Genomic DNA, 56,597 nt, shown 5'->3' with positions numbered 1-56,597 from the left:
GTCGGCCTCGGCGACCGACTGCACCACCTGCCCGGTGAGTTGTCGGGCGGTCAGCAGCAGCGCGTGGCGATCGCCCGGGCACTGGTGAAGCGTCCCAAGGTGCTGCTCGCGGACGAGCCCACCGGAGCCCTCGACGAGGGCACCCGCGACGAGATCCTCGCCCTGCTGGACGGGCTGTGGAAGGAGTACGGGCTGACCTTCGTCATGGTCACCCACGACTCGGCCGTCGCCCGGCGTGCGACCCGCGTCGCCACCATCAAGAAGGGCCGGGTCACCGTCACCGAGCGGACCCCCGCGGCCTGAGCACGCCGCGCCCCTCGCCCGCGGCTCCTGGCGCCTGTCGCCGGGGGCCGCCCGGCGTTCAGTCCGTGACGCCCAGGTCCTCGCGCATCAGGCGCTGCATCGTCCGCAGCAGCGGTTCGGCGTCCCTCAGGGCCTCCAGCGCGGTCCGCGGGCTCTCGCCGTCCGCGGCGAGGCCGCGGTCGAGGCGCTTGGCCGCGGCGTCCGCCGCCGCCAGGACCCGGTTGACGTCCCGCGAGGCCGCCAGGACGCGTTCCGGGACGATCATCTGCGCCTCGGCGTACCGGTCGCGGTAGTCGCGGCGGGACTCCTCGACGAGGTCCCGCTCCTCGGCGGTGTAGACCCCGTCCCTGATCCGGTGCAGGGCGTCCTTGAGCAGCGTGTGGAACTGCCGCGAGGCCCGGTTCATCGCCGTGTACGCCTCCCGCCGCTCCCCGAACCGGCGCAGCCGCTCCGTCTCGGCGGCCTCCGCCCGGCGCCGCCGGTCGTCGCCGCGCTGGGCGAGCACGGGCGCGAACAGGGTGCCGAGCACACCGACGACGGCGGTGATCATCGCGCCGAGCGTGGCATTCATGGTCCGCTTCCTATCCCGCCCGGCGGGACGGCGCAAGAGACGGACGGTCCCCGGGTGGTGTTTGTCGAAGCGCTTCGACACTTGTCTGGACAGGGATATCAAGGTCCCGGTAGCGTCAGTGTCGAAGCGCTTCGACACTTTCGGGGAAGACGGAGATCCGGATGGCCACACTCGCCGAGGTAGCCCGCCACGCCGGGGTCTCCGCCAGCACGGTCTCGTACGTCCTGAGCGGCAAGCGGTCGATCTCCGAGGGCACGCGCCGGAGGGTCGAACGGAGCATCCAGGAACTCGGCTACCACCCGCACGCCGGCGCGCGAGCGCTGGCCAGCAGCCGCTCGAACATCATCGCCCTCATGGTGCCGCTCCGTACAGACATGTACGTGCCCGTCATGATGGAGATCGCGATGGCCGTCGCCACGACGGCCCGTCAGCACGGCCACGACGTACTCCTGCTCACCGGCGAGGAGGGACCCACCGCGGTCCGCCGGGTCGCGGCCAGCGGACTCGCCGACGCGATGATCCTCATGGACGTCGAGCTGGAGGACGAGCGCATCCCGCTGCTGCGCGCCGGGGACCGGCCCGCCGTGCTCGTCGGCCTGCCCGCCGACACCGCCGGACTCACCTGCGTCGACCTCGACTTCGCCGCCACCGGCGCGCTCTGCGCCGACCACCTCGCCGACCTCGGCCACCGCTCCGTCGCCGTCGTCGGCGAGGCCGCCGCGGTCTACCAGCGTCACACCGGCTTCGCCGAACGCACCCTCCAGGGCCTGCGCTCCCGGGCCGCCGCCCGCGGCATCCGGCTCATCCACCGTCCCTGCGAGGGTGGTTACGAGTCCACCGCGGGCACCCTCTCCCGCATCTTCGAGGAACGGCCGGACACCACCGCGCTCGTCGTCCAGAACGAGTCGGCCATCGTCCCCCTCCTCGCGCTCCTGCGCCAGCAGGGCCGCGCCGTGCCCGAGGACCTCTCCGTCGTCGCCGTCTGCCCCGACCAGGTGGCCACCCAGGCCACCCCCCAGCTCACCTCGGTCGCCATACCCGCGCAGCAGATGGGCCGGCACGCGGTCGAACTCGTCATCGCCAAACTGGGCGGCAGCCCGACGGAGGAGGTCCGCCTCCTCGGCCCCGAACTCACGGTGCGCGCGAGCAGCGGCCCGGCGCCGTCCGCCTGACGCCGGGCGGCCGGCTCAGCCCTTGCCCGCCCGCACGCCCTGGAGCCCGTCGTAGGCGGCCATCACGAGTTCCAGGCCCCGGGTGTCGTCCGCGGGCTCGCGCATCTGGTTGGTCACGTACGCCACCGCCATGCGGGCCTCGGGGTCGACCATGACGAGCGAGCCGCCCCAACCGCCCCACCCGAGGGAGTTGCCGAACAGCCCGTAGCCCAGCCCCCAGCGGACCGGCATGCCCAGGCGGCGGTCCTCACCGCTGAACTGCTCCTCCCGCGCCCGGTCGCAGCCCGCCCCTGACAGCAGCCGCACCCCGCGCACCGTTCCGCCGCAGGCCACCGCCGACTGCACGAGGGCGACCGAGCGCGCGTTGCCGAAGCCGCTCGCCGCGGGGATCTGCGCGCGACGCCAGGCCACGCTGTTCCCGTCGCGGAGCCGCACGGCGGTGCCGGGCGTGGAGGACGCGCCGGCCCCGGGCGCGCTCGCGGCGTAGTCCTCGTCCCGGGACGGCGGGGGGACGGCGAGCGCCACCCGCCCGTCGTGCTCGGCCGGCAGCCCGATGTGGAAGTCGGCGCCCAGCGGCCCGGCCACCTCCCCGGCGAAGAACTCGCCCACGCTCCGCCCGGTGATGCGCCGTACGACCTCGCCCACGAGATACCCCTGGGTGAGCGAGTGGTACCCGGCCGCACTCCCCGGTTCCCACTGCGGGGCCGGCGCGGCCAGGCGCGCCGTGGCGGCCTGCCAGTCGTAGAGCTCGTCGATCGGCCCGTCCCAGTCGGGCAGCCCCGCGGTGTGCGAGAGCAGGTGCCGCACCAGCACCTTCTCCTTGCCCGACGCGGCGAACTCCGGCCAGTAGCGGGCGACCGGCGCGTCCGGATCGAGATCGCCGCGGTCGGCCAGGACCAGCGCGCACAGCGCGGTCATCGTCTTGGTGACGGACCAGACCCCGGTGATCGTGTCCCGCTGCCACGGGACCGTCCGGCCCGCGTCGGCGAACCCGCCCCAGACGTCGACCACCGGCTCGCCGTCCACGAAGACCGCGACGGAGCCGCCCGCGTCCCCCTCGTCCAGCAGTCCCGCCAGCGCGTTCGGCACCGCGGCGAACAGGTCGTCGTACGTCCCCTGGATATCGGCCATGCGCCGTATTAGCGCGTATCGGCCTGCCGGAGGCAATCGAATTTCCCGGGCCCTCGCACGGATCCCATGCGGGTGTACGCGTCCGACACGAAGGGAGCGGAGCGTTGAACAGCCGTGCCGCGTCAGAGCTTCAGGAAGTGAGGCTCCGGCCACGCGGTGATCGGCTCGGACGCCGAGTGGATCTCCAGACGTGAGAGATAGCCACCCTCGGTGAACGCCATCACCCCGGCGTCGTCCGGTACGGCGTACCAGGCGTCTGCAGCCGGATTCCCGTGCACCGGGGCGGGTGGCACAGCCGATTGGTCGACGGTCAGGTCGAGTGTCGCGCAGCCGCAACCGCACCGGCCCGTCACTCGCGCGTGGGGTATCTGGCCACGCAGGGCGCTGCACACCGGATCGGGACCGGCGAGCAGCGCGTTCAGCGTCGCCGTCGCGACCTGCGGGAGGGGCTCAGCCATCGGCCTTCGCGATGCCGACCGGGCAGGAGACGCCCGTCCCCTCGATGCCGCAGTAGCCGCCGGGGTTCTTGTCCAGGTACTGCTGGTGGTACGCCTCGGCGGGGTGGAAAGGGCCCGCGGGGACGACCGCCGTGGTGATGGCGCCGTGGCCGGTGGCGCGCAGGGCGGACTGGTAGGCGTCGCGGGAGGCGAGGGCGGTGGCGTGCTGCTCGGGGGAGTGGGTGTAGACCGCGGAGCGGTACTGCGTGCCGATGTCGTTGCCCTGGCGGTGGCCCTGGGTGGGGTCGTGGGCCTCCCAGAACACCTTCAGCAGTTCCGCGTACGTGACCAGCGCCGGGTCGAAGACGACGCGCACGACCTCCGCGTGGCCGGTGAGGCCGCTGCAGACCTCCTCGTACGTCGGGTTCTCCGTGTACCCGCCCTCGTAGCCGACCAGCGTCGTCCACACGCCCGGCGTCCGCCAGAAGACCCGCTCGGCGCCCCAGAAGCAGCCCAGTGCGAAGTCGGCGACCTCCAGGTCGGACGGGTAGGGGCCGGTGAGGGGCCGGCCGAGCACGGTGTGCCGGACCGGCACCGTGTACAGGGGTGCGGGCCGGCCCGGTATCGCCTCCTCACGGGAGGGCAGGCGCGGCGTCAACGGGTGCGCCCCCGCACGGAGTCCCACTCCAGCCCCGCGAGCGCCTGCGCCCGGTGGGCGGTGTACGACGCGGCAGGATCGGCGTCGTGGGCCCACGGGGCCGCGCCCGCGTAGCCGTCGACGGCGCGGAACTGCTCGACCGCCTCCTGGAAGCGCTCCGCGCGCAGCAGGAACGCCGCCAGCAGGTGCCGCACCACGGGCAGCACCGAGTCGGAGGGGGAGGCGTGCTCGGTGGCGTAGAGGGCGCCGCCAATGGCGCGGGAGACGACCTCGCTCTCGTAGAAGCTGCGCACCAGGATGACGTCCGGCAGGTGCGCGAAGACCTCGAAGAGCGGCAGCGCCGGCAGCAGGCTTCCCTCGGGCGCGGAGGAGGCGGCCCGCTCGGCGAAGTCGCGTGCGGCGTCCTCCGGGAGCCGGGCGAGGGCCGTCAGGTGGGCGCCCATGTGGTGCGGGGCCCGGGAGGTGATCTTCTCCCAGGCGGCGGCGAAGTCGCCGTCGGCGGCGAGCGCGACGATGTACGGCACGGGGTCGCCCGGCGCGAGCAGCGCGGCCTCGTCGGCGACCGTGCGGGCCTCCTCCAGGATCATCCGCACGTCCGGGGAGCCGGCCGGCTCGCGCCGGGCCCGCTGCACCAGGAACGCCGCGTGGACGGCCGCCCCGCCGGCGTCCTTGGCGTCCTCGACCCGCCAGGTGCGCAGCCACGCTCCGCCCGTGCCGGGGGACTGGGTCAGCTCGACCGCCGCGGCTCCCGCCAGGGTCTGCACCCGCTGCCAGCGGAGCTCGCCCTCGACCGGGGTGCCCTTGAGGAGGGCGGCGACCGCGCGCCAGTCCTGGGTGCGCTGGGTCACGGCCAGCGCCTGCGTCAGCTCCTCGTCCGGCCCCGGCAGCCGGATGTCGATCTCCTCCCGGGGCACGAAGCCGTACCGGGCGGGATCGACCGCGGCGACGGCCCGCACGCCGCGGCCGCGCAGCATGCGGGGCACCAGCACGATCGCGGAGATCAGCAGCACGCCGTACAGCACCCACAGGAATTCCATGATGCACAAGCGTACGCGGGCCCGGCAGGCGCGTCCCGGCCCGCGGCTCGCACTACGCTCGGCGGTATGAGCGAGCAGCAGCACCAGAATTTCGAGACCCTCGCGATCCACGCGGGTCAGCCGGCCGACGCCCAGACCGGGGCCGTGGTCACGCCGATCTACCAGGTCTCCACGTACAAGCAGGACGGGGTCGGCGGCCTGCGCGGCGGCTACGAGTACAGCCGCTCCGCCAACCCGACCCGCACCGCGCTGGAGGAGAACCTCGCGGCGCTCGAGGGCGGCCGCCGAGGCCTGGCGTTCGCGTCCGGCCTGGCCGCCGAGGACTGCCTGCTGCGCACGGTACTGAAGCCCGGCGACCACGTCGTCATCCCCAACGACGCCTACGGCGGCACCTTCCGGCTCTTCGCGAAGGTCGTCGAGCGCTGGGGTGTGCGGTGGTCGGTCGCCGACACCTCCGACCCGGCGGCCGTCCGGGCCGCGCTGCGCCCCGAGACCCGGATGATCTGGGTCGAGACGCCCAGCAACCCGCTGCTCGGGATCACCGACATCGCGGCCCTCGCGGACATCGCGCGCGGCGCGGACGCGCGGCTCGTCGTCGACAACACCTTCGCCAGCCCCTACCTGCAGCAGCCGCTGGCGCTCGGCGCCGACGTCGTCGTGCACTCCACCACCAAGTACATGGGCGGGCACTCGGACGTCGTCGGCGGCGCGCTGGTCGCGGCCGAAGCGGGCCTCGGCGAGGAACTGGCCTACCACCAGAACGCGATGGGCGCCGTCGCCGGCCCCTTCGACGCGTGGCTGGTGATGCGGGGCATCAAGACGCTCGCGGTCCGCATGGACCGGCACAGCGACAACGCGGCCCGGGTCGCGGAGCTGCTGTCGCTGCACCCGAAGGTCACCCAGGTCTTCTACCCGGGGCTGCCCGAGCACGCGGGGCACGACATCGCGGCCAAGCAGATGAAGCGCTTCGGCGGCATGGTCTCCTTCCGTGTCGCGGGCGGCGAGGAGGCGGCCGTCGAGGTCTGCAACCGGGCGCGGCTCTTCACGCTGGGCGAGTCCCTGGGCGGCGTCGAGTCCCTCATCGAGCACCCGGGCCGCATGACGCACGCCTCGGTCGCGGGCTCCGCGCTCGAGGTGCCGGCCGATCTGGTGCGGCTGTCCGTGGGCATCGAGTCCGTCGACGACCTGCTGGAGGACCTCCGCCAGGCGCTGGGCGCGTAGCCCTCCGGGGTGCGGCGGGGTTGTGGTTGCGGCCGGTTGTCGTGTGCGGGTTGTTTGCGCCTGCGGCGGGCGGTTTCCCCGCCCGGCGGGCGGTTTCCCCGCCCTCCATCCCTCCCCCAGCCTTCGGCCGGGGGGCCCGCATCCCGGATGGTTGGTGCGGGCCTGCGCGCGTGCGTGGTGGGCCGGGGGCGGGGCCTCCGGGGCTGGGCATTCTGTACCGCATATTTATGTGCATGGCGGGCGGTCAAGGTAGGTGCCGTCTGTGCCGCACAACAAATACACGTCAGCGTCCAGAACGCCCACCCCTCCGACCCCGCCCCCTCCGTTTCGTTGGGCGACCAACGGCCGGTGGGGGGCGATGGGGGGGACCCCTCCCCGCACCGCCGGGAGCTGCCCTCAGCAGGGGGTGCGCGCACCGTGGCCGGGAGTGGCACCTCCCACGGGACGACTGGCGCACCTCGCCCACGGGTGCTCGCAGGGCTTTGCCTATGTCACGGCGACGCCGAAGGCTGCCAGCCGGGCAGATCACGACTAGCCCCGGTGTGGGGACGCACCCTGGCCTCCGGTGGGCGGCCGACCAGCAACCGGGTTCAGTTTTGGGACCACACCGACCGCACCGCATCAGGCCGACCCTGGCCGAGGGCTGAGAGAGGGCAGGAACGCGCACACGACAACGGGCCGCTCAGCAGGGCGCCATACCGCCGGGCATCGGCCCGAGCACTCCCTTCCGGTCCGATCGCGCCGGAACCGGCGCGGGCCTCAGCCACCACCCCCATGGCCGTCGGCGTCGGTAAGACGTGTGCGGCAACCCCGGACCGCCTCACCCCCCTCCGGCCGTCAGTCGCCCCACGATTCGGAGGGGGCGGGGGAGGTGGGGGCACCCCCGGCCGAAGGCTGGGGGAGGGTGGATGTTCTGGACGCTGCGGGATATTTGTGTGCGGCATCCGGGGCTCGGACATGGACCGCCCGTCATGCACGTAAATAACCCAGTCCAGGACGTGCAGCCCCGGAGGCCCCGCCCCCGGCCCACCACGCACGCGCGAGGCGGTCACTGACCGCGCCGGATGGGGGTCCCCCCGGCCGAAGGCTGGGGGAGGGAGGGAGGGCGGGAGAACCGCCCGCCGCAGGCGCAGACAACCCGCACACGACCAACCGGGCAGCCCGGGGCACCCGGGCCGCAGGCGCAGACAACCCGCACACGACAACCGGGCCGCACACACGACGTACCCCGGACCGGGTCACCACCCGCCAGGGGTCGTGTCGAGCGGTTCCGCCGCCGGCCACCACAGCGCCGCGAGGACGAGCGCGACGACGACCCCCACGACGAGCAGCGTCCACAGCACGGCGTGCAGCACGCGGCGCCGGGCCAGGACGCGGCGGCCGCGTTCCGCGGCGCGCGGGGCGAGGTCCACGGGGACGCCGGGGTGCGGCCCGTCGAGCAGCCGGCGGACCTCGTCCTCCTTGCGGTCGTACGGGCTCATGACGCGGCCTCCCGCACCCGGGGCGCCGCCCCGCCGCGGGGGCGGCGGCTGCGCAGGGCCGCGGTGGCCCGCAGGGTGATCGCCCGTACGCGCTCCGAGGGCAGGCCGAGCTGCGCGGCGGCCTGATCCTCGGCGATGCCCTCGTACAGCCGCAGCACGATCACCAGCCGCTCGCGCACCTTGAGCGTCCCGAGCACCCCGCCGCGCGGGCGCCGCCACCAGGGCCGGTGGGCGAAGCGGCGGACGATCTCGGCGCGGGTGAAGGCGTACGGGTCCTCGCCGCGCATCCGGAACCAGTCGGCGTAGGTGCGCGCCAGGGCGGCGCAGAGCAGTTCGGTCCCCTCGGTCCTGTCCCCCGTCAGCAGGACGGCGATGTGCAGCAACCGCCCTGCCGCGCCCGCCGCGAAGGCCTCGAACTCGGCTTCGCGCAGGCGCTCCGCTGCCTCCCGGCGCTCTCCCACAGCGCCATGGGACGGCAGACGGCGACCTCAGGTCAAGAGTTCTGCTCGTCTCCCTGCGTGACGGACGAGTGGTACTGCGCCAGCGCGGAGTTGAACCGGCCGAGGAGGTCGGTGAAGGACTCGCGCTCCTGGGGCGTCCAGTCCTCGGTCACGACCTCCATGAGCCGCTGCCGCGAGCTGCGGACCTCCTCCAGGCGCGAACGCCCGCGCGGGGAGAGCGCGAGCACGACCGCCCGGCCGTCCTCGGGGTGGGAGGTGCGCTTGACGAGTCCGCTGTCGACGAGCGGGGCGACCTGCCGCGTGACGGTGGACGAGTCGATGCCCATGCCCTCCGCGAGCGCCTTCACGCCCATCGGGCCCTCGTTGTCCAGGCGGTGGAGCAGCAGGTACGCGGCCCGGTCCATGGAGTTGCGGGCCTTGCCGACGCCACCGAGGCGCGTCTGTTCCGCGCGGCGGGCGAAGAGCGCCACCTCGTGCTGCAGGCGCTCCAGGAGGTCGGTCGTGATCTCCGAGGGGGGAATGGGCATGGCCGGAAGCTCGCGTTCTGTCGGTCCTGCGAAGGTTGGGAGAAGAGTACGCGGAGAGCGTCATCCCGGGACCCCGCCGCGGAAAACTCCTCGGTCGGTCCGGGCGCCGGCCACTGCTGCAAGACTGGGGACCATGGAAAGCCCCGCAAGTCAGGCCCGTCGCACGACCCGCGCGACGGTGGCCGCGCGGCCGTCTCCGGTCACCATCGACGATGTGCGCGGCGCGCACAAGATGCTGTCCGGCGTGGCCCGTGTGACGCCCATGGAGGGCAGCCGGCACCTGTCCCGTCTTGTGGCCACGCCGGTGCACCTGAAGTGCGAGAACCTGCAGCGCACGGGCTCGTTCAAGGTGCGCGGCGCCTATGTGCGGATCGCCGGTCTGCGGCAGGAGGAGCGCGCGGCGGGCGTGGTCGCGGCGAGCGCCGGCAACCACGCGCAGGGCGTGGCGCTGGCCGCGTCGCTGCTCGGGGTGCGCTCCACCGTCTTCATGCCGTCCGGCGCCCCGCTGCCGAAGGTCGCGGCGACCCGCGACTACGGGGCGGAGGTGCGGTTGCACGGGCACGTGTTCGATGAGACGCTGCGCGCCGCCCAGGAGTACGCGGAGGAGACGGGCGCGGTCTTCATCCACCCCTTCGACCACCCGGACATCGTCGCCGGGCAGGGCACGGTGGGTCTGGAGATCCTGGACCAGTGCCCGGAGGTGCGCACGATCGTCGTGGGGATGGGCGGCGGCGGGCTCGCGGCCGGTGTGGCGGTGGCGGTGAAGTCGGTGCGTCCGGAGGTGCGGGTCGTCGGCGTGCAGGCGGCGGGCGCGGCCGCGTACCCGCCGTCGCTGGCGGCGGGGCGGCCGGTGGCGCTGGACTCGGTGGCGACCATGGCGGACGGGATCAAGGTGGGCCGCCCGGGGGAGGTGCCGTTCTCCATCGTCCGGGATCTGGTGGACGAGGTGCGCACGGTCAGCGAGGACGAGCTGTCCGCCGCGCTGCTGCTGTGCCTGGAGCGGGCGAAGCTGGTGGTCGAGCCGGCCGGGGCGAGCCCGGTGGCGGCGCTGCTGTCGCGGCCGGAGTCCTTCGACGGGCCGGTGGTGGCCGTGCTGTCCGGCGGCAACATCGACCCGCTGCTGATGGAGCGCACCCTGCGGCACGGCATGGCGGCCGCCGGGCGCTACATGTCCTTCCGGCTGCGGCTCACGGACCGGCCGGGGGCTCTGGCGGCACTGCTGGAGATCCTTTCCGCGAGTGACGCAAACGTGCTGGACATCGCGCACGTCCGCACGGATCCTCGGTTGGGGCTGACCGAGGCCGAGGTGGAACTGCACCTGGAGACCCGCGGCCCCGAGCACCGGGCGGCCGTGGCGGAGGCGCTGCGGACGGCGGGGTACGTGCTGCTCTGAGTCCGTTCGGGCCGGATTGTCAGTGGCGTGCGGCATGGTGGAGTCGGGTGTCGTGGACGCGGGACGGCGCGTGAGGGCGGAGCGCGAATAAATCCGCTTGACGCGATATATCGCGTCTGGGATGCTCGCGACACATCGTGGTGCGCAGCCGCGTGGCCGTGTGCCGCACCCCACAGTCCCCATGCACCCCAAGCCCCGAATCGGAGACATCGCATGCCAGGCGCCATCCATGCCGAAGGTCTGGTGAAGACCTTCGGCGACGTACGGGCACTGGACGGAGTGGACCTCGACGTCCCTGAGGGGACCGTCCTGGGCCTCCTCGGCCCCAACGGGGCCGGGAAGACGACCGCCGTGCGCGTCCTGACCACCCTGCTGCAGCCCGACAGCGGCAAGGCGGTCGTGGCCGGCATAGACGTGCTGAAGCACCCCAACGAGGTACGCCGGCAGATCGGCCTGTCCGGCCAGTTCGCGGCGGTCGACGAGTACCTGACCGGCCGCGAGAACCTGCAGATGGTCGGCCAGCTCTACCAGATGAGCGCCAGGGACGCGAAGGCCCGTGCGGCGGAGCTGCTCGAGCGCTTCAACCTCGCCGACGCCGCCGACCGCACGGCCAAGACCTACTCCGGCGGCATGCGGCGCCGGCTCGACCTGGCCGCCGCGCTGGTCGTCAGGCCGCCGGTGATGTTCATGGACGAGCCGACCACCGGCCTCGACCCCCGCAACCGCCTCGCGCTGTGGGAGGTCATCCAGGACCTGGTCGCCGGCGGCACCACGCTGCTGCTCACCACGCAGTACCTGGAGGAGGCCGACCACCTCGCCCACGACATCTGCGTGATCGACCACGGCAAGGTCATCGCCCGGGGCACCTCGGACGAGCTGAAGGCCCGGACCGGCGGCGAGCGCGTCGAGGTCGTCGTCCACGACCGCGACCACCTGGTGACCGCCACCGAGGTGCTGGGCGGCTTCGGCAAGGGCGAGACCACCGTCGACAACCACACCCGGCGGATCACCGTCCCCGTCTCGGGCGGCGCCAAGCTGCTCGCCGAGGTCATCCGCGAGCTCGACACCCGCGGCATCGAGATCGACGACATCGGTCTGCGCCGGCCCACGCTCGACGACGTGTTCATGTCCCTCACCGGCCACGCCGCCGAGGAGAAGGAAGAGGAGTCCCAGTGACCACGGTGACCGACGCGGTCTCCACCAGCGCGCCGCGCACCTCCAACCCGATCGTGCAGTCCGTACGCGACTCGCTGGTGGTCGCCCGGCGCAATCTGATCCGCATGCTGCGCATCCCCGAGGTCGTGATCTTCGGCCTCGTGCAGCCGATCATGTTCGTGGTGCTGTTCAGCTACGTCTTCGGCGGCTCCATGAACGTCGGCGGCTCCACCAGCCCCGCGCTCTACCGCGAGTTCCTGATGGCGGGCATCTTCGCCCAGACCGTGACCTTCGCCACCGCGGGCGCCGGCGCGGGCATCGCGGACGACATGCACAAGGGCCTCATCGACCGCTTCCGGTCGCTGCCCATGGCCCGCGGCGCGGTGCTCACCGGCCGCACGCTGGCGGACCTGGTGCAGACGGCCCTCACGGTCGTGGTGCTCGCGATCGTCGCCGTGCTCGTCGGCTGGCGCGTCCACGAGGGCCTGCCCAAGGCGCTCGCGGCGTTCGGCCTGCTGCTCCTGCTCGGCTACGCCTTCTCCTGGATCGGCGCCCTGATCGGCCTGTCCGTCCGTACCCCGGAGGCGGCCACCTCGGGCGGTCTGATCTGGCTGTTCCCGCTGACGTTCATCTCGAACGCCTTCGTGGACTCCAACCAGATGACCCCCTGGCTGCGGCACATCGCCGAGTGGAACCCGTTCAGCGCCACCGTGCTGGCCTGCCGGGAGCTGTTCGGCAACCTCCCGCCCGGCTACCAGACGCCGGACGTCTGGCCGATGCAGCACCCGGCGCTCGCCTCGGTGCTGTGGTCGATCGTGATCATCCTGGTCTTCCGCACCCTCGCGGTGCGCAAGTACCGCTCGGCGACCGCCTGATCCCCGGCCCGCGGGCGCACGCCCGCGGCACGCAACGAGCCCCCGGCCGTGAGGCCGGGGGCTCGTCCGCGTTCCGGGGGCGGCGTCAGCCGCTGTGCGGCTTGGCGTCGAGGATCTTCACCGAGGCCTTCCTGCCGTTCGGGAGCTCGTACGAAGCGTCCTCGCCGATCTTCTTGCCGTTCACACCCGCGCCGAGCGGGGACTGCGGGGAGTAGGTCTCCAGCTCGGAGGAGACGTACTCACGCGAGCCGAGCAGGAACTTCAGGGTGTCGTCCGGGTCGCCGTCGAAGGCGATCGTCACGACCATGCCGGGCGCCACCACGCCGTTGTCCGCCGGGGCCTCGCCCACCTTGGCGTGCTGCAGGAGCTGCGTCAGCTGGCGGATCCGGAGCTCCAGCTTGCCCTGGTCCTCGCGCGCCGCGTGGTAGCCGGCGTTCTCCTTGAGATCGCCTTCCTGGCGGGCTTCCTCGATCTTGGCGACGATCTCGGCGCGTGCGGGACCCGACAGATGCTCCAGCTCGGCCTTGAGCTGGTCGTACGCCTCCTGGGTCAGCCAGGTGACGTTCTCGCTGGTCTGGGTCACAGGTGCTCCTCGTCGGTACTCGAACTCGCTTGCTTACAAATGAACGCCCTACCCAGAAAGATGCGTCTTCGCGGGAGGGCGAAACCACGAGCGTAACAATTCCCCCCGACAAAGGGCGAGAGGGAAATCATCAGGACGCCATAGACCCAGGTCACGGGGCGAATGGCCGGGCAGGTCGGATCAGTCGGCGGGTTGGCAGCCGACCAGTTCCGCGGAAGTGCCGCGACTCGTGGTGCGAATGGTGACGACGGTGTCGATGCGACTGGTGTGCTGATTGAGGCGAACATCCTTACGGCCGACCTCGCCGTGGTCCTCGGCGAGCGAACGCAGGGTGCACACCGCCGTGACCCCGGCGTCCTTGCGCACCTCGATGTGGACCTGGACCTCCTGGTCGGCGACGACCTTGAACTTGATCACCTCGGCGCTGACCTCGCTGCCGGTGAGCTTGTCCCAGCCGATCCAGCCGACGAACAGCAGCAGGACGACACCGAGCACCGAGCCGACCAGCCGCAGCCTGCGGTCCGCGCGCGCGTCGGCGCCGGCACCCCGCCCGTACCGTCCCTCGGGCAGTCCGTCGCGCACCGCGCTCATCATCCAGTCCTCCCGGGGGCCCGGGGAATCCCGCCTTGGAATCAAACAGCCCCTCGCTTCGGTCACTATAGAAGCCGCTACCTACGACCCATGACTGAGGACCGACCTTGACCGAGCAGCTGCGACTGATGGCCGTGCACGCACACCCCGACGACGAGTCCAGCAAGGGCGCGGCCACCATGGCCAGGTACGTCTCCGAGGGGGTCGACGTCCTGGTCGCCACCTGCACCGGTGGCGAGCGCGGTTCCGTGCTCAACCCCAAACTGCAGGGCGACAAGTACATCGAGGAGCACATCCACGAGGTCCGCGCCAAGGAGATGGACGAGGCGCGCGAGATCCTCGGCGTCCGTCAGTCCTGGCTCGGCTACGTCGACTCAGGGCTCCCCGAGGGCGACCCGCTGCCCCCGCTGCCCGAGGGCTGCTTCGCCCTCCAGGACGTGGACGAGGCCGCGGGCACCCTGGTGAAGCTCATCCGCGAGTTCCGCCCGCACGTGATCACCACGTACGACGAGAACGGCGGCTACCCGCACCCCGACCACATCATGACCTACAAGATCTCGGTGGTCGCCTTCGACGCCGCGGGCGACCCGGAGCGCTACCCCGAGGCCGGCGAGCCGTGGACGCCGCTGAAGCTCTACTACAACCAGGGCTTCAACCGGCAGCGGACCGTCGCCCTGCACGAGGCGCTGCTCGCCCGCGGGCTGGAGTCCCCGTACGGCGAGTGGCTGGAGCGCTGGCAGACCGCCGACCGGCCGGAGCGCAACATCACCACGCACGTGCCGTGCGCGGACTTCTTCGAGATCCGGGACAAGGCGCTGCTCGCGCACGCCACCCAGATCGACCCCGACGGCTCCTGGTTCCACGTCCCGATGGAGCTCCAGAAGGAGGTCTGGCCCACCGAGGACTACGAGCTCGCGCAGTCCCGGGTGGACACCTCCCTCCCCGAGGACGACCTCTTCGCGGGCATCCGGGAGAATTGAGCGCGTGAACGCGACATTCGGCACGGCCGCAGCCCAGCTCGTCCCCCTGGCCGCCAAGGACCTGGACGAGAACAAGGTGACGCCCGGTCTCCTCGGCTTCGTCATCTTCGCCCTCATCGGCTTCTCCCTGTGGTGGCTGATGAAGAACATGAACAAGCAGTTCAAGAAGATCGACTTCGAGGAGCAGCCGCAGCGGACGGAGCAGTCGGAGCCGCAGTCGGAGCGGGCCGAAGCCGCCTCCGCCTCCGCCTCCGCCGCCTCCGGCCCCGAGGGCCCGGGCAGCCGCAAGGGCTGAGGCACGCCGCCGCACCCCCTTCCCGCCCGGGAGGGGGTGCGGCGGCGGCACGCTCACCGCGGCGCGGCGACCGTGACCCGTGTGAAGAGCAGCGGGACGCCCTCGTCGTCGGAGCGGGTGTACGAGGTCCGCACCGCGACCACCCGCACGTCGTGGTCGTGCACGGCGATGTGCCCGCCGACGGCGGGGACGGGGAGCATGCCGCTGGAGACGATCACGGCGAGGCCGTCGTCGGCGCCGTCCGGCGCCTCCCACGCGAAGGTGATCGTGTGCCGCACCGGGCTCTCGTGGTAGATGCTGGCCTCGCGCGGCAGCGCAAGCTCCCGGTCGCGGATGGGCTGGAGCTCAGCGGGCAGCCGGTCCATGGTTCGTCCTCTCGCGGTCGGTCCCCGTCGCGATTGTCGCCCGTGGGACGCCGCACGGCCGGTGACACGCTGGGCCGGGCCCTCAGCCCTCCACCGCCCGGTCCACCGGCACGGCCATCACCGTGCGGGCGCCTCGCGACGGCACCATGCCCAGCCGCCAGGCCTCCCACGGCGTGCCCGGCTCCACACCGCGCTCCAGCAGCAGGGCGTAGGCCTCCGCGTACTCCTGCAGGTCGAGGTCGCGCCCCTCGTACACGTCGTCCGTCAGCCGGGCGAGCCGCTCACGGGCCTCGGCGGCGCCCTCGCGCGAGAGCAGCGGCAGCAGCGTGCACTGCAGGAACCGCGCCCACGCCAGGCCGCGCCGGTCGTCCATGCCGGCGAAGAGCCGCTCCGCCTCCCGGACGAGTTCCAGGGCCGCCGGGACCCGGCCGTTGCCGGCGTCGATGACGGCGAGCTCCACACAGGACCAGCCCTCGCCGTGCGGCACCCCGACGCGCTGGAAGTCGGCGCGGGCGTCCTGCAGGAGCTGGCGGGCGAAGCCGCTGTTGCGCAGGTTGCCGGTGAGCGCCGCCCGCTGGTCGCGGGTGACCCGGGCGGAGTGGTGGCGGGCGCAGGCCAGCCCGTAGACGTCCCGCATCCGGCTGAACATGGTCCGGGAGCGTTCCAGGGCCCGCAGGGCCGCGTCCAGCTCGCCGCCCTCCTCCAGTGCCTGGCCGAGGTAGTACAGCGACCACGCCTCGCCGCGGGCGTCCTCGTTCGCGCGGTGGCGGGCCAGGGCGTCGCGCAGCAGGTGCTGGGCGGCGCCGGCGTCCCCGCGCAGCAGGCGGGCGCGGCCGAGCTGGGTGGTGGTCCAGGCCTCGCCGCGAGGGTCGCGCGTCGCGGCGTAGCACTCGCCCGCGGTGCGCAGCTCCGTCTCGCCGCGCCCGGCGTCGCCGAGCCGCAGCAGCAGCTGGCCCAGTTGCAGGTGCGCCCAGGCCTCGCCGTGCACGCTCTCGCCCTCCCGGTGCAGCGTCAGCGACTCGGTCAGCAGCTCGTGCGCCTCCGCCAGCCGGCCGGCGTCGCGCAGCACCGCCGCCAGCGCGTGCTGCGTCCAGGCCCGGTCGGCCCGCAGCTCGTCGCCGGCCTGCAGCTCCAGCGCCTCCCGCAGCTTGGCCTCCGCCTCCCGCAGGCTGCCCTGCTGGTGCAGGGTGATGCCCAGGCTGCACAGGGCACGGGCCGCGCCCGCCGGGTGCTGCGCCTCGAAGTACAGATCGACCACCGACGACAGCGTGGAGCGGGCCTTGTCCAGCTCGCCGAGCTGCCGCGCTGCGATACCCGTGCGCCACTGCACCGAGCGGACCAGCACCGACTGGTCCGCCTCCCGCTGGTGCGCCTGGGCCAGCTCGCCGATCTCGCCGAGCCGGTACAGGTCGCCGCGGAGCAGGCAGTAGTCGCACAGCGCGCCGAGCAGGTGCTGCACCACGCGCTGGTCGACGCCGTCGGATTGCCGCAGCGCCGCGGTGATGAAGCTCGACTCCTCGTCCAGCCAGCGCAGCGCCTGGTCCAGCGAGGGGAAGCCCTGCGGGCCGAAGCGGTCGGCGCGGGTCGAGGTCCGGCCGTCGACCAGCCGGATGACCGCGTCCGCCAGCTCGGCGTAGCTGCGGATCAGCCGCTCCTGGGCGGCCGCCCGCTCGGCCGGTTCCTCCTCGTCGAGCAGGCGCGCGTGCGCGAAGCGCCGTACGAGGTCGTGCAGCCGGTAGCGGCTGCCGCGCACGTGCTCGATGAGACCGGCCGAGGCCAGTTCGCCCAGCCGCCGGGCCGCCTCCTGCTCCTCCGCCCCCAGCAGGGCCGCGGCGGCCGCCGCGCCGAGGCTGGTCCGCCCGGCGAGCGCCAGCCGCCGCAGCAGCCGGCGGGCCGGCTCGGGCTGGTCGTGGTAGCGCAGGGCCAGCGCCCGGTCGACCGGGCCCACCGGCCCGTACGCCGCCAGGTCGGCCGCCAGCCGCTCCGCGCCCCGGTCGGGCAGCGAACTGCCCGCGATGCGCAGCGCGAGCGGCAGGCCGCCGCACAGCCGCCGCACGGCGTCGGCGGGACCGGCGTCGTCCGCGGCGGCGGCTCCGGGCGCGAGCCCGGCCAGCAGCTCCCGCGAGGCCTCCGCTCCGAGCGGTTCGACCGGCAGCGCGTAGACGCGGGCCGCCGGTACGTCGAGGTCGAGCGGTTCCGCCGACGTGACGAGGACGAGGCTGTCGGAGCGTTCCGGGACCAGGGCGCGGACCTGCTCGGGCCCGGCGGCGTCGTCGAGGACGACGACGACGGGCACGTCGGTGAGGTGCTTCTGGTACTGGTCGGCCAGGCGCCGCAGATGCTGCTCCTGGGAGGTGCGCTCGCGGAACAGGAGCTGTTCGCGGGGTGCGCCGAGCCGGTTGAGCAGGTGCAGCAGCGCGTCCCGTACGGGCAGCGGGCGCTCCCCGGGCGCGGCGCCGCGCAGGTCGACGACGCAGGCGCCGCGGAACTGGTCCCTGAGCTGCTGCGCGGCGCGCACCGCGAGCGTGGTGCGCCCCGAACCGGCCTGGCCGTGCAGGACGACCACGACGGGCTCCGAGGCGGGGGACACCCGCGCCTGGTGCACCCACTGGGCGATCTGCCGCAGCGGGTCCCGGCGGCCGGCGAACGGCCCCTCGATGGCGGGCAACTGGGCGAAGGACTGCTCCAGGACGCTGCGCCCCCGCGCGGCGGCGCTGCGGTCGGTGCGGCGCTGCGCCGGCACCTTCGCGGGGGCCGGTGCGGCGCGCCGGCGTTCCAGGAACGGCCGTACACCGCGCTGCTCCACGGCCTCCAGCCAGGCCTGCCGCAGGTCCTGCGGCCGCGACCCGCCGCCGCCCGTCGCCAGCGCGGCCGTCACGGCCGCCCCGGCGAGCGCCACCACGCCGCCCACGCCCAGCGCCGTGGACGTCGGGGTGCCCCAGCCGAGGTCCGCCACGCACGCCGCGACGGCGGCGACCGCGGTCACCAGCGCCGGGGTGACCAGCGACGACCGGCGGCCCGCGCGTTCCGCCGCCAGCGCGGCGGTGTACGCGGCGTACTCGGCGGCCGCCGCGGCAGCCAACTCGTCGACCGCCGCCCGTGCCTGCCGCAGCGCCTCCTCCGTCTCGCCGGAGCGGCCGCCCCGCGGCTCACCGGCGACGGCGCGTTCCAGCAGCCGTAACACCTCGGCGCGGTCGGACGTGCTCAGTTGCGTACGCCGTTGCGGCGTCTGCTTCGTCACCACTGGCCCCCTCGGTAGCCGCCCGCCCCCAAGTGTCCTGCCGAACACGCCATATCGCGACACCGCGTGCGCGGCCGGACCCGCCCGGACGGGCGCGGACGGCCCGGCCCGGAGCCCGCGGACCCGATCGCCGTACGAGTCCCCGGCGGCCCAGGCGCCGTGGCGCAAAGGTGACTTGTCCTGTGACCGACACGGGAAAGTGCTGACCGCCGCCGGTGGCCGGGCCACGCTGTCGCTCCATGAGACAGATGAACAACAGGTGGCGGCCGAGGGCCGGACACCCCCGGCCGCAGTATGTGGCGGCCGCGGCCCTCGCCGCACTGCTGGCGGGTCTGACCGCCACGCCCGGTGCCGCCCAGGGCACCGAGCGGACCGACTCAGCCGTGCAGGGCAAGGCGGCCGCGTCCACCGGATCCACCCGGCACCACGTCACTTTGATCACCGGCGACCGCGTCACGCTGGAGACGGCCCCGTCGGGCGGGCAGAGCGTTTCCGTCCGACCGGCCGCGGGCCGGGAGCACATCACCTTCGTCAAGCGCCAGAACGGGCGCGACTGGTCGGTCATACCCGTCGACGCGCTGCCCCTGCTCGCGGCGGACCGCCTCGACAAGGCGCTGTTCAACGTCTCGGCCCTGGCCAGGGGGAAGTACGCCGAGCGGTCGAAGCTGCCGCTCATCGTCGAGTACGCGGACGACGCCGCCACCGCCGAGCGCCGGCTCACCGCGGCCGGCGGCGACGGGGTGCGCGCCATCCCCGGGACCTCCTTCGCGACCCTCGGCCAGGACCGCGGGGACGCAGCCGAGTTCTGGAAGGACATCGCCCCCGCCCGGGTGGGCACCACGTCCTTCGGCGCGGGCATCCGCCGGGTCTGGCTCGACGGCCGCTCCAAGGTGCAGCTCGACCGGACGGTGCCGCACATCGGGGCACCCCAGGCCTGGGCGAAGGGCTACACGGGCGAGGGCGTCAAGGTCGCGGTGCTCGACACCGGTTACGACCCGAACCACCCGGACCTGGGGGGCCTCGTGGAGGAATCCGCGAACTTCACCGCCGAGCCGGACACCGACGACCGCAACGGCCACGGTACCCACGTCACCTCGACCGTCGCCGGTTCCGGCGCGGCCTCCGACGGCCGGTTCAAGGGCGTCGCGCCCGGTGCGCGGATCCTGTCCGGCAAGGTCTGCGACGCGGGCGGCTACTGCGACAACTCCGACATCCTCGAGGGCATGGCCTGGGCCGCCCAGCGCGGCGCCAAGGTGATCAGCCTCAGTCTGGGCGACGTCGACACCCCGGAGACCGACGCCCTCGAGGCCATGGTCGAGAGCGTCACCCGTGACCACGGCGCCCTGGTCGTGGCCGCGGCCGGCAACAGCGGTCCCGGCAAGGTCGGTTCCCCCGCCTCCGCCGACCGCGCGCTGGCCGTCGGCGCCACCGACATCGACGACGAACTCGCGCACTTCAGCTCGATCGGCCCGCGGGTGGGCGACTTCGGCCTCAAGCCCGACCTCGTCGCCCCCGGCGTCGGCGTCGTCGCCGCGCGGGCGGGCGGCACGACCGCCGAGGACGGCTACACCGCGATGGACGGCACCTCGATGGCGACCCCGCACGTCGCCGGTGCCGCCGCCATCGTCTTCCAGCAGCACCCCGACTGGACGCCCGCGCAGGTCAAGCGGCAGCTGATGCAGTCGGCGGCGGCCGGCAAGGAGCGCGGCGCCTACTTCCAGGGTGCGGGCCGGGTCGACGTCGCCCGCGCGGTCGGGCAGCAGGTGACCGCCGACACCACCGGAGTGGGCTTCGGGCAGATCCGCTGGTCCGACGGTCCGCGGCCGCCGGTCACGAAGACGATCACCTACCGCAACCCGGGCAGCGCGCCGGTCACCCTCGGCCTGTCCCTCAACGTCTCCCACAGTGCGGGCAAGCCCGCGCCGGAGGGCCTGTTCCGGCTCGGCGCCGACACGGTCACCGTGCCCGCGCACGGGACCGCGGACGTCACCGTCACCGCCGCCCCGGAGACCGCCACGACGTACGCGGCGTACAGCGGCGTGGTCATCGCGTCCACCGGTGACCGGGCCGTCTCGGTGCGCGTCCCGGTCGGCATGGACGTCGAGCAGCCCTCGCACAGCCTCCGGCTCACCGTGAAGGACCGCTCGGGCAAGGCCCCCGCGCACGCCTACCTGCTCGTCACCTCGGCCGACGGCGAGGTCCGCGAGGTGGAGCTGCACGGCAAGGCCGGCACCGAGCTGAGGGTGCCGCGCGACGGCAGGACCTACTCCGTGAACGGCTTCCTCTTCGACGAGGAGTACACCGAGGCCACCGTGGTGGGCGCGCCGAAGATCGTGATGAGCGCCGACCGGGACGTCGCCATCGACGCCCGGAAGGCGAAGCCCGTCACGGTGTCGGCCCCGAGCCGTTCGGCCCGCATCAAGTCGGCGGAGATCGGCACCGTGGGCCCGGACGGCCGGCTGTTCGCAGTCTCCGTGAACGACGCGGTCGGCGGCGACCGCATCGAGAACGTGTACGCCACCCCGACGGCGACGTCCAAGGACTCGAAGTTCACCTACCTGGTCAGCACCCTCTGGGTCGATCCCGCGGGCACCGACGGGAACCCGTCCTCGGTCTACTTCCTCACCCGGCCGGTGCGCGGGGCGATCCCGGCCGATCCCGGCTACCGCCCCCGCATGTCGGAGCTGGCCACGGTGAACAGCACCCTCGCCGCCACCGCGCCGGACACCACCGCGTACCGCAGCGTGTGGATGGCCCTGGACGGTCTCCGCTGGGTCCACGGGATGGACGGACTCCCGCTCCCGAACCGGCGGGTCGACTACTTCTCGCCGTCCGAGGACCTGCGCTGGCAGACCGTGTTCGAGCAGAACTTCTTCACCAGGCCGGACGCCCACGGGCAGAGCTTCCTCAGCCGCCTGCACAGCTACCGGGCCGGAACCTTCGAGGAGCGCTGGAACCAGGGTGTCCAGGGCTCGGGCTTCTCACCCGAGGAGCCGGTCACCTCCCGCGACGGCGACGCCATGATGTTCGCGATCCAGGACTCCGCCAACGGCAACCTCGATCTGGTGGCCGTGACGACGACCGGCAGCCGGCCCGAGTGGGAGCTGCGACGCAACGGTGAAGTCGTCTCGACGAACCGGGGTTTCGCGACGGTGCCGGCCGACGCCACCCCCGCCGAGTACGTCGCGACGTTCGAGCAGGAGCGCGACCTCGTCCCCAGCACCATCTCCACGCGTCTGAAGTCCGAGTGGCGGTTCCGGTCGCAGACGACGGCGACCCGGCAGGCTCTGCCGCTGCTGGCCGTGGTCATGTCGCCCCGGCTGGACGAGTGGAACCGGGCCGGAGCGGGACGCCGGTTCGACATGCCGGCCCTGATCCAGCGTCCGGCGGGAGCGGCCGAGTCGCCCATCCGCACCTTCACCGTCGAGGTCTCCTACGACGAGGGAAGGACCTGGCACACGGCCAAGGTCAAGGGCTCCGGGATGCAGCGCACCGTGACCGTCGACCACCCGCGCCGCTCCTCGGCCGGTTCGGTCAGCCTGCGCACCTACGTCAAGGACGCGGCGGGCAACTCCTTCAAGCAGACCGTGATCAAGGCCTACCTGCTCAAGTAGCCGCCGAACGGCATGGCGGGGCCCGCCGGATCCGTCCGGCGGACCCCGCACCGCCGTCCGTTCAGAGCCAGTTGCGGCGGGCCGCGTGCCACCCCAGCTGCATGCGGGTGGCGACGCCCGCGAGGTTCATCAGCCCCTGGACACGCCGCTGGACCGTGCGCTTGCTCACGCGGAGCTGCCCGGCTATCGCCTCGTCGGTCATCCCGGCGACCATCAGGGACAGCAGGTGCCGGTCCTCCGCGACCGGCGCCGCGGGATCCTCCGGGCCCGCGCCCCCGATCTGCCCCTCCTCGGTCACCCGCAGCGGGGCGGCGACCTCCCAGTAGTGCTGGAACAGGTCGATGAGCGCCTCCAGCAGACTGCTCTCCCGCACCAGCGCCGTCTTGAGCTGCCGGGGACCGGCCGGCGTGCCGGCGGAGGACAGCGGAAGGACGGCCAGCGACCGGTCGGCCACCGCCATCCGCAGGGGCAGCCGGGGCACCGCCCGGGCGACCTCGCCGGCGCGCACCCCCCTGACGACGTTGTCCACCGCGCCGGGGTCGTCGAAGTAGGCCTGCTCGTACAGGACCCGGTACAGCACGCCCCGCCCCAGCGCGTCGTACTCCTCCCGGTTGCTCCCGGCGGGCATCGCCACGTGGCGGGCCTTGCAGAACCACAGCATCTCGTGGCGGACGCCGTCCTGGAGCTGCCGCAGACGCTGCCGCAGCGCGGCCGCGCCGCTGATGACCTCGATCGCCTCCCCGGCCCCCCAGGAGCGCGCGCTGCGCCGGTAGGCCTCCACCAGCCCGAGCACGACGGCCCGGTCCTGCTCCAGGGCCTCCGCGTGGCGCTGCAGCCGCGGTACGAGGGCCACCTCCGGCGGGATCACCGCGTACGCGCCGGGGCTCTCCTCCACCGCGTACGCCAGCCCCTTGGCCTCCAGCGCGGACAGCAGAGCCCCGACCGCCGGCGGGCCGAGGCCGGTACGGCCGGAGACCTCCTCGGCCGAGGCCGACTCGGCGTCGAGCAGCAGCCGGTACACCTCGGCCTCGGCGGCCGTGAGACCCACCGTCTCCAGCATGTCGCCCTCTCCCATCACCGTCCGGCGATCGATTCCATCAGCACGACCGGCTGCGGACAACGTCCGTTGCCGCGGGCAACCGGCGTGGCCGCGCGGGTGCGGGACGCCGGACGGGGCGATGTGTGAGGCTGGGGGCATGGCCAATCGACTCAGCGGATCCACGTCCCCCTACCTGCTGCAGCACGCGGACAACCCGGTGCACTGGTGGCCGTGGGGCGAGGCGGCCTTCGCCGAGGCACGCGAGCGCGACGTGCCGGTGCTGCTCAGCGTCGGGTACAGCAGCTGCCACTGGTGCCACGTCATGGCCGGTGAGTCCTTCGAGGACGAGGCGACCGCCGCGTACCTCAACGAGCACTTCGTGCCGGTCAAGGTCGACCGCGAGGAACGCCCCGACGTCGACGCCGTCTACATGGAGGCCGTACAGGCCGCGACCGGGCAGGGCGGCTGGCCGATGACGGTCTTCCTGACGCCGCAGGGCGAACCGTTCTACTTCGGCACCTACTTCCCGCCCGCCCCGCGGCACGGCATGCCCTCCTTCCGCCAGGTGCTGGAGGGCGTCGAGGCGGCCTGGCGCGAGCGGCGCGACGAGGTCGGGGCGGTCGCGGCGAGCATCGTGAAGGACCTGGGCGGACGTTCGCTCGCCCTCGACGGGACGGCCGCCCCGGGGGAGGAGCAGCTCGCGGCGGCGCTGCTGGGGCTCACCCGGGACTACGACCCCTCGTACGGGGGGTTCGGCGGGGCGCCCAAGTTCCCGCCGTCGATGGCCCTGGAGTTCCTGCTGCGGCACCACGCCCGTACCGCCTCCGAGGGCGCGCTCCAGATGGTGCGGGACACCTGCGAGGCGATGGCCCGCGGCGGCATCTACGACCAGCTCGGCGGCGGCTTCGCCCGCTACGCCGTGGACCGCAAGTGGGTGGTGCCGCACTTCGAGAAGATGCTCTACGACAACGCGCTGCTCTGCCGGCTCTACGCCCACCTGTGGCGCGCCACCGGCTCCGACCTGGCCCGCCGGGTCGCCCTGGAGACCGCCGACTTCCTCCTGCGCGAGCTGCGCACCCACGAGGGCGGCTTCGCCTCCGCGCTCGACGCCGACAGCGACAAGCCGGGCGGCGGCCACGGCGAGGGCGCCTTCTACGTCTGGACGCCGGCGGAGCTGGAGGAGGTCCTCGGCAAGGAGGACGCGGCGCTGGCCGCCGAGTACTTCGGGGTGACGGAGGACGGCACCTTCGAGGAGGGCGCGTCGGTGCTCCAACTCCCCTCGGACGCCGGGTTCGTGGACGCCGAGCGGATCGCCTCGGTGCGCGGGCGGCTGTTCACCGCCCGGGAGGGACGGCCCCGCCCCGGCCGCGACGACAAGGTCGTCGCCGCCTGGAACGGGCTGGCGATCGCCGCGCTGGCCGAGACGGGGGCGTACTTCGAGCGCCCGGACCTTGTCGCGGCCGCCGTCGAGGCCGCGGACCTGCTGGTGCGGGTCCACATGGACGAGCACGGCCGGCTCGCCCGGACCTCGCGGGACGGCACGGTGGGCGGCAACGCGGGCGTGCTGGAGGACTACGCCGACGTCGCGGAGGGCTTCCTCGCGCTCGGCGCGGTGACCGGCGAGGGCGTGTGGCTGGACCTCGCGGGGCTCCTTCTCGACTCCGTACTGCGGCATTTCACCGGGGAGGACGGCACGCTCTTCGACACCGCCGACGACGCCGAGACGCTGATCCGCCGGCCGCAGGACCCGACCGACAACGCCGCCCCCTCGGGCTGGACGGCCGCGGCCGGCGCGCTGCTGTCGTACGCCGCGTACACCGGCTCCTCGCGCCACCGCGAGGCCGCGGAGCGGGCGTTGGGCGTCGTGGGCGCCCTCGGCGGCCGGGTGCCGCGGTTCATCGGCTGGGGTCTGGCTGTGGCCGAGGCGGCGCTCGACGGCCCGCGCGAGGTCGCCGTGGTCGGCCCGGCGGGCGACCCGGGCACGGCGGCGCTGCACCGCGCCGCGCTGCTCGGCACCGCCCCGGGCGCGGTGGTCGCCGTGGGGGAGCCCGGCGCCGACGAGTACGCCCTCCTGGCCGACCGCCCGCTGCTGGGCGGCCGCCCCGCGGCCTACGTCTGCCGGCACTTCGTGTGCGCGGCGCCGACCGCGGACGCGCAGGCCCTGGCGGAGCAACTGGGCGCGCGCTGACGTTCGGCGCGTGCCGCGGCCCCCCGGGCGGCGCCGACCACGGCTCACGGGGACCTGCCGCCGGTCCGCGCCTAACGGCAGAGGTTGGCCGCGAGCAGTTCCAGCGAGCGGTCGAGGACGGCGCCGGGGTCGGCGGTGCCGTCCGAGTCGAGCCAGTGGAAGACGGCCTCGGACCAGGCCCCGATCACAGCGGCGACGACGACCCGGACCTCGAGGTCGTCCTCGGGGCGCCCGAGGCGCTCGGCCGTGACGGAGGCCAGCAGCCGGCCGGCCTCCTGGATGCGCTCGCCCATGCGCGCGCGGACGGCGGGCACCGAGCGCACCAGGCGCAGCCGCTGCCGCAGCTCATCGAGCTCGCCCTCGTCGGCGAGCACCCCGCGCAGCGGGCCCAGCAGGGCGTACCGCAGGGAGGCGACGACGGGCTCCTGTGCCGGACGGGCGCGCAGTTCGGCCACCATGACGGGGTCGTGGCCTTCGGAGAGGACGATGTCCTCCTTGGTGGGGAAGTACCGGAAGACCGTGCTGGCCGAGACCTCGGCCGCCTCCGCGATCCGCTCGACGGTGGTCCCGTCGTACCCCTGCGCCTCGAAGAGCCTGAGGGCGGCTCGGCGGATGGCCCGCCGGGTCCGGATCTTCTTGCGCTCGCGAAGGCTCGGTCCGGTCGGTACGGTCACGCTCGTCATTGTCGTGCATCCACGGTGCGTGCCGCCCCGAAGGCTCCGGCGGGCACGGGGCACCGGCCACCACCCACCCCGCAAGTCCGTCGCCGGATGACAGTGACCGTCAAAAAGAGGCGGCTGTCATCTCGTGACGTGCGAAAGGCCCCGCGGAGCGCCGTCGCGGTCCGCGGGGCCCCCGGCCGTCGCGGAAGGGCTACGCGTGGTTGTAGGCCACCAGCGAGATGCCCACGTAGTGCACGATGAACGCGGCCAGCGTGAACGAGTGGAAGACCTCGTGGAAGCCGAAGAAGCGCGGTGAGGGATTGGGGCGCTTGGTCCCGTAGACCACCGCTCCGACGCTGTACAGCAGGCCGCCCACGACGATCAGGACGAGCACGGCGATGCCGCCCTGCCGCAGGAAGTCGGGCAGGAAGAAGACCGCCGCCCAGCCCAGCGCGATGTAGCAGGGCGTGTAGAGCCAGCGCGGCGCCCCCACCCAGAAGACCCGGAAGGCGATGCCCGCCAGGGCGCCCGCCCAGACCAGCCAGAGCAGGACCTCCTGCTTGCCGTCCGGCAGCAGCAGGAGCGTGAAGGGCGTGTAGGTCCCGGCGATGATCAGGAAGATGTTCGCGTGGTCCATCCGGCGCAGCACCGCCGAGGCCCGGGGGCCCCAGTCGCCGCGGTGGTAGAGCGCGCTCACGCCGAACAGCGCGCAGGCGGTGAGCGTGAACACCGCGCAGGCGATCCGCCCGCGGGTGCTCTCGGCGAAGGCGGTCAGGACGACCCCCGCGACGAGGACGGCGGGGAACATCCCGGCATGGAGCCACCCCCTCAGCTTCGGCTTCAAGGGGGCGGCGGCGGATGCGAGTTCTTCAAGGGCGGCGGGCACAACGGGAGTCTCGTCCACGGAGCTCATGAAATCAATGCTACCTACGGTTGCGTAGGTTACCGATACGTAGTACGTGGTGTCGCCGGGCGTTGGGAGTGGCGTTGCTCACCTCACGCGCCCTGGACAGATCGCGTTTCCTGTCCTGATACTCATATGAGTGCGGACGGCACCGGATGAGCATCCCACGAGAGCAGCATCCGGGTCGCAGCCCCCAAGGGGCCGACAACAACACCCTCGGAATCTGACGCCAGGTGAGTGCACACCGGGCGGAACGGAGCGATCGTGGCGCGCGTCAATGCGGCTCCCACCCATCACCAGGACCTGATCGCATGGGTCGGCGAGATCGCCGAGCTGACCCAGCCTGACGAGATCGTGTGGTGCGACGGCTCCGAGGAGGAGTACCAGCGCCTCGCGGACGGGCTCGTCTCGAAGGGCACCTTCAAGAAGCTCGACCCGATCAAGCGCCCCAATTCGTACTACGCCGCCTCCGACCCGACCGACGTCGCTCGTGTCGAGGACCGCACCTTCATCTGCTCCGAGCAGGAGCAGGACGCCGGCCCGACCAACCACTGGAAGGCCCCCGCCGAGATGCGGGAGATCTTCAGCGGCGAGAAGGGGCTCTTCCGCGGCTCCATGCGCGGCCGCACCATGTACGTCGTCCCGTTCTGCATGGGCCCGCTCGGCTCCGAGCTGTCCGCGATCGGCGTGGAGATCACCGACTCCGCGTACGTCGCCACCGCCATGCGGACCATGACGCGCATGGGCCAGGACGTGCTCGACGAGCTCGGCGAGGACGGCTTCTTCGTCAAGGCCGTGCACTCCGTCGGCGCCCCGCTGGAGGCCGGCCAGGAGGACGTCCCGTGGCCGTGCAACTCCACCAAGTACATCTCGCACTTCCCCGAGAGCCGTGAGATCTGGTCCTACGGCTCCGGCTACGGCGGCAACGCCCTGCTCGGCAAGAAGTGCTACGCCCTGCGCATAGCCTCGGTCATGGCCCGCGACGCGGGCTGGCTGGCCGAGCACATGCTCGTCCTCAAGCTCACCCCGCCGCGCGGCGAGGCCAAGTACGTCGCCGCCGCCTTCCCGAGCGCCTGCGGCAAGACCAACCTCGCCATGCTGGAGCCGACCATCCCCGGCTGGACCGTGGAGACCATCGGCGACGACATCGCCTGGATGCGCTTCGGCGAGGACGGCCGCCTCTACGCGATCAACCCCGAGGCGGGCTTCTTCGGCGTCGCGCCGGGCACCGGCGAGCACACCAACGCCAACGCCATGAAGACCCTGTGGGGCAACTCGGTCTTCACCAACGTCGCCCTCACCGACGACAACGACGTCTGGTGGGAGGGCATGACCGAGGAGCTCCCGGCCCACCTCACGGACTGGAAGGGCAACTCCTGGACGCCGGAGTCCGGGACCCCGGCCGCCCACCCCAACGCCCGCTTCACCGTCCCCGCCGCGCAGTGCCCGACGATCGCGCCGGAGTGGGAGGACCCCAAGGGCGTGCCGATCTCGGCCATCCTCTTCGGCGGCCGCCGCGCCTCCGCGGTGCCGCTGGTGACCGAGTCCTTCGACTGGCAGCACGGTGTCTTCCTCGGCGCCAACGTCGCCTCCGAGAAGACCGCCGCCGCCGAGGGCAAGGTCGGCGAGCTGCGCCGCGACCCCTTCGCGATGCTGCCCTTCTGCGGCTACAACATGGGCGACTACTTCGGCCACTGGGTCGAGCTCGGCCGGCGGCACGACGCGGCCAAGCTGCCGAAGATCTACTACGTGAACTGGTTCCGCAAGGACGCGGACGGCCGGTTCGTGTGGCCGGGCTTCGGCGAGAACAGCCGCGTGCTGAAGTGGATCGTCGAGCGCCTCAACGGCCAGGCCGAGGGCGTCGAGACCCCGATCGGCGTGCTGCCGGCCGAGGGCTCCCTGGACACCGGCGGCCTGGACATCTCGCAGGAGGACCTCGACCTGCTGCTCTCCGTCGACGTCGAGACCTGGCGGCACGAGGCCTCGCTCATCCCGTCCCACCTGGAGACCTTCGGCGACCACACGCCGAAGGAGCTGTGGGACGAGTACCGGGCCCTGGTCGAGCGCCTGGGCTAGGCCCCGCCGGAATCCGGGCGGCCCGGCCCTCCCCGTGCGTGCGGCGCGGGCGGGCGGTCCGGTGGTGGGCATGGCCCGGCCGCGGGGGTCCCCGACCCTGACCGTCGCCCCGCGGGCGGACCGAGCCGACCCTCACACCGGGGGCCGGGACCGGAGGCAACGACCTCCGGTCCCGGCCCCCGGGCGTTCCTAGGCGGCTGCGGTGTGGACCGCGATGTGGCGCTCGGCGAGCGCCGCGGCCTCCGCGTTCTGGCGTGACTCGGCGACCACCAGGGCCCGGCCGGCGAGTGCGCGCGCCCTTCGGTGCAGGGCCGCCACACGGGCCGCCTCCGCGTGCCCCCGTCCGGCCGGAGCCGGCGAGAGCCGCAGTGGGGGATGCCCGTGGTGCAGACCCGCCACGGCCTCGGCGAGCTGCTCCGCGGCACGGTCGAGCTCAGGGCAGGGCTCCAGCGCCCGCAGCTCGTCGGTGACGGTCAGCAGTGCGGCGAGGTGTCCGGCGAGCTGGAGGTCCAGCTCCTCGTCACGACTCCGACGCGGAAGGGTGGGCGCCACCGCCGTATGGACCGATTTGGTGCGGATCGGTTCGTACATGGATGCACTCCTCCTGCAAACAGGAGTACATCCTACCTTGGACTCAGTCTAAGGAGGGAGTGTTTCGAGGTATCGGGGTGACCGGCGCCCGGGCTACGGCTGCCCGTAGCCGTCCAGGAAGCGTGCGATCCGGCCCACGGCGTCCGCCAGGTCCTCCTTCGCGGGCAGCGTGACCAGGCGGAAGTGGTCCGGCTCCGGCCAGTTGAAGCCGGTGCCCTGCACCACCAGGATCCGCTCGGCCCGCAGCAGGTCCAGCACCATCTGCTGGTCGTCCTTGACCTTGTAGACCTTCGGGTCCAGCCGGGGGAACGCGTACAGCGCGCCCTTGGGGCGTACGCAGGTCACCCCGGGGATCTGCGTCAGCAGCTCGTACGCCACGTCCCGCTGCTCGGCCAGCCGGCCGCCCGGCAGCACCAGGTCCTTGATCGACTGCCGGCCGCCCAGGGCGGTGGCCACCGCGTGCTGTGCCGGGACGTTCGCGCACAGACGCATGTTCGCCAGGATCGTCAGGCCCTCGAGGTAGCTGGTCGCGTGCTCCTTCGGGCCGCACACCGCGAGCCAGCCGCTGCGGTAGCCGGCCACCCGGTACGCCTTCGACAGCCCGTTGAAGGTGAGCGTCAGCAGGTCGGGGGCGATCGCCGCGGTCGGGGTGTGGGTCACGCCGTCGTACAGGATCTTGTCGTAGATCTCGTCCGAGCAGACGATCAGGTTGTGCCGGCGGGCGATGTCGGTCAGCTGCCGCAGCAGCTCGTCGTCGTAGACCGCGCCCGTGGGGTTGTTCGGGTTGATGATCACCAGCGCCTTGGTGCGGTCGGTGATCTTGCGCTCGATGTCGGCGAGGTCGGGGAACCAGTCCGCCTGCTCGTCGCAGCGGTAGTGCACCGGGGTGCCGCCCGACAGCGACACCGCGGCCGTCCACAGCGGGTAGTCGGGCGCCGGGATCAGCACCTCGTCGCCGTCGTCCAGCAGCGCCTGCATCGACATCTGGATCAGCTCGGAGACGCCGTTGCCGAGGTAGACGTCCTCGACGTCCAGCTCGATGCCCTTGGTCTGGTAGTGCTGCATGACCGCCCGCCGCGCCGGGAGGATGCCCTTGGAGTCGCCGTAGCCGTGCGCGCCGCCGAGGGAGCGCAGCATGTCCTCGAGGATCTCCGGGGGGCACTCGAAACCGAAGGCGGCGGGATTGCCGGTGTTCAGCTTCAGGATGCGGTGACCCGCCGCCTCCAGCCGCATGGCCTCCTCCAGCACCGGGCCGCGGATGTCGTAGCAGACGTTGGAGAGCTTCGTGGACTGGATCACCTGCATGCCCGCGAGCTTACGGCCACGTACCGGGGACCGCCCCGTGTTCTTGGCCACGTATGCGCCGAATGGTGAAGTGGCGCTACCTTCCCCGCCCTTTCTCGTTGCGCACGGAACGACCGGCCAGGACGTCCGTCCGGCGGCCGTCCTCGATGACGAACCGCCCGTCGACGAGCACGTGCGGGATGCCGGTGGGCGGTGTGCGCGGCGCCTCGTACGTCGCGCCCGCGGCGACCGTCCCCGGGTCGAGGAGCACCAGGTCCGCGCGGTGGCCCTCGCGGACCAGGCCGCGGTCCGGCAGCCCCAGCCGGGCCGCGGGGCGGCCGGTGAGGTGCGCGACGCACTCCTCCAGGCCGAGCACGCCGAGCTCGCGCACGTAGCGACCGAGGTAGTGCGGGAAGGTGCCGTACGCCCGGGGGTGCGGCTTGTCGCCGACGAGCAGGCCGTCGCTGCCGCCGGTGTGGACGTGGTGGCGCATGATCGCCCGGACGTTCTCCTCGTGGCCGACGTGCTGCAGGACCGTCGTGCCCAGGCGGTCCTCCAGCAGCAGCCGGCGCGCCGTCGCGAAGTCCGTCAGCCGGCGTCCCACATGGCCCGCCAGGGCGGGCTCGCGCACCCCGGAGACCTCCAGCGTCCGCCACTCCACGGGCACGCCGTGGCAGCCGTCCGACCCCTCCACCTCCATCGCGTGCCGGATGCGCTCCGCCTGCGCGTCGTCCCGGAGCCGGGCGAGGGTCGCCTCCGGCCCGCCCTCCGTCGCCCAACTCGGCAGGGTCGACGCGAGCGTCGTGCAGCCCGGCAGGTAGGGATACGTGTCGAGGGTGATGTCCGCCCCCGCCGCGAGTGCCTCGTCCAGCAGCGCGAGCAGCTCGGGCGCGCGGCCCGCGTTCACACCGAAGTTCATCGTGGCGTGCGCCAGGTGCAGGGCGCAGCCCGCCTCCCGGGTCACCGCGATCATCTCCGCGTAGGCCTCCAGCGCGCCGGCGCCGTAACTGCGGTGGTGCGGGCAGTAGTAGCCGCCGTGGGCGGCCACGACCCGGCACAACTCGGTCAGTTCGGCGTCCGAGGCGTACATCCCCGGGGTGTACGTCAGCCCGGACGACATCCCCACGGCGCCCTGCGCCAGCCCCTCGGCGACCAGTTGCCGCATCCGGTCCAGCTCCGCCGGGGTCGCCGGGCGGTCCTCCCACCCGACCGCCAGCATCCGCACGGTGCCCTGCGGGACCAGGTACGCGGCGTTCACGGCGATGCCCCGGTCCAGGCGGTCCAGGTACTCGCCGACGCTGCGCCAGTCGTACACCAGGCCCTCGGGGTCGCCGTTCCACCCCGCGATCTGGCGGCGCAGCTCGGCCAGCGTGCGGTCGTCCACGGGGGCGTACGACAGCCCGTCCTGGCCCAGCACCTCCAGGGTCACGCCCTGCGCCGCCTTCGCCTCGTGCGCGGGGTCCGTGAGGAGGGCCAGGTCGCTGTGGGCGTGCATGTCGATGAACCCGGGGGCGAGCACGAGCCCGCGGGCGTCCAGCGTGCGGCGTGCGCCGCGCACCGTCCCGATCTCCGTGACGCGGCCGCGCTCGATGCGGACGTCCGCCCGGTACGCCGTGGTCGTCCCGGTCCCGTCCACGACGGTCGCGCCGCGAATCGCCAAGTCCATGCGGGCCTCTCTCTCCTGTGTGCGGGCGGCTGCGCCGGGCCGCCCGGTTGTCGTGTGCGGGTCGTTTGCGCCTGCGGCGGGCGGTTCTCCCGCCCGCCCTCCCTCCCCCAGCCTTCGGCCGGGGGGACCCCCATCCGGCGCGGTCAGTGACCGCCTCGCAGGGTTCGTGGTGGGCCGGGTGCGGGGCCTCCGGGGCTGCACGTCCTGGACTGGGTTATTTACGTGCATGGCGGGCGGTCCATGTCCGAGCCCCGGATGCCGCACACAAATATCCCGCAGCGTCCAGAACATCCACCCCTCCGACCCCGCCCCCTCCGTATCCGTGAGCGACTGACGGCCGGAGGGGGGTGAGGCGGTCCGGGGTTGCCGCACGCGTCTTACCGACGCCGACGGCCATGGGGGTGGTGGCTGAGGCCCGCGCCGGTTTTGGCGCGATCGGACCGGAAGGGAGTGCTCGGGCCGATGCCCGGCGATAGGGGCGCCCTGCTGAGCGGCCCGTTGTCGTGTGCGCGTTCCTGCCCGATTTCGGCCTTCGGCCAGGGACGGGCTGGTTCGGTGCGGTCGGTGTGGTTCCAAGACTGAACCCGGTTGCGGGTCGGCCGCCCGCCGGAGGCCAGGGGCGTCCCCGCATCGGGGCTCGTCGTGATCTGCCGCTTGGCGGCCTTCGGCGTCGCCTGACATCGGCAAAGCCCTGCGAGCACCGGCGGGTGAGGTGCGTCAGCCGTCCCGTGGGAGGTGCCGCCCCCGACCACGGGTGCGTGCACCCCTGCTCGGCCTGCGGCCAGAGGACCCCTGCTGAGGGCAGCTCCCAACCGTGCGGGTAGGGGCGCCCCCCGTCACACCCACCGGCCGTTGGTCGCCCGCGATACGGAGGGGGTGGGGTCGTAGGGGTGGATGTTCTGGACGCTGCGGGATATTTGTGTGCGGCATCCGGGGCTCGGACATGGACCGCCCGCCATGCACGTAAATAACCCAGTCCAGGACGTGCAGCCCCGGAGGCCCCGCCCCCGGCCCACCACGCACGCCGCGAGGCCCGCACCAACCATCCGGGGCAATCGGGAGGGAGGGCGGGGAAACCGCCCGCCGCAGGCGCAACGGACCCGCACACAACAACGAACCGCCGTCAGAAGAACGTGCGGACGAAGTCCGTGACAACCCCACCCTCGCCCACGACAGGAACAAGCTGCCACTTGTCGAACGCCGTGCACGGATGCGACACCCCCAGCCCCACCCAGTCGCCGACCGCCAGGTCCCCCGCCCCGGGGGCGACGTCCACGAACGCGTGCTGGTCGGCGAGCTTGGTGACCGTGAGCCCGGCCGCCGGGACGGCGGAACCGTCGGCGCGGCGCACAACCTGCGGCACCGGGAGGTCGAGGTCGTACGGCGCGTCGCGCTTGCCCGCGTTGAGGAGGGCGAGGCCCGGCTCGGGCCGGGAGAGCACCTGTGCCCACAGCCGGAACGCGGGTTCGAGCGAGCCCTCCGCGGGGATGCGGTCGTGGAACGGCGTCAGATCGCGGTAGTGGACGTCGTCGTGGGTGACGTACGCCCCGGACCGCAGAAGCCGCAGCACCGGCAGGGACAGGTCCCCGAGCGTGCCGAACGCGTCCGCCACCGCGTCGAACCACTCGCTGCCGCCCGCGCTCACCACGATCTCCCCGGCTTCTGCGAACCGCCCGGCCGCGTCGAAGTCCCGGGCCAACGAGACGAGTTCGGCGAGCCATCCGCGCGGGTCCGGGGCCGCCGCCTCGTAGCCCGCGACACCGACGAGCCGCAGGTGCCGCGTCGCGGCGACCGCGTCGGCGACGCGCGCCGCCTCCGCGGATCCGCGCGCGCCCGTGCGGCCTCCCTCCGCGCCGAGTTCGACGACGACGTCCACGACGGCCGTGAGGGCCGCGTCCATCAGCTCCACCCCGCGCACGGAGTCCACGTAGCAGACGAAGCGGAACTCCGGGTCGGCCGCCAGCTCGCGGGCTACCCAGCGCAGCGCGGCCGCGTCGACGAGCTCGTTGGCGAGGAAGACGTGCCGCACGCCGAACGTCCGGTAGACCCGCACCTGGTGCGGGGTCGCGGCGGTGATGCCCCACGCGCCGTGGGCGAGCTGGCGGGCGAAGAGCTGCGGGGCCATGGAGGTCTTGCCGTGCGGCGCGAAGGCGAGGCCGTGCTTGCCGGCCCAGTCGGCGAGCTGGGCGAGGTTGTGCTCCAGGGCGGGCTCGGAGAGCGTGAGCAGCGGCGTGGTGAAGCCGCCGTCGAAGACGGTGCGGCGCTGGGCGGCGAGTTCGCCGACGGTCAGGCCGTCGGCGTCCGGCGGGAGTCCCTTGAAACGGTGGTCCACCCGCTCCCGGTGCAGCTCGTCGATGCCCGTGACCTGGTCCATCCCGCCTCCGTCCGGAGTCGTTGCAATATGTGCAACGGCCGTTGCGTACTGTGTTTCCCGCTGTCTAACATCCCGGCCAGCACCGGGTCAACGGTGCGCGGAGAGGAGCAGAGGTGACCGGGACCGTGGCCGTGGACGTCGTGTGCGTGGGCGAGTCCATGGTCACCTTCGTCCCCTCCGTGCCCGGGCGTCGCCTCGCCGACGCGGCCGCCTTCGACCGGGGGACGGGTGGCGCGGAGTCCAACGTGGCCTGCGCGCTGGCCCGTCTGGGCCATGCCGTGCGATGGATCAGCCGGGTGGGCGCCGACCCGTTCGGGGACCACCTGGTGACGGCGGTCGCCGCGGCCGGCGTCGACGTCTCGGGGGTGCGGCGCGATCCCGGCCGCCCCACCGGGGTCTACTTCCGCACGGGCGCCGGCGAGGTCGCCTACTACCGGGCCGGTTCGGCCGCCGCCGCCATGGACCCGGGGAACGTCGACCGGCGCGACGCCTGGGCCGGCCGGGTGCTGCACCTGTCCGGCATCACACCCGCCCTCTCCCAGGGGTGCGCGGACCTCGTCCACGGGCTCACCGCCCCCGGACCGGGCCGCCCGCTGGTCTCCTTCGACGTCAACCACCGCCCCGCCCTGTGGCGTTCGGCCGATCCGGGGCGGCTCGCCGTCCTCGCCGCCCGCTGCGACCTCGTCCTGGTCGGCGAGGACGAGGCCGGGGCCGCGTGGGGCCTGCCGGACGCCGACGCCGTGCGCGAGGCCCTGCCGGGTCCCGCCGTCCTCGTCGTCAAGCAGGGCGCGCGCGGTGCCACCGCGTACGAGGGCGGCGCGGACGGGGTGTTCGTGCCCGCGCCGGACACGCCCGTCGTCGACCTCGTCGGGGCCGGTGACGCGTTCGCCGCGGGCTTCCTGTCGGCGACGCTGCGCGCGCTCCCGCTGCGGGACCGGCTCGCCCGGGGCCACGCGCTGGCCGCCGCGGTGATCGGGGTGCGGGGCGACTCACTCGCGGCCCTCGGCGACGAGGCATGGGGGAGACTGCGCGCATGAGCCAGACCGTGGACCGCGCGCTGCGCATCCTGCCTCTGCTCGCGGAGGGGCCCGCCAACCTCGAACAGGTCGCCACCCGCCTGGACGTGCACAAGTCCACCGCGCTGCGCCTGCTGCGCACCCTGCACGAGCACGGCATGGTCTACCGCCAGGACGACCAGCGCTACCGCCTCGGAACCCGGCTGTTCGCCCTCGCCCAGGAGGCGATGGAGAACCTGGACGTCCGCGGTATCGCCCACCCCCACCTCGTGGCCCTCAACGAGCTGACCGGGCACACCGTCCACCTCGCGGTGTACGAGGAGGGCGAGGTGGTCTACATCGACAAGGTGGAGAGCCGCTACCCGGTGCGCATGTACTCGCGGATCGGCAGGCCCGTGGCCATCACCGTGGCCGCCGTGGCGAAGCTGCTCCTGGCCGACCTGCCCGAGACGGAGCGGCGCGCGGTCGCGCAGACCCTGGAGTACCCGCGCTACACCGCGCGTTCCACCACCGACCCCGCCGCCCACCTCGCCGAACTCGCCCGGGTCCGCGAGCAGGGCTGGGCGAGCGACCTCGGCGGCCACGAGGAGTCCATCAACTGCGTCGCCGCGCCGATCCGCGGCGCCGACGGGCGCGTCGCGGCCGCGTGCTCCATCTCCGCCCCCAATGTGGTCGTCAGCGCGGAGGAGTTGCTGAAGTTGCGTCCGCAGGTCCAGCACACCGCGGAGGCGATCAGCCGCGAGTACTGCGGTAGACCGAGCGAAGGAACCAGATGAGCGAGAAGACCGCGATCACCCCGGCCGGCCACACCACACCGCCGGCCAGGTTCTCCCACGGGGTCCGCAAGGGCAACATCCTGCAGGTCGCCGGCCAGGTCGGCTTCGGCCCCGCCGTGCCGGGGCAGGCACCCGCACCGGTGGGGCCGGGACTGCGGGAGCAGACCCTGCAGACCTTCGCCAACGTCCAGGCGGTGCTGGAGGAGGGCGGCTCCTCCTGGGAGGACGTCGTCATGATCCGGGTCTATCTCACCGACACTGCGCACTTCCCCGAGTTCAACGCCCTCTTCGACGAGTTCTTCGCCGGCCTGAAGGGCGCCCCCGCCGCCCGTACGACGGTCTACGTCGGCCTGCCCGCCGGGCTGCTCGTCGAGATCGACGCGCTCGCCGTCCTGGACTGACCTCCCGCCCCACCGCCTCACCTTTCGCCGCGGTCGGCGGGACACCGCGCCCCCGGGGGACGGGACCTCTCCCGGGGGCGCGGTGCGTCGGTGACGGTGCCGCCGGTTACGGCAGCCCGTGCACGTGGGGGCCGACGGTGTTCGAGAAGGCGTTGCCGTTCGCCGCGTCCCAGTTGGTGGACCAGGTCATCGCGCCGCGCAGCCCCGGCCAGGTCGTCGGGGGCTTGAAGGAACCGCAGCTGGTGCCCTTGGTGAGGCAGTCCAGGGCGTTGTTGACCACGGCCGGCGACACGTGGCCGCTGCCGGCCGCCCGGGTCGAGGCCGGCAGACCGATGCCGACCTGGGAGGGGGCGAGACCGCTCTGCAACTGGATGCAGGCCAGCGCGGTGATGAAGTCGACCGTGCCCTGCGCGTACACCTTGCCGTCGCAGCCGTTCATGGTGCCGCTGTTGTAGTACTGGGTGTTGACGACGGTCAGGATGTCCTTGATGTTCAGCGCGGTCCGGAAGTAGCCGAAGGACGTCGACTGCATGTCGATGGTCTGCGGGGCCATCGTGATGACCAGCCCGGAGCCGGCCTTGGCCGACAGGGAGCGCAGCGCCTGCGTCATGTAGGTCGCGTTGATCCCGTTCTCCAGGTCGATGTCGACGCCGTCGAAGCCGTACGTCTGCATCAGCGAGAAGACGCTGTTGGCGAAGTTGTTCGCCGACGCCGAATCGCTGACGCTGATCGTGCCGTTCTGGCCGCCGACCGAGACGATGACCTTCTTGCCGGCCGCCTTCTTCGCCGCGATGTCGGTCTTGAACTGGCCGACCGAGTAATTCAGCGCCGGGTCGAGCGTGAAGGAGACCGCGCCGGGCGTGGCCGTGGCGTCGGCGAAGCTGACGGCGATGATGTCGTACTGGCTCGGGACCTGTGCGATGGTCTGGACGGTCGCGCCGTTGTCGAAGTTCTGCCAGTAGCCGGTCAGCACGTGCTTGGGCAGCGAGCCGCCACCGGTGGGCGTCGGCGTCGGTGTCGGGGTGGGGTCCGTCGGCGTGGGCGTGGGCGTGGGCGTCGGTGTGGGTGTGGGCGTCGCGGTGCCGGGCGCGCCCAGCAGGCTCACGTCGTCGGCGAGGAAGGCGGGCTGGGCGTACCAGCCGTGCACGTAGACCGTGACCGAGGTGGTGGTCGCGCCGGTGGTGAAGCCGGTGGACAACTGCTGGTAGGAGGACGCCGACGGGGTCCAGGTGGAGACCTCGGTCATCCCGCTGCCGGTCGCGCCGAGGTAGACGTAATTGCCCTGGACGAAGGCGCTCAGCCGGTACGTGGAGCCCGGCCGGACGCTGATCGTCTGCGAGCAGCGGGCGTTGTCCGAGGAGGACGGGGTGGCCTGCAGGGCCTTGCCGCCGCTGTGCACGGGGCCGTTCACGGCGGTGCCGCCGGAGGCGGTGCAGGTCCAGCCGGACAGGCCGCTCTCGAAACCGCCGTTGGTCACGAGGTCGGGGTCCGCGGCGCTGGCGCTGCCGGACGTGGCGACGAGTCCCGCCACCGCGAGGGCGGCGGCGCCGACGGCCGCCGCGGCTCTGAGGGCGGTGCTCCGTGGGCGTGCGTGTTCCACTACTGCCTCCTGGGGGCGAGGAGTTGGGCGGTTACGCGAGTGGCCACTCTTCTGTGGACGCAGTTTGGTCCAGACCAATCCCGTGGTCAATACCGCGGCCGGCGTGCGTAGTCCGGCGTCCCGCGGGTACCACCGACTTCATCAACTGTTCGGCGACTTTCCGCACTGCTCCGGCTACGCAGGGATAAGCTCTCCGGGCAGGGACTGGGCGGGAGTTCCGGGAGGTCGCGGGTGTCGAGCGTCATAGCGGTCACGGCGGACGATCTCGCGCTCCCGCTGGAGCAGCACGTGATGCGCACCGCGGCGGCCCTGGAGGCCCACGGCCACCTCGTCGTACTCGTCCCGCCGGAGCCCGCCGATCCGCGGCGCCGCCGCGTCCACACCGTGCGCGCCGCCCTGGAGGCGGACCGGGTGGCGATCGTCCCGGTCGACCTGCCGCCGCTGGCCGCCCTGCTCCTGGCCGAGCAGCTGCGCCAGCTCGCCGCCACCGACCTCGGGCCCGGTGTGCTCGCCGGTGCCGCGCGGCTGCTGTCGCACTACCTGCACTCCGGCGCCCTGCTCGGCTCGGTCTCCCGGCTCGACCGGGTGGACGTGCCCGTCGGCGCCCATCTGAAGTCCCTGGTGCCCGGGCGCCACTTCGCCGTCCTCGCCCACCCCGAACCGCACCTGTCCGAGGCGCGCCCCGACGCCGTGCCGGCCGGGCCCGCGTTCCTCACCCAGCTCGCCGTCGCCCACGGCCACGGTGTCGACGCCGGCTGGGTCACCGGGCCGCTCGCCCGCGCCTGGCGGAGCCTGCACGTGCGGGAGGTGCCGCTGCCGGCGGACTCCGCGCGCTGGTGGGGCACCGGCAGGCTCGTCGAGTTCACCGCCTACATCGCCGACGTCGGCGTGCTGTACCAGCTGGTCACCTCGGTCCGCCGGGACACCTGCGGCTGGTGCGGGCTGGCCGTCATCGGCGACCGCTGCCTGTTCTGCTCGGCCACGGTGGACGGGCAGCAGCGCGTCCGGCCCCCCGAGCGTCCGCGCCAGGTCGTCCACCCGGGCCCCCGCGCGCCCTCCCTGGCGCCCAGGGCGTCCCCCGCCCCGCAGGTATCCCCCCACCAGCACTCGGCACTTGAGCGATAGGGCCCCACCTCTATGAACTCACGTCAGCGTCGCGGCGTCGTCCTCCTCGTGGTCTCCGCGCTGTGCGCGCTCGCCGCGTTCGCCGGGGTCGTCAGCGTCATCGGGGACGCCCGCTCCCAGGTCGGGCCGAAGGTGACCGCGTACCGGCTGGCCGCGGACGTGCCCGCGTACGAGGCCGTCGGCCGCGGCCAACTGCAGGCGGTCCGGATACCCGAGCGGTGGCTGCCCGCCACCGCCGTCCGCGATCTCGGCCGGCTGGACGGCAAGATAGCCGCCGTCCCGCTGCACCGCGGCTCGCTGCTGCAGACGGACATGGTCGCCGAACGGCCCGCGCTGCAGGCCGGGCAGATGGAGATCGCGATCATGATCGACGCGGAGACCGGCGTCGCCGGGAAGATCACCCCGGGGGCGAGGGTCAACATCTTCGCCACCTTCGCACCGCGCAGGGACACCGACCCGGAGGTCTCGAAGATCATCGTCGCGGGCGCCCGGGTCATCGACGTCGGCGAGATCAAGGCCTTCGACACCGGGGCCGACAACCGCCGCGTCAGCAGCCAGGGAGTCCCCATCACCTTCGCCCTCGGCGCCGCGGACGCCCAGCGGGTCGCCTTCGCCGAGTCCTTCGCCCGGCACGTACGCCTCGCCCTCGTCGCCCCGGGGGACGCGACCGCCCCCGCCGAACGGGACCGCACCTACACCCTCGCCCGCGACGGAGCCGCCTCGTGACCGGCGTACGCATCCTGTCGGGCACCCCCGACCCCGACACCGCCCGGGCCCTGACCGGGGTCCTCCACCAGCTGCCGGGAGCCGAACCCGGACCGGCGCTCCCGGACTCCACCACGCTGCTGGACGTCCTCGCGCGCGCCGCCGAGACCGGGGTCGACGAACTGCCCGAGGTCGTCGTCGTCCACGACCGGATCACCCCGGTGCCCGCGCTCGAGGTCGTCCGCGAGATCGCGCTCCGCTTCCCCGCGGTCGGCGTCATCCTGCTCACCGCCGACCCGAGCCCGGCCGTCCTGTCCGGCGCCATGGACGCCGGGGCGCGCGGCGTCGCCGGGGTGCCGCTGTCGTACGACGAACTCGGCACCCGCGTCGAGGCGGCCGCCGCCTGGGCGGCCGGCGTACGCCGCCACCTCAGCCCCCAGCAGCCCGCACTGCCCGCCGTGCCCGGGGGCAGGCTGGTCGCCGTGGCCGGAGCGAAGGGCGGGGTCGGCACCACCGTCGTCGCCGTTCAGCTCGCCCTCGCCGCGCAGGCCGCCGGCAAGTCCACCGCCCTGGTCGACCTCGACCTCCAGGGCGGAGACGTCGCCTCCTACCTCGACGTCCAGTTCCGCCGCTCGGTGGCCGACCTCGCGGACATCGCCGACGTGACCACCCGCGTGCTGCAGGACGCCATGTACGCCCACGAGTCCGGGCCCGCGCTGCTGCTCGCGCCCGGCGAGGGGGAACGCGGCGAGGAGGTCACCGACCGCGCCGCCCGGCACGTACTGCACGCACTGCGGCAGCGGTACGAGGTCGTGGTCGTCGACTGCGGCACCCAGATGACCGGCGCCAACGCGGTCGCCGTCGAGACCGCGGACACCGCGCTGCTGGTCACCACGCCCGACGTGGTCGCCGTGCGCGCCGCCAAGCGCATGGTGCGCATGTGGGACCGGCTGCAGATCCGCAAGCCCCAGGACGTCGTCGCCGCCGTCAACCGGCACACCCGCGGCAGCGAGATACAGCCCTCGCTGATCGCCCGGATCACCGGCACGCGGATCGCCTCCGCCGTGGTCCCCGCCGCCTTCCGGGAACTGCAGGCGGTGGTGGACGCCGGACGGCTGCAGGACCTCGACAACCGCTCCACCGTCAAGCAGGGCGTGTGGACGCTCGCCGCGGAGATCGGCCTCACGGGTCCCGGGCACGCCGTGCCGCCCCGCCGGGGCCGCCGGGGCCGCGGTGAACAGGGCCAGGTCACCCTGGAGACGCTCGGCATGACACCGCTGATCCTGCTGGTGCTCGTCCTGGTCTGGCAGGCGGTGCTGACCGGGTACACCTTCACCCTCGCCGGCCACGCCGCCGACCGGGCCGCCCGCGCGGCGGCGGTCGGCGAGGACGCCCGGGCGGCGGCCGCCGAGGACCTGCCGGGCGCCTGGCGGATCGAGGACTTCGGCACCACCGGGACCGACGGCATGGTCGGGGTCACCGTGGGCCTGAGGGTCCCCGTCCTCTTCCCCGGCGCGATCGACTTCCCGCTGACCGTCCACGGCCACGCCTCGGCCGTCGACGAAGAGGCGGTCGCACCGTGACGGCCCGGACCCGCCGCGCCCACCCCCGCACCCGCGACCGCGGCAGCGCCTCCCTGGAGTTCCTGGGGATGCTGCCGATCCTGCTGCTGATCGCCCTCGCGGGCGTGCAGTTGGGCCTCGCCGCCTACACCGCGGCGCAGGCCGGCACGGCCGCCCGCGCCGCCGCGCGCATGGCGGCGCTGCACGACCCCCCGGTGAGCGGCTCCGTCGCGGGCACGCGGGCGGTGAGCTCCTGGCTGCAGGACGGTACGCAGATCGGCACCACCGGCGACAGCGGGGACGCGGTGCAGGCGACGGCGACCGTGGAGATCCCGTCGGTGCTCCCGGGCCTCAGCCCCGGCTCCGTCACCCGGACCGCCACGATGCCCAGGGAGGACGACGAAGGGGCCGACGAATGAGCCTGCGCGACCGCATCGCCGCGAACGAGGACTCCGCCACCCCGCAGACGCAGGAGGGCCACCTCGTCGCCGTCTACCGGGCCAAGCTCCTCCAGGAGATCGACCTCGCCGAGATGTCCTCCCTCGCCGCCGCCGAGCGCCGGGTGCGCCTGGAACGCGTCCTCGGCCACATCATCAGCCGCGAGGGCCCGGTTCTCTCCACCAAGGAGCGCACCGGCATCATCCGCCGGGTCGTGGACGAGGCCCTGGGCCTGGGCATCCTCGAACCGCTGCTGGAGGACGCCTCCATCACCGAGATCATGGTCAACGGCCCGGACCGCATCTACATCGAGCGCGCCGGCCGGGTGGAGCCCGTCGCCGCCCGGTTCAGCAGCCCCGAGCAGCTGCTGCAGACCATCGAACGGATCGTGTCGACCGTCAACCGCCGGGTGGACGAGTCGAATCCGATGGTGGACGCCCGCCTGCCCTCCGGCGAGCGTGTCAACGTCATCATCCCGCCGCTGTCGCTGACCGGCCCCGTCCTCACCATCCGCCGCTTCCCCCGCGCCTACGCCCTGCACGAGCTGATCGGCCTCGGCACCCTCGACGAGCACATGCTGATGCTGCTCTCCGCGCTCGTGCGGGCCAAGTTCAACATCATCGTCAGCGGCGGCACCGGCTCGGGCAAGACCACGCTGCTCAACTCGCTGTCCGGGCTCATCCCGGACGGCGAGCGCATCATCACCGTCGAGGACGCCGCCGAACTCCAGCTCCAGCAGGAGCACGTCGTACGCCTGGAGAGCCGGCCGCCCAACGTCGAGGGGCAGGGCAGGATCACCATCCGCGACCTCGTGCGGAACTCGCTGCGCATGCGCCCCGACCGGATCATCGTCGGCGAGGTCCGCGGCGGCGAGACCCTCGACATGCTGCAGGCCATGTCGACCGGCCACGACGGCTCGCTGGCCACGGTGCACGCCAACTCCGCCGAGGACGCGGTGCTCAGGCTGCAGACGCTGGCCTCCATGTCGGAGGTGAAGATCCCCTTCGAGGCGCTGCGCGACCAGATCAACAGCGCCGTCGACGTCATCGTCCAGCTGCGCCGCGACGTCGACGGCACCCGCCGGATCGCCGAGATTGCCGTGCTGTCCTCACGCGGCCGCGACGCCTTCCGGCTGACCACCGCGACCCGCTTCCGCGCCGAGCCGATGGGGCCCGACCGGATCGTGCGGGGGTGGTTCCACCACCAGCCCGTACCGCGTGAACTGGCCGAACGCTTCCACCTGGCGGGCGAGTCCGTGCCGGCGGCGTTCGGGATCGGCGAGACGGAACTGGAGCTGTCGAGCAGGGAGGCGAAGTGAACACGCCAACGATGGCCCTGGCCGTGCTCGGCGTGACCGGCCTCGCGCTGGTGCTGGGCGTCTGGGGCCTGCACGCCTGGAGCGGCGGACGCGCCGACCGCGCCGCGCTCGTCGACCGGCTGGCCGACGTCCCGGCCGCGGATCGGCATGCCGTGCCCTTCGCCGGCCTGGACCGGCGGGTCCGGCGCACCGACTGGGGCCGCCGGCTGGCCGCGCGGCTCGCCGCCACCGGCACCGGCCTGACGCCGGGGCAGTTCACCGCGGCCGCTCTCGGTGTCGTCGGCGGCGCCTGGCTGGTCGCCGACATCGTGCTGGCGCCCTTCTTCGGACCGATCGCCGCGCTCCTGGCGGCCTGGGCGGTCAGCTCCTTCCTCGGCTGGCGGCGTCGGGTGCGCACCGAGCGCTTCATCGCCCAGCTGCCCGAGCTCGCCCGCGTCCTGGCCAACGCCACCCAGGCCGGGCTCGCCCTGCGCACCGCCGTCGGCATGGCGGCCGAGGAACTGGAGGCCCCGGCCGGCGAGGAACTGCGGAAGGTCGCCGACGCCATGACGCTCGGGCACTCCATCGAGGACGCCATGGCCGAACTGCAGGAGCGGCTGCCCAGCCGGGAACTGGTGGTGCTGGTCACCACGCTCGTCCTGTCCTCCCGGGCCGGCGGCTCGGTGGTGGAGTCGCTGCGCAACCTCACGGTGACCCTGGAGGAGCGCAAGGAGACCCGGCGCGAGATCCGCACCCAGATGTCCCAGGTCACGGTCACCGCGTACGCCGTCCCCGTCATCGGCGTCGGGTCGCTGCTGCTGCTCGACCGGATCATGCCGGGATCGCTGGGCGCGATGACCGGCTCCGGGGCCGGGCGCATCGCCGTCCTCGTCGCCCTGGGCCTCTACGTCGTCGGCTTCGCGCTCATCCGCCGCATGTCGCGGATCGACGTGTGAGGGGGGTGGAGGACCGTTGATCACCGTCGCGCTGGCCGCCGTCGCCGCCCTCGGAGTGGTGGGCGTCTGCTACGGCATCGGCATCTACCGCTCCGAGGTCAAACTGCCCGGCGACCTCCAACTGGCCCTGGAGGTCGGGCGGACCCGCACCACCAAGGTCGGCAACGCCGTCGACCGCCTCGGGATGCGCTGGGCGCCCCTGGTGCTGCGCCTCATGGGCCCCGCCCGGGTCAACCGGATCCGCACCCGCATCGACCACGCGGGCCACCCCTACGGCCTCACCGTCGACCGCTACGCCGCCCGCCGCGCCGTCTACGGCGCCCTCGGCGCCCTGGCGGCCCTGGTGCTCCTCCAGGCCGGCCACTGGTTCGCCGCCCTCCTGATGATCGCCTACGGCCTCGGCTGGACGGACCTCGGCATCCGGCTCGCCGTCCGCAGGCGCCGCGACGAGATCGAGCGCACGCTCCCGGACTTCCTCGACGTCCTCGCCGTGGTGGTGAGCGCCGGCCTCGGCTTCCGCCAGGCCCTCGAACGCGTCGCCTCCGTCTACAAGGGCCCCTGGAGCGACGAGATCCGCATCGCCCTGCGCCAGATGGACGTCGGCGTGAGCCGCCGCGACGCCTTCGACCAGTTGCGCAGGCGCAACGGCAGCGAGCAGGTGGGCCAGTTCGTCACCGCCCTGCAGCAGGGCGAGGAACTGGGCGCGCCCATCGCCCGCACACTGCTCCAGATCGCCACGGACATGCGGCGCACCGAGGCCCAGAACGCCCGCCGCCGTGCGGCTCGCACCGTGCCGCGCGCGACCGGTGTGGTCACCACGCTCCTCGTCCCCGCGACGATGATCCTGCTGATGACGGGCACGATCCTCGGGTCGCGCATCAACTTCGGCGACCTGCTGGGGTGATGGGGGTGACGGGGTGGTGAACGCATTTCCGGTGCGGGTGGTGGGTAGTGACGGGAGCCGTCATATTGGGTGCGGAGCCCAGTGTTGCGGTGTACATTTGCAGTCGCAACCACATTTGCACCTGCAATCAGGCACGAATCGCAGCGGGTTGACCCGATGGGAGGCGGTGCGCCGTGGACCTCACCGGCACCGCGACCGCCCGCGGCGATAGCCAGACCCCGGCCGACGCAAGGGGCGCGGCCGGCGTACGTCTCGTGACTACGGTTTGGGGCACGGAAGATGAGCAGGTGGGTTGTGAAGCGACTGACCGCGCTGCGCACGCGCATGCGCGTCCGCGGCGACTCGGGGCAGACGTCGTTCGAGTACCTGGGCATCGCGGTGGTGATCGCGGTCATCATCGGTGTGCTGGCGGGAACGACGGACATAGGCGACGCCGTGCTCGAAGGAATCCTCGACAAGATCTCGGACATCGTCGACGCCGGCTGACCGGGCGGGGGCGCGGCGACGGTGGCCAGACCCTCGGGATCTACATCGTGGCTGTCGCCGCGCTGTTCTTCCTCGCCTTCGCCTACTTCGCCGTTGGGCAGGCAGTCTCGGTGCGCAACACGGCGCAGACGGCGGCTGACGCGTCGGCCCTCGCGGCAGCGCGGGAGGTTCGCGACAGCGTCCGCGAGTCGTTCCTCGACGCGTTGGAGGCAGGAGATCTTGACGTGATCGAGGATCTCCTGGCCCTGAAGGGGATGGTGGGCGGCAATGCCTGTGGGGCGGCGCAGGACTACGCCGCCCAGAACGACGCAGAGGTCAACGAGTGTCATGTGGACGGTCCGGCCAGCGCCACGGTAGCTCTCCGGACTTCTGGCACCGTAGGCGAGTCCGCCATTCCGGAAACCACGTCGATGAGGGCGCACGCGACGGCCACAGCCGTCGTCGACAGCCGTTGCAGTGTCGACGGGAAGGACGGCAGCAAGGTCATGTTCATCTGCGACGGCGACCCGCTGACCGTGGACACGACGGCCGACGACTTCGACCTGAACCTGGCGGAGTTCTACTCCGTCCATCTCAGCGAGTGAGGAACGGGGGACCGATGCGTATCCAGAAGCATGGCCCGGCCGCAGTCACCGTTGCCGTGGCCCTTGCCGCGGTTCTGGCGGGCTGCGGTGGCGGTGGCGACGAGGGCAAGGCCGGTGCCTCACCCTCCGCGAAGACGAGTGCGCCGGGGAACCCGGGGAAGTCGAGTCCGACGACGTCCGACACGCCGACGCAGATACTCGCCCAGATGAAGGGCGCGAAGGACATCACCGTCACGATCAGCGAGGCGACCCGGGATCCGGGCGGCTTCGTCACGGTGAAGGGCTCGATCTCGAACAACGGTGACGATACGTTCAACGCCGCCACTTGGCGCGGTGACGAGCTCGCGGTCGCCAAGTCCGGAGCGTCCGTAGCGGGCGCCGTGCTGGTCGACTCGGTCGGCAAGAAGCGCTACTACGTGCTCCGCGACACCGACGGTATCTGCCTCTGCACGACCAAGCTGATCGGCATCCGGCCCGAGGAGACGAGGCCGTTCTTCGCGCAGTTCCCGGCGCCGCCGGAAGGCACCACCGAGATGGAGTTCCAGCTGCCGACGATGCCCCCGGCCAAGATCACGATCGCGGAGGGGTGAACCGTGCACCGTCCCCGTCCGCACACCCGCCCCGGCGTCGCGGTCGTGCTCGGCCTCGCGCTCGTGCTCACGCCGCTCACCGCCGCGACCGCGCGGGCGGACGACGACCCGACGGCGCGGCCCACCCCGTCCGCGCCCGTGAAGGTGGACGCGGACGACGCGGACCTGCAACTGCCCGAGGGGGCGACGCTGGCGCCGCCCAAGGTGCTGGACATCGTCTCGGTGACCGACGCGTCATCCTCCGAGAACGCTTCCGCCGACGACGGCGAGGAGCGGCACGAGGAGTCGAATTCGTCCGTCACCTACGCCCTCCAGTCGGACGTCCTGTTCGGCAAGGACAGCGCCAAGCTGAACGCGGCGGCGACCGCCCGGCTCAAGGCCATCGCGGCCGACATCGACGCCAAGGGCGTCACGCAGCCGATTCGGGTCTTCGGCTTCACGGACGACCTGGGCTCGTACGAGCACGGCAAGGTGCTGTCCAAGAAGCGGGCGGACGCCGTCTACAAGATCCTCGCGGAGGAGCTCGGGTCGCTCGGCAGCTCCGGCCACTCGTTCCAGGTGCGCGGGTACAGCGAGGACTACCCGATCGCGGACAACTCCACCGAGGCGGGTCGCAAGCAGAACCGCCGCGTGGAGATCACGTTCCGTCCGTCGTAGCGTCGCCGGTCCTCGTCCCGCCCGCGGCCGTGCCGACGACGACGCGCCGGGCCGCGGTCAACCCGACGGCTCACCTACACGGGTAAGGCCCGGCGAGAGGGCCCTTGAATTCCGCACCAAGGACCCGGTGCGTTCCGTGACGGAGCGTGTGCGGTGCGGATGTGGCGCGAGAGGGCGAGTCGCACTATTCCCGGCCATTCGGGCTAATCGCCCACCGTTCGCGCAACTTCTTCGGGGGAACCTTCACATCTCCCTCATGACCTTGGACCGGGAGAGCGGTTCCGGCGCGGTACCTTGGAGACCCCCCCCTCGGGCCGGTCCGCTCTCCCCCCCTGCGGACCGGCCCGTCTTCTTTCCCCCGCCCCTCAGCCCGTCAGCAAGGGCCGCACGCGCGGCGGGCCCGGCCGCGACGGCCCCGGCGGGAACCGCCCGGGCGTGCCGGGTGTCTCCGTACGACGACGGGGGCGGGCGCCCCCTCGCAGTGACGGGGGATGTCGATGGACGCTGCGATACCGGTGGTCTTCACCGCGGTGGCCGTGCTGATCACGCTCGTACCGCTGGGGATCGCGGTGCGCGCCGGCCACCGCCTGCTGTGGATACGGCGGGCCGTGCACGGCGGGCTGCGCGCCGAGGGGCGTTGCGTGCGGGTGTACACGACCGTGGGCTCGACGGGCGAGGGCCCGACCCGCTCGCGGCAGCACTTCGTCTTCGAGTTCCGCACCGCCGACGGCCGCGACGTGCGCTTCGAGGACCCGGGAGCGCCGGGCACGACGATCGAGGGCGACCGCCTGACGGTCGCCTACGTCCCCGGGGCGCCGGAGCGGGCGCTGGTCGTCCCGGCCGGCTACCGGGTGCCGTACGGCCAACTCGCGCTGACGCTCGGGTTCCTGGGGATCTTCGTCGCCGTGGGCATCGTGCTGGTCGTCGGTGGTGTGCAGTTCGCCGACGCCTTCGGCAGCGCCTCCGACCCGGCCGGCTTCGGGGGCGAGGGCTTCTAGGCCCCGGACCGGGTCCCGCCCGCCCCGTCCCGCCCCGCCTGCTTCTCCACGGTCACCTCCGCACCCGGCACCAGGCCCCAGGCCGCCATCGCGCCGGCCTCCGCCTCCAGCACGTGACGGGCCCGCAGCCGCGGGCGGCCGAGCCGGCCCGGCGGCATGGTGCGGACGGCGAGCACCCGCAGCCGGCGGTCGAGGTAGGCGACGTCGATGGCGAAGCGCATGCCCAGGGTGTGCACGCTCGCGGCGGGAGTGAGCAGCAGCGCCCCGGTGATCCCCGTACGGCCCAGCAGTCCCCGGGTGCGGGCCCGGTAGGAGGCCGCGATCTCCAGCGGTATCCCCTCGCCCTCCGCCCGCCCCGCACCGCCTGTGGCCCCGGCCCCGGCCCCGGCCCCGGCGAGGCGCAGCCGCCCGGTCCCGTCGCGGCGGAGGTCACCCATGCGGCTCACGTCCCTTCGCGTGGTGCGCCCGTGTACGGTCGGGCCCGATGCATGTCTATCCGATCGCCGCGGCCGTCGTGTGGGGAACCGTCACGGGGCTCGCCCTGCCGCGTGCGGCGTACCGGCTGTCCGTCGCGCCGGAGCAGCCCCGGCCGACCCGGTGCCCGGCGGACCTGCCCTATCCGGCCGGGTGGCGCGGCTGGGCGGGGCCGGTGCGCAACGCCGGTCACCTGGCGGCCGGTTGGCGCTCCGCGCTGCTCACCGCCGTGGTCTGCGCGGCGGTGGCGGCGGCCACCGGGCCGCGGCCCGAGCTGACGGTGTGGCTGCTGCTCGTCCCGCTCGGAGTGCTGCTCGCCCGCGTCGACCTGACGGTGCTGCGGCTCCCGGACGTGCTGACACTGCCCGCCGCCGCGGGGACGGCCGCGCTGCTCGGCGTGGCCGCGCTGCTCCCGGGCCACGAGGGCTCCTGGCCCCGGGCGCTGCTGGGGGCGGTCGCGCTGGGCCTGTTCTACCTCGTGCTGCACCTGGTCAACCCGGACGGCATGGGCTTCGGCGACGTCAAACTCGCCCCCGCCGCGGGCCTGGTCCTCGCCTGGTACGGCTGGGGGACACTCGCCGTAGGCACCTTCGCGGCCTTCGCGCTGGGCGCGGTCACGGGCCTGGTGCTGCTGGCGGCCCGCCGCGCCGACCGCCGAACGCCGCTGCCCTTCGGGCCGTTCATCCTGGCCGGCGCCCTGGCCGGACCGCTGCTGCCGTCCTGACCAGGGCGCCCGCCGTCGTCACGCGTCGCTGCTGCGGGACCAGAGGTTGACGCCCGACTCGAGGGCGAACTCGTCGATCTCGGCGAGCTCCCCGGCCGTCAGCGGGGCGGCACCGACCGCGGCGACGTTGGCCTCCAGCTGGGCGACGCTCGACGCCCCGATGAGCGCGGAGGTGATCCGCCTGTCGCGCAGCACCCAGCTCAGCGCGAGCTGCGCCAGCGACTGGCCGCGCCGGGAGGCGATGTCGTTGAGGCCGCGCAGCCGCCGCACGACCTCGTCGGTGATCAGGGTGGGGTCGAGGGACTTGCCCTGGGCGGCCCGCGAACCCTCGGGGATGCCGTTCAGGTACTTGTCCGTCAGGAGGCCCTGGGCCAGGGGGACGAAGGGGATGCAGCCCATGCCCTCCTCGTCCAGGACGTCCAGCAGCCCGTCGTCCTCGACCCAGCGGTTGATCATCGAGTACGAGGGCTGGTGGATCAGCGCCGGCACACCCATCTGGCGCAGCAGGCCGGCGGCCTCGCGGGTGCGCTGCGCGCTGTACGAGGAGATGCCGACGTAGAGCGCCTTGCCCTGCTGGACGGCGGACGCGAGGGCGCCCATCGTCTCCTCCAGCGGGGTGTCGGGGTCGAGGCGGTGCGAGTAGAAGATGTCGACGTAGTCCAGGCCCATCCGCCCCAGGGACTGGTCGAGCGAGGAGAGCAGGTACTTGCGGCTGCCCCACTCGCCGTACGGGCCGGGCCACATGTCGTACCCCGCCTTGGTCGAGATGACCAGTTCGTCGCGGTAGGGCCGGAAGTCCTGGGCGAGGATGGTCCCGAAGTTGCTCTCGGCCGAACCGTAGGGCGGGCCGTAGTTGTTGGCCAGGTCGAAGTGGGTGACGCCGAGGTCGAAGGCGCGGCGCAGGATGGCGCGCTGCGAGTCGAGGGTGCGGTCGTCGCCGAAGTTGTGCCAGAGCCCGAGCGAGATCTCGGGGAGCTTCAGGCCGCTGCGGCCGGTACGGCGGTACGCCATTGCGTCGTAGCGCTCGTCGGCGGCGCGGTAGAGAGAACGAATATCCACAGAAACGGTCCTATCACGACGGTGGTCCACGGCCTCGCACCCGGTTCGGCGGCCCGCAGACGGGCGCAGTAGGGTGGCGAGGGGGTGACGACCGCAGGAGGGGCCCGCCAATGAATCTGCGCGACCTGGTACGTCTGAGGTTGACCGACCTGTACGCCCACCGTGTGGAGCGTCGTCTCGACCTCGCCCAGGCCCCGAAGCACATCGGCGTCATCCTCGACGGCAACCGCCGCTGGGCCAAGGCTGCCGCGCGCACGACCGAGCAGGGCCACCGGGCCGGCGCGGACAAGATCACCGAGGTCCTCGGCTGGTGCGAGGAGACCGGCGTCGGGGTCGTGACGCTGTGGCTGCTCTCCACGGACAACCTCGACCGCCCGGCGGAGGAGCTCGTCCCGCTGCTCGGCATCATCGAGGACGCGGTCAGCGGCCTCGCCGCGACCGGCCGCTGGCGCGTCCACCACGTCGGCGCGAAGGACCTGCTGCCCGCCCGCACCCAGTCCGTCCTCAAGGAGGCGGAACAGGCCACGGAGGGCGTCGAGGGCATACTCGTCAACGTCGCCGTGGGCTACGGCGGCCGCCAGGAGATCGCCGACGCGGTCCGCTCCCTCCTCCACGAGCACGCCGGCCGCGGCACCTCCATCGAGGACCTCGCGGAGATCCTCGACATCGACCACATCGCGGAGCACCTCTACACCCGCGGCCAGCCCGACCCCGACCTCGTCATCCGCACCTCCGGCGAGCAGCGCCTGTCGGGCTTCATGCTCTGGCAGAGCGCGCATTCGGAGTACTACTTCTGCGAGGTGTTCTGGCCGGCGTTCCGCCGGGTGGACTTCCTGCGGGCGCTGCGCGACTACGCGGCGCGGCACCGGCGCTACGGGTCCTGAGCACGGGACCCCGGCTCCCGGGGTCACCCGAACGGCGGTACCGGGGAGAGACGCGCCACACCGTGGTCGCGGTGAACGGCGCAGGACGCGGTGGCCGGATTACGTCCCGGCTAAGGGCGCCGGAACGGACGGCGACGGGACGGCAAGGGTAGGGCCCGGGCCAACACCTGTCATATGCAGTCGCATAGGCCTCCACTTTCGAGGGAATAGACCCGTCAGACCGACATCCGGCCCATGGATGTCGGACAGAAGCGGACGGCACCTGGCCCGTCCGCCCGGGAGGCCCCTTGCTCACGGACGTGCCGTTGTCAACCCTTGACTCGGACGGCATTGACCGCGTCGACTCGAAGGGCCGCGGTCCGGCCCTTCTGGTCGGTCCCGGCCCTGTCCCGCGCGACGCCGTCGCACCCGCACCTCTTCCGAGGGGGTTCGTCCACACGTGGTGACCAGCAAGAATCGCCGTGAGCACGACCGGCGCACTTACGTACTCGACACCAGCGTGCTGCTTGCCGACCCGCATGCCCTCCTCCGCTTCGACGAGCACGAGGTGGTCCTGCCGGTCGTGGTGGTGACCGAGTTGGAAGCCAAGCGCCACCACCCCGAGCTCGGCTACTTCGCCCGCCAGGCGTTGCGGCTGCTCGACGAGTACCGGATCCGGTACGGGCGGCTGGACGCACCCATCCCGATCGGCGAGCTGGGCGGCACCCTGCGCGTCGAGCTCAACCACTCGGACCCGGGCGTGCTGCCCGCGGGGTTCCGGCTGGGCGACAACGACTCGCGGATCCTCGCGGTCGCCCGGAACCTCCAGGCCGAGGGGTACGACGTCACCGTCGTCTCCAAGGACCTGCCGCTGCGCGTCAAGGCCTCCTCCGTCGGCCTGCTGGCCGAGGAGTACCGGGCCGAGCTGGCGATCACCTCCGGGTGGACGGGCATGCACGAGCTGCAGGTCGCCGCCCAGGAGGTGGACGAGCTCTTCCAGTCGGAGACCGTCGACCTGCCCGATGTGGAAGGGCTGCCGGTGCACACCGGTCTGGTCCTGCAGTCCGAGCGCGGCAAGGCGCTCGGCCGGGTGACGGCCGACGGCCGGGTCCGGCTGGTGCGCGGCGACCGGGAGGCCTTCGGCATCCACGGCCGCAGTGCCGAGCAGCGGATCGCGCTGGACCTGCTGCTCGACCCGGACGTCGGCATCGTGTCGATGGGCGGCCGGGCCGGCACCGGCAAGTCGGCGCTGGCGCTGTGCGCGGGGCTGGAGGCGGTGCTGGAGCGTCAGCAGCACCAGAAGGTCATGGTCTTCCGGCCGCTGTACGCCGTGGGCGGTCAGGAGCTCGGCTACCTGCCGGGCTCGGAGGCCGAGAAGATGAGCCCGTGGGCCCAGGCGGTCTTCGACACCCTGGGCGCGGTGACGTCGAAGGAGGTCATCGAGGAGGTCGTGGCACGCGGCATGCTGGAGGTCCTGCCCCTCACACACATCCGGGGCCGCTCCCTGCACGACGCCTTCGTGATCGTCGACGAGGCGCAGTCCCTGGAGCGCAACGTCCTGCTGACCGTGTTGTCCCGTATCGGGCAGAATTCCCGGGTCGTCCTGACCCATGACGTCGCCCAGCGCGACAACCTGAGGGTGGGTCGGTACGACGGTGTGGTCGCCGTCGTCGAGAAACTCAAGGGCCACCCGCTGTTCGCGCACATCACCCTGACCCGCTCCGAGCGCTCGCCGATCGCCGCGCTCGTGACGGAGATGCTGGAGGACGGCCGGGCGTAACAGGCGAGTTGGACGGTCCGCTAGGCTGCTGCGCCGCAAGGGCGCAGCAGCCTAGCGCTGTCCGCGGAGGCTACGGATGCGTAACGGAAATTTCTGTGGCCCACGTGGCGTGTGAGCTTTGACACGCAACGGGGAATTGCGTTGACGCGTCCGGCTACGGCAGGCTGTCGGTTCTGTCAGGCCCCCGCCCTCGGCACACCCGTACCCGCAAACGTACGGAACCTCAGAACTGAACAGCGTTCGCCGTGGGCCGCCCGAGCTGAAACAGCGGACTCCCGCCCCGTCGGGGGAGCCCCACCGGGCCAGCGCTTCTGTGACCGGTGCAGTAGGAGCCAGTGCGAAGGGGCACGATCGCGTCCGCGAGGTCACCAAGCGGGCGACGCTGGAAGGAAACCGTGTGAGCCGGATCTCGGTCCGGGGATTCGCTGTGGCTTCGGCCACTGCGGTCACCACTGTGGGCGCCGTCGTCGGTGTCGCCTCCGGCAGCGAGGGCGTCGTACAGCCCGTCGCCGCCACCGATGCGCCGACCGTCCTCGCGGACATACCCGCGGGACAGCAGGTTCAGCAGGCTTCCCTGACCCAGCAGGTGCAGGCGCAGTCCGACGCCGCCGACGCCGGGGCCAAGAAGGCCGCGGAGGAGTCGGCCCGCAAGCAGGCCGCCAAGGACGCCTCCGCCCGCAAGAAGGCGGAGGAGAAGGCCGAGGCCGACCGCAAGGCCAAGGAGGCCTCCCGCGCCGCCGAGCGCGCCGCGCTGGTCGTGAAGGCCTCGTACACGGTCGCCGAAGTCCAGGCCATGGCGCAGGGGATCGTCGGCGACGCCTCCCAGTACCAGTGCTTCTCCAACATCGTCACCCGTGAGAGCGGCTGGAACTACACCGCGACGAACGCCTCTTCCGGCGCCTACGGCCTCGTCCAGGCCCTGCCCGGCACCAAGATGGCCTCCGCGGGCGCCGACTGGCGCACCAACCCCGGCACCCAGATCAAGTGGGGCCTCAACTACATGAACAGCCGGTACGGCAGCCCCTGCGGTGCCTGGTCGTTCTGGCAGGCCAACCACTGGTACTAGGCCGCCCGTCCACAAAACGCCGACGAGCCCCCGACCCCTTGAGGGATCGGGGGCTTGTTGCGCGTACGGTGGTGCGGTCGGACAGGCCGGGGGGCGGGGGACAGGGGAAGTGATGTCGGAGAAGCGCCAATGGGGCTCCGGGCTGGCGTCGGAGCTGGCCAAGCTCGCCGGGAGGCTGGAGGAGCAGCGCCGGGCCGCGGCCACGGGCGCCCGCGAGGAGGCCCGCCGCCAGGAGGAGCAGGTCGCGCGCCGGCACGTGCCGCGCGCCTCCGGCCCCGGCGACCCGGTCGCCCAGGTGCCGTGGAGCATGCGGGTCGCCGCTGAACTCGCCTGGCGGCTGCTGGTGCTGGCCGGCACCGTCTGGGTGCTGATGCGGGTGATCGGCACGATACAGCTGGTCGTCCTCGCCTTCGTCGCCGCGCTCCTGATCACCGCGCTGCTGCAGCCCTTCGTGGGCCGGCTGAAGCGGCTGGGGGTGCCGCGCGGGTTCGCCACGGCCATCGTCTTCATCGGCGGCTTCGTGATGATGGGCCTGGTCGGCTGGTTCGTGGTCTGGCAGGTCATGGAGAACGTCGACAACCTCTCCAACAGCCTCCAGGACGGCGTCACCGAGCTGAAGCGCTGGCTGCTCAACAGCCCGTTCCACGTGACCGAGGACCAGATCAACCAGATCGCCAAGAACCTCCAGGAGGCGATCGGCACCAACTCCAAGGCGCTGACCGACGCCGGGCTGCAGGGCGTCACCGTCGTGGTGGAGATGCTCACCGGCATCCTGCTGGCGATGTTCAGCACGCTGTTCCTGCTCTACGACGGCCGGAACATCTGGAACTGGTTCCTCAAGCTCTTCCCCGTGGCCGCCCGCGACGGGCTCGGCGGTGCCGGGCCGCGGGCCTGGCGCACGCTCACCCTCTACGTGCGCGGCACGGTGATAGTGGCCCTGATCGACGCCATCTTCATCGGCATCGGCATCTTCTTCCTCGGGGTGCCGATGGCGGTGCCGCTGGCCGTGATCATCTTCCTGGCCGCGTTCGTGCCGCTGGTCGGCGCGGTCGCCTCGGGCGCCATCGCGATGGTGGTGGCGCTGGTGACGGAGGGTCCGTTCACGGCGCTGATGGTGCTGGTCGTCGTCCTGCTGGTGCAGCAGATCGAGGGCCACATCCTGCAGCCGTTCATCCTGGGCCGGGCGGTGCGGGTGCACCCGCTCGGTGTGATCCTCTCGGTGGCGGCGGGTTCGCTCATCGCCGGGATCGGCGGGGCGGTCGTCGCCGTGCCGCTGGTCGCGGTCACCAACACCGTCGTCGGCTACCTGCGGGTCCACGCCCGGGAGTCGGCGATGGCCGACGAGCCCCCGCCGCACGGCGCGACGGCCGCCGAGGTGGCACCGGTCGGCGCGCCGGGGCTGCCCGACGGCGCGCCGGAGGGGACCGCCTGACGGCGTGACCACCCGGTGCCGCGGCCGCCCCTCGGGGCGGCCGCGCGTGCGTGCGCTCCCCGGGAATCGCACCGTGACCGGTGCAGGGGACGAGATGTTCGAGCAGCCGGGTGTGGCCAGGACCGCCCCAGCGGGTCAGGGCACTGGAGGCCGGCCTCGCCGACGCCCACGGCCCGGCCCGCGCCTTCGAGACGGCGTGGTCCCCTGGCGGCTGCTGCTGCAGTCCCCG

General features: G+C 72.9%; 53 protein-coding genes (1 of these 53 cut by a window edge). 31 read left to right on the top strand and 22 right to left on the bottom strand.

Annotated elements, in window-relative coordinates:
- Positions 1 to 303, top strand: the 3' end of a protein-coding gene (locus OIE69_RS16630; protein ID WP_326572706.1) for an ABC transporter ATP-binding protein. The gene continues 384 nt to the left of window position 1, outside the view; 303 of the gene's 687 nt are visible here — the last part of the coding sequence; its start codon lies beyond the left edge, outside the window; it ends in the stop codon at positions 301 to 303.
- A gap of 58 nt (positions 304 to 361) precedes the next feature.
- Here OIE69_RS16630 and OIE69_RS16625 read toward each other — a convergent pair whose 3' ends face one another.
- Complete coding sequence (locus tag OIE69_RS16625; protein WP_326572705.1) at positions 362 to 874, bottom strand: hypothetical protein; 513 nt, start codon at positions 872 to 874, stop codon at positions 362 to 364.
- Positions 875 to 1,035: 161 nt separating this feature from the next.
- Between OIE69_RS16625 and OIE69_RS16620 the strand changes: the two genes are divergently transcribed.
- Positions 1,036 to 2,046, top strand: a complete 1,011-nt coding sequence (locus OIE69_RS16620) for a LacI family DNA-binding transcriptional regulator (protein ID WP_326572704.1) — start codon at positions 1,036 to 1,038, stop codon at positions 2,044 to 2,046.
- A 15-nt stretch (positions 2,047 to 2,061) separates the two neighbouring features.
- Here OIE69_RS16620 and OIE69_RS16615 read toward each other — a convergent pair whose 3' ends face one another.
- The 4 genes from OIE69_RS16615 to OIE69_RS16600 form a co-directional block, all read right to left on the bottom strand.
- On the bottom strand, positions 2,062 to 3,177 hold the full coding sequence (locus OIE69_RS16615) for a serine hydrolase domain-containing protein (protein WP_326572703.1): 1,116 nt from the start codon (positions 3,175 to 3,177) through the stop codon (positions 2,062 to 2,064).
- Between the two features lie 122 nt (positions 3,178 to 3,299).
- Positions 3,300 to 3,635, bottom strand: coding sequence for a hypothetical protein (locus OIE69_RS16610; protein ID WP_326572702.1), 336 nt, complete (start codon positions 3,633 to 3,635; stop codon positions 3,300 to 3,302).
- Complete coding sequence (gene msrA, locus OIE69_RS16605; RefSeq protein ID WP_326572701.1) at positions 3,628 to 4,272, bottom strand: peptide-methionine (S)-S-oxide reductase MsrA; 645 nt, start codon at positions 4,270 to 4,272, stop codon at positions 3,628 to 3,630. Before msrA ends, OIE69_RS16610 begins: the two co-directional genes overlap by 8 nt.
- Entirely contained in the window at positions 4,269 to 5,309 is a 1,041-nt protein-coding gene (locus tag OIE69_RS16600; RefSeq protein ID WP_326572700.1) for a hypothetical protein, read from the bottom strand. Before OIE69_RS16600 ends, msrA begins: the two co-directional genes overlap by 4 nt.
- A gap of 66 nt (positions 5,310 to 5,375) precedes the next feature.
- Between OIE69_RS16600 and OIE69_RS16595 the strand changes: the two genes are divergently transcribed.
- Entirely contained in the window at positions 5,376 to 6,530 is a 1,155-nt protein-coding gene (locus OIE69_RS16595) for a cystathionine gamma-synthase (RefSeq protein ID WP_089224298.1), read from the top strand.
- 1,238 nt (positions 6,531 to 7,768) lie between these two features.
- On the opposite strand, the gene OIE69_RS16590 is transcribed toward OIE69_RS16595, so the two are convergent.
- The 3 genes from OIE69_RS16590 to OIE69_RS16580 are packed head-to-tail and all read right to left on the bottom strand — an operon-like array spanning position 7,769 to position 8,999.
- Positions 7,769 to 8,011, bottom strand: coding sequence for a hypothetical protein (locus OIE69_RS16590; protein WP_326572699.1), 243 nt, complete (start codon positions 8,009 to 8,011; stop codon positions 7,769 to 7,771).
- Complete coding sequence (locus OIE69_RS16585) at positions 8,008 to 8,472, bottom strand: sigma factor-like helix-turn-helix DNA-binding protein (protein WP_326572698.1); 465 nt, start codon at positions 8,470 to 8,472, stop codon at positions 8,008 to 8,010. Before OIE69_RS16585 ends, OIE69_RS16590 begins: the two co-directional genes overlap by 4 nt.
- Positions 8,473 to 8,504: 32 nt before the next feature.
- Entirely contained in the window at positions 8,505 to 8,999 is a 495-nt protein-coding gene (locus tag OIE69_RS16580) for a MarR family winged helix-turn-helix transcriptional regulator (protein WP_018561348.1), read from the bottom strand.
- A gap of 232 nt (positions 9,000 to 9,231) precedes the next feature.
- On the opposite strand from OIE69_RS16580, the gene ilvA reads away from it, so the two are divergent.
- The 3 genes from ilvA (at position 9,232) to OIE69_RS16565 (ending at position 12,422) form a co-directional block, all read left to right on the top strand.
- A complete protein-coding gene (gene ilvA / locus OIE69_RS16575) occupies positions 9,232 to 10,392 on the top strand; it encodes a threonine ammonia-lyase (protein ID WP_326581205.1) in 1,161 nt (386 codons plus the stop codon).
- 213 nt (positions 10,393 to 10,605) lie between these two features.
- The gene (locus OIE69_RS16570; protein ID WP_326572697.1) at positions 10,606 to 11,568 is read left to right on the top strand and encodes an ATP-binding cassette domain-containing protein; all 963 of its coding nucleotides are present in this window, start codon (positions 10,606 to 10,608) and stop codon (positions 11,566 to 11,568) included.
- Positions 11,565 to 12,422 (top strand): ABC transporter permease, encoded by an 858-nt coding sequence (locus OIE69_RS16565; RefSeq protein WP_089224294.1) that lies wholly within the window; start codon positions 11,565 to 11,567, stop codon positions 12,420 to 12,422. The genes OIE69_RS16570 and OIE69_RS16565 overlap by 4 nt, the downstream gene beginning before the upstream one ends.
- Positions 12,423 to 12,507: 85 nt before the next feature.
- On the opposite strand, the gene greA is transcribed toward OIE69_RS16565, so the two are convergent.
- Positions 12,508 to 13,005, bottom strand: coding sequence for a transcription elongation factor GreA (gene greA / locus OIE69_RS16560; protein ID WP_018561352.1), 498 nt, complete (start codon positions 13,003 to 13,005; stop codon positions 12,508 to 12,510).
- A 180-nt stretch (positions 13,006 to 13,185) separates the two neighbouring features.
- Positions 13,186 to 13,596, bottom strand: a complete 411-nt coding sequence (locus OIE69_RS16555) for a DUF4307 domain-containing protein (RefSeq protein WP_326581203.1) — start codon at positions 13,594 to 13,596, stop codon at positions 13,186 to 13,188.
- Between the two features lie 107 nt (positions 13,597 to 13,703).
- On the opposite strand from OIE69_RS16555, the gene mca reads away from it, so the two are divergent.
- Both mca and OIE69_RS16545 read left to right on the top strand, forming a co-directional pair.
- Positions 13,704 to 14,576, top strand: a complete 873-nt coding sequence (gene mca / locus OIE69_RS16550) for a mycothiol conjugate amidase Mca (RefSeq protein WP_089224292.1) — start codon at positions 13,704 to 13,706, stop codon at positions 14,574 to 14,576.
- A gap of 4 nt (positions 14,577 to 14,580) precedes the next feature.
- A complete protein-coding gene (locus OIE69_RS16545; protein WP_326572696.1) occupies positions 14,581 to 14,871 on the top strand; it encodes a hypothetical protein in 291 nt (96 codons plus the stop codon).
- A gap of 53 nt (positions 14,872 to 14,924) precedes the next feature.
- Here the strand turns inward: OIE69_RS16545 and OIE69_RS16540 are convergent, their stop codons facing one another.
- Both OIE69_RS16540 and OIE69_RS16535 read right to left on the bottom strand, forming a co-directional pair.
- Positions 14,925 to 15,236, bottom strand: a complete 312-nt coding sequence (locus OIE69_RS16540; protein WP_326572695.1) for a hypothetical protein — start codon at positions 15,234 to 15,236, stop codon at positions 14,925 to 14,927.
- 82 nt (positions 15,237 to 15,318) lie between these two features.
- On the bottom strand, positions 15,319 to 18,480 hold the full coding sequence (locus tag OIE69_RS16535; RefSeq protein ID WP_326572694.1) for a tetratricopeptide repeat protein: 3,162 nt from the start codon (positions 18,478 to 18,480) through the stop codon (positions 15,319 to 15,321).
- Positions 18,481 to 18,716: 236 nt separating this feature from the next.
- Here OIE69_RS16535 and OIE69_RS16530 point away from each other — a divergent pair, with 236 nt between their 5' ends.
- Entirely contained in the window at positions 18,717 to 22,091 is a 3,375-nt protein-coding gene (locus OIE69_RS16530) for a S8 family serine peptidase (protein WP_326572693.1), read from the top strand.
- Positions 22,092 to 22,152: 61 nt separating this feature from the next.
- On the opposite strand, the gene OIE69_RS16525 is transcribed toward OIE69_RS16530, so the two are convergent.
- Complete coding sequence (locus OIE69_RS16525) at positions 22,153 to 23,151, bottom strand: helix-turn-helix domain-containing protein (protein ID WP_326572692.1); 999 nt, start codon at positions 23,149 to 23,151, stop codon at positions 22,153 to 22,155.
- A gap of 136 nt (positions 23,152 to 23,287) precedes the next feature.
- Between OIE69_RS16525 and OIE69_RS16520 the strand changes: the two genes are divergently transcribed.
- Positions 23,288 to 25,318: a thioredoxin domain-containing protein gene (locus OIE69_RS16520; protein ID WP_326572691.1), complete on the top strand. Its 2,031-nt coding sequence runs from the start codon at positions 23,288 to 23,290 to the stop codon at positions 25,316 to 25,318.
- Positions 25,319 to 25,389: 71 nt separating this feature from the next.
- Here OIE69_RS16520 and OIE69_RS16515 read toward each other — a convergent pair whose 3' ends face one another.
- Both OIE69_RS16515 and trhA read right to left on the bottom strand, forming a co-directional pair.
- Positions 25,390 to 26,001, bottom strand: coding sequence for an acyl-CoA-like ligand-binding transcription factor (locus tag OIE69_RS16515; protein ID WP_326572690.1), 612 nt, complete (start codon positions 25,999 to 26,001; stop codon positions 25,390 to 25,392).
- A gap of 190 nt (positions 26,002 to 26,191) precedes the next feature.
- The gene (gene trhA, locus OIE69_RS16510; RefSeq protein ID WP_326572689.1) at positions 26,192 to 26,893 is read right to left on the bottom strand and encodes a PAQR family membrane homeostasis protein TrhA; all 702 of its coding nucleotides are present in this window, start codon (positions 26,891 to 26,893) and stop codon (positions 26,192 to 26,194) included.
- Positions 26,894 to 27,148: 255 nt separating this feature from the next.
- Here trhA and OIE69_RS16505 point away from each other — a divergent pair, with 255 nt between their 5' ends.
- Positions 27,149 to 28,960, top strand: a complete 1,812-nt coding sequence (locus OIE69_RS16505; RefSeq protein ID WP_326572688.1) for a phosphoenolpyruvate carboxykinase (GTP) — start codon at positions 27,149 to 27,151, stop codon at positions 28,958 to 28,960.
- A 189-nt stretch (positions 28,961 to 29,149) separates the two neighbouring features.
- On the opposite strand, the gene OIE69_RS16500 is transcribed toward OIE69_RS16505, so the two are convergent.
- From OIE69_RS16500 to OIE69_RS16485, 4 genes are all read right to left on the bottom strand, one after another.
- Positions 29,150 to 29,551 (bottom strand): SCO4983 family protein, encoded by a 402-nt coding sequence (locus OIE69_RS16500; RefSeq protein ID WP_326572687.1) that lies wholly within the window; start codon positions 29,549 to 29,551, stop codon positions 29,150 to 29,152.
- A 93-nt stretch (positions 29,552 to 29,644) separates the two neighbouring features.
- Entirely contained in the window at positions 29,645 to 30,856 is a 1,212-nt protein-coding gene (locus OIE69_RS16495) for a pyridoxal phosphate-dependent aminotransferase (protein ID WP_326572686.1), read from the bottom strand.
- 76 nt (positions 30,857 to 30,932) lie between these two features.
- On the bottom strand, positions 30,933 to 32,501 hold the full coding sequence (locus OIE69_RS16490; protein WP_326572685.1) for an N-acyl-D-amino-acid deacylase family protein: 1,569 nt from the start codon (positions 32,499 to 32,501) through the stop codon (positions 30,933 to 30,935).
- Positions 32,502 to 33,624: 1,123 nt separating this feature from the next.
- The gene (locus OIE69_RS16485) at positions 33,625 to 34,875 is read right to left on the bottom strand and encodes an alanine racemase (protein ID WP_326572684.1); all 1,251 of its coding nucleotides are present in this window, start codon (positions 34,873 to 34,875) and stop codon (positions 33,625 to 33,627) included.
- 113 nt (positions 34,876 to 34,988) lie between these two features.
- On the opposite strand from OIE69_RS16485, the gene OIE69_RS16480 reads away from it, so the two are divergent.
- From OIE69_RS16480 to OIE69_RS16470, 3 genes are read left to right on the top strand one after another with little or no spacing between them, the layout of a single operon-like run.
- The gene (locus OIE69_RS16480; RefSeq protein ID WP_326572683.1) at positions 34,989 to 35,912 is read left to right on the top strand and encodes a sugar kinase; all 924 of its coding nucleotides are present in this window, start codon (positions 34,989 to 34,991) and stop codon (positions 35,910 to 35,912) included.
- Positions 35,909 to 36,667 (top strand): IclR family transcriptional regulator, encoded by a 759-nt coding sequence (locus OIE69_RS16475; RefSeq protein WP_326572682.1) that lies wholly within the window; start codon positions 35,909 to 35,911, stop codon positions 36,665 to 36,667. The genes OIE69_RS16480 and OIE69_RS16475 overlap by 4 nt, the downstream gene beginning before the upstream one ends.
- Entirely contained in the window at positions 36,664 to 37,068 is a 405-nt protein-coding gene (locus OIE69_RS16470; protein WP_326572681.1) for a RidA family protein, read from the top strand. Before OIE69_RS16475 ends, OIE69_RS16470 begins: the two co-directional genes overlap by 4 nt.
- Before the next feature lie 106 nt (positions 37,069 to 37,174).
- Here the strand turns inward: OIE69_RS16470 and OIE69_RS16465 are convergent, their stop codons facing one another.
- Positions 37,175 to 38,668, bottom strand: coding sequence for a chitinase (locus OIE69_RS16465; RefSeq protein ID WP_326572680.1), 1,494 nt, complete (start codon positions 38,666 to 38,668; stop codon positions 37,175 to 37,177).
- A gap of 231 nt (positions 38,669 to 38,899) precedes the next feature.
- Here OIE69_RS16465 and OIE69_RS16460 point away from each other — a divergent pair, with 231 nt between their 5' ends.
- The 12 genes from OIE69_RS16460 to OIE69_RS16405 all read left to right on the top strand — a co-directional run bounded on the left by OIE69_RS16460 (position 38,900) and on the right by OIE69_RS16405 (position 48,970).
- Positions 38,900 to 39,793: a hypothetical protein gene (locus tag OIE69_RS16460; protein ID WP_326572679.1), complete on the top strand. Its 894-nt coding sequence runs from the start codon at positions 38,900 to 38,902 to the stop codon at positions 39,791 to 39,793.
- 12 nt (positions 39,794 to 39,805) lie between these two features.
- Positions 39,806 to 40,519, top strand: coding sequence for a Flp pilus assembly protein CpaB (cpaB, locus tag OIE69_RS16455; protein ID WP_089224275.1), 714 nt, complete (start codon positions 39,806 to 39,808; stop codon positions 40,517 to 40,519).
- Positions 40,516 to 42,081, top strand: a complete 1,566-nt coding sequence (locus OIE69_RS16450) for an AAA family ATPase (protein ID WP_326572678.1) — start codon at positions 40,516 to 40,518, stop codon at positions 42,079 to 42,081. Before cpaB ends, OIE69_RS16450 begins: the two co-directional genes overlap by 4 nt.
- A complete protein-coding gene (locus OIE69_RS16445) occupies positions 42,078 to 42,479 on the top strand; it encodes a TadE/TadG family type IV pilus assembly protein (protein ID WP_326572677.1) in 402 nt (133 codons plus the stop codon). Before OIE69_RS16450 ends, OIE69_RS16445 begins: the two co-directional genes overlap by 4 nt.
- Positions 42,476 to 43,816 (top strand): CpaF family protein, encoded by a 1,341-nt coding sequence (locus OIE69_RS16440; protein WP_326572676.1) that lies wholly within the window; start codon positions 42,476 to 42,478, stop codon positions 43,814 to 43,816. Before OIE69_RS16445 ends, OIE69_RS16440 begins: the two co-directional genes overlap by 4 nt.
- 11 nt (positions 43,817 to 43,827) lie before the next feature.
- Positions 43,828 to 44,751 carry a type II secretion system F family protein gene (locus tag OIE69_RS16435; RefSeq protein WP_326581201.1) on the top strand — a complete coding sequence of 308 codons (924 nt, stop codon included), beginning with the start codon at positions 43,828 to 43,830 and terminating at the stop codon, positions 44,749 to 44,751.
- 19 nt (positions 44,752 to 44,770) lie between these two features.
- Positions 44,771 to 45,655 carry a DUF5936 domain-containing protein gene (locus tag OIE69_RS16430; RefSeq protein ID WP_326581199.1) on the top strand — a complete coding sequence of 295 codons (885 nt, stop codon included), beginning with the start codon at positions 44,771 to 44,773 and terminating at the stop codon, positions 45,653 to 45,655.
- Between the two features lie 279 nt (positions 45,656 to 45,934).
- Positions 45,935 to 46,141, top strand: a complete 207-nt coding sequence (locus OIE69_RS16425) for a hypothetical protein (protein ID WP_326572675.1) — start codon at positions 45,935 to 45,937, stop codon at positions 46,139 to 46,141.
- A complete protein-coding gene (locus tag OIE69_RS16420; RefSeq protein ID WP_326581198.1) occupies positions 46,138 to 46,725 on the top strand; it encodes a pilus assembly protein TadG-related protein in 588 nt (195 codons plus the stop codon). The genes OIE69_RS16425 and OIE69_RS16420 overlap by 4 nt, the downstream gene beginning before the upstream one ends.
- Positions 46,726 to 46,931: 206 nt before the next feature.
- Positions 46,932 to 47,315 (top strand): hypothetical protein, encoded by a 384-nt coding sequence (locus OIE69_RS16415; protein ID WP_326572674.1) that lies wholly within the window; start codon positions 46,932 to 46,934, stop codon positions 47,313 to 47,315.
- Positions 47,316 to 47,318: 3 nt separating this feature from the next.
- On the top strand, positions 47,319 to 47,972 hold the full coding sequence (locus OIE69_RS16410; RefSeq protein ID WP_326572673.1) for an OmpA family protein: 654 nt from the start codon (positions 47,319 to 47,321) through the stop codon (positions 47,970 to 47,972).
- Positions 47,973 to 48,469: 497 nt separating this feature from the next.
- Positions 48,470 to 48,970: a DUF3592 domain-containing protein gene (locus OIE69_RS16405; RefSeq protein ID WP_326572672.1), complete on the top strand. Its 501-nt coding sequence runs from the start codon at positions 48,470 to 48,472 to the stop codon at positions 48,968 to 48,970.
- Here OIE69_RS16405 and OIE69_RS16400 read toward each other — a convergent pair.
- Complete coding sequence (locus OIE69_RS16400) at positions 48,967 to 49,407, bottom strand: DUF192 domain-containing protein (RefSeq protein WP_326572671.1); 441 nt, start codon at positions 49,405 to 49,407, stop codon at positions 48,967 to 48,969. The two genes, OIE69_RS16405 and OIE69_RS16400, sit on opposite strands and share 4 nt — an antisense overlap.
- Before the next feature lie 47 nt (positions 49,408 to 49,454).
- Here OIE69_RS16400 and OIE69_RS16395 point away from each other — a divergent pair, with 47 nt between their 5' ends.
- Positions 49,455 to 50,168 carry an A24 family peptidase gene (locus OIE69_RS16395; protein WP_326572670.1) on the top strand — a complete coding sequence of 238 codons (714 nt, stop codon included), beginning with the start codon at positions 49,455 to 49,457 and terminating at the stop codon, positions 50,166 to 50,168.
- A gap of 18 nt (positions 50,169 to 50,186) precedes the next feature.
- On the opposite strand, the gene mgrA is transcribed toward OIE69_RS16395, so the two are convergent.
- Positions 50,187 to 51,227, bottom strand: coding sequence for an L-glyceraldehyde 3-phosphate reductase (mgrA, locus tag OIE69_RS16390; protein ID WP_326572669.1), 1,041 nt, complete (start codon positions 51,225 to 51,227; stop codon positions 50,187 to 50,189).
- 110 nt (positions 51,228 to 51,337) lie between these two features.
- Between mgrA and OIE69_RS16385 the strand changes: the two genes are divergently transcribed.
- The 4 genes from OIE69_RS16385 to OIE69_RS16370 all read left to right on the top strand — a co-directional run bounded on the left by OIE69_RS16385 (position 51,338) and on the right by OIE69_RS16370 (position 56,368).
- Positions 51,338 to 52,111 (top strand): isoprenyl transferase, encoded by a 774-nt coding sequence (locus OIE69_RS16385; protein WP_018561388.1) that lies wholly within the window; start codon positions 51,338 to 51,340, stop codon positions 52,109 to 52,111.
- Positions 52,112 to 52,550: 439 nt separating this feature from the next.
- Positions 52,551 to 53,870, top strand: a complete 1,320-nt coding sequence (locus OIE69_RS16380) for a PhoH family protein (RefSeq protein WP_089224262.1) — start codon at positions 52,551 to 52,553, stop codon at positions 53,868 to 53,870.
- Between the two features lie 397 nt (positions 53,871 to 54,267).
- A complete protein-coding gene (locus OIE69_RS16375; RefSeq protein WP_326572668.1) occupies positions 54,268 to 54,936 on the top strand; it encodes an aggregation-promoting factor C-terminal-like domain-containing protein in 669 nt (222 codons plus the stop codon).
- Positions 54,937 to 55,048: 112 nt separating this feature from the next.
- Entirely contained in the window at positions 55,049 to 56,368 is a 1,320-nt protein-coding gene (locus tag OIE69_RS16370) for an AI-2E family transporter (protein WP_326572667.1), read from the top strand.
- The last annotated feature ends 229 nt before the right edge of the window (positions 56,369 to 56,597 follow it).

Origin of the sequence: Actinacidiphila glaucinigra (genome assembly GCF_035918135.1) — a bacterium.
Taxonomy (GTDB): Bacteria; Actinomycetota; Actinomycetes; order Streptomycetales; family Streptomycetaceae; genus Actinacidiphila; species Actinacidiphila glaucinigra.
This window is presented reverse-complemented; position numbering and strand designations above follow the sequence as displayed.

Coding starts and splice junctions, on each gene's coding strand:
- OIE69_RS16525 (WP_326572692.1), bottom strand. CDS start 23,151: ATGCTGGAGACGGTGGGTCTCACGGCCGCCGAGGCCGAGGTGTACCGG.
- OIE69_RS16615 (WP_326572703.1), bottom strand. CDS start 3,177: ATGGCCGATATCCAGGGGACGTACGACGACCTGTTCGCCGCGGTGCCG.
- trhA (WP_326572689.1), bottom strand. CDS start 26,893: ATGAGCTCCGTGGACGAGACTCCCGTTGTGCCCGCCGCCCTTGAAGAA.
- OIE69_RS16515 (WP_326572690.1), bottom strand. CDS start 26,001: ATGACGAGCGTGACCGTACCGACCGGACCGAGCCTTCGCGAGCGCAAG.
- OIE69_RS16600 (WP_326572700.1), bottom strand. CDS start 5,309: ATGGAATTCCTGTGGGTGCTGTACGGCGTGCTGCTGATCTCCGCGATC.
- OIE69_RS16620 (WP_326572704.1), top strand. CDS start 1,036: ATGGCCACACTCGCCGAGGTAGCCCGCCACGCCGGGGTCTCCGCCAGC.
- OIE69_RS16440 (WP_326572676.1), top strand. CDS start 42,476: ATGAGCCTGCGCGACCGCATCGCCGCGAACGAGGACTCCGCCACCCCG.
- OIE69_RS16590 (WP_326572699.1), bottom strand. CDS start 8,011: ATGAGCCCGTACGACCGCAAGGAGGACGAGGTCCGCCGGCTGCTCGAC.
- OIE69_RS16485 (WP_326572684.1), bottom strand. CDS start 34,875: ATGGACCAGGTCACGGGCATCGACGAGCTGCACCGGGAGCGGGTGGAC.
- OIE69_RS16415 (WP_326572674.1), top strand. CDS start 46,932: ATGAAGGGCGCGAAGGACATCACCGTCACGATCAGCGAGGCGACCCGG.
- OIE69_RS16595 (WP_089224298.1), top strand. CDS start 5,376: ATGAGCGAGCAGCAGCACCAGAATTTCGAGACCCTCGCGATCCACGCG.
- OIE69_RS16470 (WP_326572681.1), top strand. CDS start 36,664: ATGAGCGAGAAGACCGCGATCACCCCGGCCGGCCACACCACACCGCCG.
- OIE69_RS16520 (WP_326572691.1), top strand. CDS start 23,288: ATGGCCAATCGACTCAGCGGATCCACGTCCCCCTACCTGCTGCAGCAC.
- OIE69_RS16435 (WP_326581201.1), top strand. CDS start 43,828: ATGGCCCTGGCCGTGCTCGGCGTGACCGGCCTCGCGCTGGTGCTGGGC.
- ilvA (WP_326581205.1), top strand. CDS start 9,232: ATGCTGTCCGGCGTGGCCCGTGTGACGCCCATGGAGGGCAGCCGGCAC.
- OIE69_RS16625 (WP_326572705.1), bottom strand. CDS start 874: ATGAATGCCACGCTCGGCGCGATGATCACCGCCGTCGTCGGTGTGCTC.
- OIE69_RS16555 (WP_326581203.1), bottom strand. CDS start 13,596: ATGAGCGCGGTGCGCGACGGACTGCCCGAGGGACGGTACGGGCGGGGT.
- OIE69_RS16425 (WP_326572675.1), top strand. CDS start 45,935: ATGAGCAGGTGGGTTGTGAAGCGACTGACCGCGCTGCGCACGCGCATG.
- cpaB (WP_089224275.1), top strand. CDS start 39,806: ATGAACTCACGTCAGCGTCGCGGCGTCGTCCTCCTCGTGGTCTCCGCG.
- OIE69_RS16540 (WP_326572695.1), bottom strand. CDS start 15,236: ATGGACCGGCTGCCCGCTGAGCTCCAGCCCATCCGCGACCGGGAGCTT.
- OIE69_RS16405 (WP_326572672.1), top strand. CDS start 48,470: ATGGACGCTGCGATACCGGTGGTCTTCACCGCGGTGGCCGTGCTGATC.
- OIE69_RS16570 (WP_326572697.1), top strand. CDS start 10,606: ATGCCAGGCGCCATCCATGCCGAAGGTCTGGTGAAGACCTTCGGCGAC.
- OIE69_RS16385 (WP_018561388.1), top strand. CDS start 51,338: ATGAATCTGCGCGACCTGGTACGTCTGAGGTTGACCGACCTGTACGCC.
- OIE69_RS16370 (WP_326572667.1), top strand. CDS start 55,049: ATGTCGGAGAAGCGCCAATGGGGCTCCGGGCTGGCGTCGGAGCTGGCC.
- OIE69_RS16490 (WP_326572685.1), bottom strand. CDS start 32,501: ATGGACTTGGCGATTCGCGGCGCGACCGTCGTGGACGGGACCGGGACG.
- OIE69_RS16475 (WP_326572682.1), top strand. CDS start 35,909: ATGAGCCAGACCGTGGACCGCGCGCTGCGCATCCTGCCTCTGCTCGCG.
- OIE69_RS16610 (WP_326572702.1), bottom strand. CDS start 3,635: ATGGCTGAGCCCCTCCCGCAGGTCGCGACGGCGACGCTGAACGCGCTG.
- OIE69_RS16395 (WP_326572670.1), top strand. CDS start 49,455: ATGCATGTCTATCCGATCGCCGCGGCCGTCGTGTGGGGAACCGTCACG.
- OIE69_RS16400 (WP_326572671.1), bottom strand. CDS start 49,407: ATGGGTGACCTCCGCCGCGACGGGACCGGGCGGCTGCGCCTCGCCGGG.
- OIE69_RS16495 (WP_326572686.1), bottom strand. CDS start 30,856: ATGCAGGTGATCCAGTCCACGAAGCTCTCCAACGTCTGCTACGACATC.
- OIE69_RS16580 (WP_018561348.1), bottom strand. CDS start 8,999: ATGCCCATTCCCCCCTCGGAGATCACGACCGACCTCCTGGAGCGCCTG.
- OIE69_RS16500 (WP_326572687.1), bottom strand. CDS start 29,551: ATGTACGAACCGATCCGCACCAAATCGGTCCATACGGCGGTGGCGCCC.
- OIE69_RS16530 (WP_326572693.1), top strand. CDS start 18,717: ATGAGACAGATGAACAACAGGTGGCGGCCGAGGGCCGGACACCCCCGG.